Below are 55,040 nucleotides of genomic sequence, written 5' to 3'. Positions count from 1 at the left end.
CGCGCGTCGTTCTGGCGCCGATCTTTGTTCTTTGGCTGGGTCTTGGCCTCTGGTCGAAGGTTGCGCTTGCGGTAACACTCGTCTTCTTTGTCACCTTCTTCAACGCCATGCAGGGTGTGCGCGAAGTGAACCCGGTCGTGCTATCGAATACCCGTATCCTGGGCGCCAGGCGCTCAGATCTGCTGCGTCATGTTTACTTCCCGGCTGCTGCGACCTGGATATTATCGTCGCTGCGCACATCTGTCGGCTTTGCCGTGGTCGGCGCAATCATCGGCGAATATCTCGGAGCCTCCGCAGGTCTCGGCTACCTGATCGCCCGTTCGGAAGGTAACTTCGATGCTGTCGGCGTCTTCGCAGGTATCATCATCCTGGCGGTCTTCGTTCTGATCATCGATCTCATCCTGGATGTAGCGGAGAAAAAACTGATCACCTGGCGGCCGAACGCGGGTGAGGAGCGGCCCGCGTAGGATCCCCAACAGAAAGTAACATCAGATGGATCGGCCGGTTGGCCGATCCTGTTTTGTCGGGTGACTTTCGTCTGGCGTACTAAATGGGAGGATAGCATGGGTATGGATCTTCGACTCTCACGTCGCTCTGTTCTTGCAGCTTCGGCGATATCGGCCCTCGCAGTTGCCGGTCTTGGTGTTGGAAGTGTTGCCGCAAAAGGCACGTCTCCCGAGGGAGGTTCTACAGCCGGCACATCGTGGAGGTCCGCGCAAGACATAAAGTCAACCGGATGGTCACCGGTGAAGCTCGCGGAAATGGAAACGAAGTTGTATCCGATGGCGACCACGTCGATGATGGTCGTGAGGGGCGGCGAAATCGTCTACACATATGGCAACCTGTCAGACGTCAGTTACCTCGCCTCGGCCCGCAAAAGCGTTCTGTCCATGCTCTTCGGAAAATACGTCGCCGAGGGGAAGATCGATCTTGATATGTCAATCGCCGAGATTGGTATCGATGAAGATGACGGCCTTCTACCACTGGAGAAAACTGCAAAGGTCAAAGATCTGCTGACCTCCAGTTCGGGTGTCTATCATGCCGCCGGTAGCCCGGGCGGCAATGACGACACGCCAGCGCGCGGAAAGACCCAACCCGGTTCAACCTTCCTCTACAATAACTGGGACTTCAATGTTCTCGGTGCAATTTTCGAGAAGCGCACCGGCAAGACTGTTTTTCAGGCCTTGCAGGAGGATTTGGCGGAGCCACTGCGATTTGAAGACTTTGAACTCGGCCGTCAGAGGATGATGGGATACGAAAATCAGTCGCGTTATCTCGCCTACCACCTTTTCCTGTCGGCTCGCGATATGGCCCGGCTTGGGCAGCTGATGCTTCAGGGAGGAAAATGGGAAGGCAAAATAATCGTTCCCGAGGCCTGGATTTCCGAAAGCACGAAAATACGGTTCGCGCCTGAGCAGACAAAAAGCAAGGAGGGTCTCGGCTATGGCTATCTGTGGTGGATACCCACGTCCAGCGACCCGGCCTTCAAAGGCTCCTACCTCATGAATGGTAATTTCGGACAGTTCGTTTTATGCCTGCCGGCGATCGATACGGTCATTGTGCATCGGCGAGCTGTTGCCGACGAGTTTGCAATTGCTCGAAATCTCGGGAAAACGACCTATGAGCCGACAAAAGTCACCGCCGCAGAATTTCTGGAAATCGCACACGCTGTCGTAGCGGCGAGGGCCTGAGACCGCAAGCGATGGCCGCCGCCTGTTTTCGGCAGGCGCGGTCCATGCCATTGTGTTCATGCACGTTCTGAAGGCGAAGGCAGGTTCGCATGCAGCGATTTTCATTGGGCTCCATCGATCTCAATCTACTTAAGGTCATCTATGCCCTCGTCGTCAAAGGCAACATGACGGCGGCCGGGGAATATATCGGTCTCTCCCAGCCCGCCATGAGCCATGCGCTAAAGCGCGTTCGGGCCATTACCGGCGATGAATTGTTCAGGAAAACGTCGGGCGGTTTTGTGATGACGCGGTTCTGCACGGAGATTTTCCCGGCAGTACGACGCATTATTGAAGATACCGAATCCGTCATGCTGTCGCACCTCAGATTCGAACCGGAAACGTCTCACCGTGCTTTCCGCATCGGTATGAACGACTATTTCTCTGTCGTCTTGATGCCTCGCCTGATTGAGCGTGTGCGGGCACGTGCCCCGCATTGCGTGCTTGAGGTCATTCACATGCCGCGAACAGGTGTAGCGCACAATCGAAACTTTTTGCCCGTGGTCCAAGAACATCTCGATGAGGGCACAATTGATGTCGCAGTGATGACGGCGGATAATTTTCCGGCCCGTTACCGATGCACCTCACTCTTTACCGAGAGGCGCGTCTGCATCATGTCGGCCACCAATCCGGCCGCGAAGAAGCCGCTGACGCTGGATGCGCTGCTGTCGCTTGGACACGTCAAGGTCACCTCCGCTCCGAGCCGTCGTGGCTGGATCGACGAGCGGCTGGACGCCATGGGTCTTGAGCGCAGAGTGGTTGCCGTCGTGCCACATTTTTCCGCCGCGGTCGCGATCATCGCCCGCAGCGATCTCGTGGCCATCATGCCGGAAAGCGTTGCGAAGCTCTTCGAACGTTCGCACGAGCTCTTGCTGCTGGAATCTCCGTTTGCAGAAGAAAAACAGTCGACCAGCATGATCTGGCTTGCCGAAAAGGAACGCGATTCGGCAAGTCAATGGCTGCGGGAACAGATTTCCGACTGTTTCGCCGGAGATGTGACCTGATCGGTCACCTCCCGCGGCCTCAATTACGCGAGGGTCAGTTTTGCGCGGATGAAATGATCGGCAACGCCAAGGAAATCCTCCATCTTCACGGCTGGCAATTCCTCCTTGAAGCTGCCGTCGTTGCGGGCGATGGCAAGATCGTCCGGGATCGCTCTTCTGTTGACAAAAACCATGTCGAGCGCTGGCAGGCACAGGATGAACTGCCCAAAATGACCGGCCGCAACACAGGCCCCCTGCCATTCCGGCGTCTCATCCGTCACCACTGGAATCCACCAGAGATAGCTGTAACCGGCGATCCGTGACTTCTCGCTCTCGTTCATGCTCTCCGCAGGAACGCGGATTTTCGTGCTTTCTGAGACCCATTCGGCCGGCATCACCTGCTTGTCGCCCCAACGACCATGTCGGACCATCGCAAGGCCCAGCCGTGCCATGTCGCGCCCGGAGAGGAAGAAGTGATAGGCAAGGTAACGAGAGGCTCCCTCGTAGCCCATCATCCGCTGGCGAGAGGGATCGAAATCCTGCATTTCCATCGGCCCTGCGAAATCTTCCTCGAATGCCTTGAAGACACTGCGGCCGGTCAACTGTTCGAAAGCGGCCCCAAGCACGTTGAAATCCCAATTGTTGTAATGGAAGTAGGTGCCGGGTTTCTTAGAGCCGCGCTCGGGAACGTTCTTGGTATTGCTGCCGGGGCTTCCCGGCTGATGGTAAACGCCGGAACTGCTGATCAGAAGGTCACGCAGCGTCGCCGTCTTTTCGATAGGTAGCAGGCCGTGGTCCTCGTCAATACCGAGGTCCGCCATGGTCAGATCGAGATCGATCTTGCCTTGGGCAACGGCTTTGCCCATCAGCATCGACAGGATGCTTTTGCGGGTCGAGGCGAGATAGCTCACCTCCGCAATATCGCCGTAGCTATAGAGTGTCTCGCCTCCGGCAACTGCCATGAAAGACGTGGTCGGCAGCGAAGCTAGAGCCGCATCCACTTTCGAGCGTACGTCGGCCGAAAACCCGTAGTCGCCGGGATTATCAACCTGCTTCCATTCTTGTGCCGGAAATTGCTGGCCTTGTACGGCAGGCATATGTTCCAGAGGTGCTGAAACAGACATAATTCTTCCTTTTGTGGTTTTGGATGTGATTTGCCGACGTCAGTCGTTCAGATGGCACGCGCTCTTGTGGCGTGAACCGACCGAACGGAGCTCCGGCCGCTCGACCTGGCAGCGCGCCATCGCCAGCGGACAGCGGGGGTGGAAGTGACATCCCGAGGGCGGTGAAAGCGGGCTTGGTATTTCGCCTTCGATGGCAGAAAAGCGCCGCTGCACGGGATCGAGGCTTGGTCTCTCCTGAAGAAGTGCGCGGGTATAGGGATGATTGGGATGGGCGAACAACTCCTCGACCGTCGCCTCTTCAACGACACGTCCGAGATACATCACCACGACGCGATCGGAGATATGCTCAACAACGGAAAGATCATGGCTGATGAAGATGTATGTCAGGTCCAACTGCTCTCTGAGGTCGAGAAACAGATTGAGTATCTGCGCCTGGATAGACACATCGAGAGCCGCGACCGACTCGTCGCAGATCAGCATGTCCGGTTGAACGGCAAGCGCGCGTGCGATGCCAATACGCTGGCGCTGCCCACCGCTGAACTGGTGGGGGAAGCGGGACGCCATTGAGGGGTCCAGGCCGGCGCGTGCCATCTGCTGACCGACATAATCATCCAGCTCCCGCGCCGTGGTCAGTCCATGATGCAGGGGAGCTGCACCAATGATCTCGCGCACGCGCTGCCGGGGATTGAGCGAGGAGAACGGGTCCTGAAAGATCATCTGGACCTTTAGCCGCGCCGTCTCCGCCTCGTCCCCGGGCATATCCTGAAGGCGCTTGTCCCGGAAGAGCACCGTTCCGTCCGACGCCTGCAGCAGACCGGCCACCACACGACCGAGCGTCGATTTCCCGCAGCCTGACTCACCGACGATCCCGACGACTTCGCCTTCTGCGACAGCAAGACTAACATCATCCAGAGCGCGGACGACGGGATTGGGGGCCCTCAGGCCAATGAACTCGGCGCCACGTTCGATCAGGCCGGATTTGCGGCTGAAGCGCTTTCTGACGTTGCGGACCTCCAGTCGATTGCTCATGCTGGCGCTCCTTCCATGACGGGGTGAAAACAGCGAAGAAGTCGACCTTCGACAGGCTCAAGCTGCGGTGGACTGAGACAGAGCTCGGTCGCTGACGAACAGCGGGGATGGAAGGCGCAACCTTTCGGCATATTGGCGACGGAGGGTGTCGTGCCGGCAATCTGTTTAAGCCTGAAACCGCGCTGATTGTGCGCGGGAAGGCTTGCCATCAACCCATTCGTATAGGGATGCATGGGGCGTCGAAGCAGATCGGCCGTCTTGCCCTGCTCGGCGATGCGGCCGGCATACATGACCGAAAGGCGGTCCGCGAGGCCAGCGACGACCGAGAGGTCGTGTGTAACCCATATGAGGGCAGTTCCATTTTCGCGGGTGAGCTTTTGCACGATCGAGAGGATTTGCGCCTGAATGGTGACATCAAGGGCCGTGGTCGGTTCATCGGCGATGATGAGATCCGGCGACATCAGCAGCGCGATGGCGATGGCCACTCTCTGCCGCATTCCGCCGGAGAATTGATGCGGATAGGCGCTAAGCCTTTCCTCAGGGCTTGGAATGCCGACCATGCCCAAGGCATCGCGCGCCCTCTCGCGGGCCGCCTGCTTGCTGATCGTTTCATGGGCATGCACCACCTCCATCATCTGCGTGTCGATACGCAGGACGGGGTTAAGCGTGGACATCGGATCCTGGAAAATCATGGCGATCCGGTTGCCACGAATGGAGCGTAACTCCCTTTCAGAGAGCGTTCGCAGATCCCTGCCCTTGAAGAGTATCTGTCCACCCGTGACCTGGGCTGGCTTATCGATCAATCCCATGATCGACAGGCCGGTTACCGATTTCCCCGATCCCGATTCTCCCACGAGGCCCATCACTTCACCGGCCGCGAGGTCGAGATTGATGTCGTCGATGAGGGTAACGCGGCTTTCAGCGGTCACGACTTCGGTCTTCAAACCTTTGATTTCGAGCATGGCGGTCATTTCTGTGCAGCCTTCGGATCGAGCATTTGACGCAGGCGGTCGCCGACGAGATTGATCGCAAAGATGGTCACGAGCAGTGCTATTCCGGGGAACAGCGCGATCCAGTAGGTGCCCGACAACATGAATTCATAGCCGCTCGAAATAAGAAGTCCGAGCGATGGTTCGGTGACCGGTACGCCGAGGCCGAGAAAGCTGAGCGTCGCCTCAAGCGTGATTGCCCGTGCGACCTGCATGGTCAGCAGAACGACCAGGGGTGACAGACAGTTCGGAAGAAGCTGGCGAAACAGAATATTCCGATGAGGAAGGCGCAACGACCTTGCCGCTTCAACATATTCGCGGCGAAGTTCCGTCAGTGCGGCGCCGCGGGCGGTGCGGGCATAGGTGGCCCATTCCACGAGCACGATCGCGAAAACCACGTTGCCAACGCTTTTCCCCAGCAGTGCGAGAATGAGGAGCGCTGAAAGGATGGTGGGAAAGGATAGCTGAAGATCGACAACGCGCATCATCGCCGTCTCCACCTTGCCGCCGACATAGGCGGCTGTCAGGCCGAAAGCTGTGCCGATGATGAAGGCGATGGCCGCCGATCCCAGACCGACGATCAGGCTGATCCGCAGACCGTGGAGTATGGCGGAGAGCATGTCGCGCCCCTGATCGTCCGAGCCGAACAGAAAGGTGAAGCCGGCGGATGCTTCCGATCCCGGCGGCAGGCGGCCATCCATGATGTCGAGTTGCATCAGGTCGTAAGGGTTTTGAGGCGACAGCATCGGTGCAAAGATCGCCAGCAGGACGATAAGTATGATCAGGATGAGACCGACGAGCGCAAGCGGCGAACGTGAATACTGCCGCAGGAATTGCAGGCTGGGTCTGAGTTTGGCGGAGCTGGAAATTGCTTGCACGTCACTCTCCCTGGAGTCGGATACGTGGATCGAGCAGCCTGTAGGTGACATCGACGACGAGATTGATGATGACGAACATGATCACCACAAGCATGAGATAGGCCACGATCACAGGGCGATCGAGCGCGGCGATGCTGTCGATGATGATCTTTCCGACACCGGGCCAGGCAAAGATGGTTTCGGTGACGACGGAAAATGCGATTGTCTGACCGATATCGAGCCCGACGACGGTGACGACCGGAATCATGACATTCTTGAGAACATGGACGCTCAATATGCGACGTGACGACAGGCCCTTGGCTCTGGCAAACCGGACATATTCACTGGACGTGGCCTCGCGGACACCGGCTTCGGTCAGACGCGTCACCATGGAAATGTTAAACAGCGAAAGGCTGACGGCCGGTAGTGCCATGTGCCTGAGCCCGTCCAGAGTGACGAACGACCAGGGGATGCCAAACAGGGTTTCGGTCGAACCGCGACCGGAACTGGGCAGCCAGCCCAGATGCACACTGAATATCATGATAAGCAGAATGGCGATCCAGAAGATCGGCAAGCTGAAGCCGAAGATTGAACCGATCATGATCGTGCGGGAAAAGGCGCTCTCCGGCTTCCATCCGGCAATAAGGCCGAGGGGAACGCCGAAAGCGAGCGACAGCAGAACCGCCGCGAAGGCCAGCTCCAGTGTCGCCGGAAGGCGGGACAGGATCAGCTCGACGGCCGGCTCCTTGTAGACATAGCTGATGCCGAGATTGCCCTGGAGAACACCTTTCAAGAATAGAAAGAACTGCTCGTAAAGTGGACGATCAAGGCCGAGATCGGCGATCAGCCGCAGGCGGTCTTCATGGTTGGCTTCCGCCGGAAGCAGCGTTTCGATCGGGCTGCCTATCAGGTGAAGACCGACAAAGACGATCACGGCCATTGCCAAAGCAACCAGTATCGCTTGCAATAGGCGCTGGATAATCCATAGGGTCATGATGCCCTCTAAACATTGATGATGTAACGACGACCGGCAGACTTCGTCGCGCGGGCGCCTTCAGATATAGCGCATTTCAGGTTTTGTATTCTTGTGCAAAAGCCGCTCATCTCTGCGCAGGGAATGACGGTGGCGGATCGAAAACATTCCGATCCGCCAGGGCGACTTATTCGGATATATCCTTGACGAGCGTACGCTCGTCGATCCGCGGTGCATAAGACAAGCCCTTACGCGTAACCCAGGCATTGCTCTGTTGGTAAAGCGGTATAATGGCGCCGTCTTTCACCGCGACCTTGACCGCCTCGATAAGGGCAGTCTCGCGAGCCTTGTCGTCGTAAATCGTCATTGCTTTCACGACGCGATCATCGAGTGCCGGATTGGAGTATCCGCTGTCATTTGCAGCACCCAACCCACGTTTCGGATCAACGGTTCCGAGGACGTTCACCAACATGGAGCTCGCATCATAGGTGGCATTGCCGAGCCCCAATAGCTTCATGGAGAATTCCGATTTGCGCGAGGAGAAAGTGGTCCATGGAAGGGCTTCCACGTTCGTCTTCACGCCGATGCGCGTCCACATCTGGGCGACAGCCTGGACGACTGCAGGCGCATTGGGATACCTGTCGTTTGGCACGTGAACAGTTAGCTGGAAACCGTTCGGGAAACCAGCATCAGCAAGCATCTTCTTGGCGGTTGCCGCGTCCGGCTTCGGTGGTTGAATGTCGTCGGTGTAGGAGAAAGCCCCTTTAGGCAACCACTGGCCGGATGCCGTGGCTGTGCCTTCCATAATTTTGTCGACGATACCTTCGCGGTTTATCGCCACGGATAGCGCGGTGCGCACGCGCCCATCGGCAAGCGGGTTTGTCTCCAGCGTTTCGCCATTCGGACCCTTCACATTGGCTCTCCAGGTCTCGCCCGATGTCGTCGGCGCCAGATAGATCACACGCAGACCGGGCGTGGAGACGAAGGAAAGATTTGCTGTCGATTTGAAGCGCGCAATATCGGTGGCGGCGGGAGCGTCGATAATGTCGACATCACCCGCCAGAATGGCCGTGGTGCGTGCGCTGGCGCTGGAGATCATGCGGTAGGTTGCATGGTCCCAAGCCACTTTCTTGCCCCACCACTCGGGATTGCGCTCCAGCCCAACTTCGATGCCTTGCTTGAAAGTCGAGAAGCGAAAGGCCCCAGTGCCTATTGCCGCCTTTCCGGAATTGTAGTCGGCGGTGTCTGCACCCTCACCGGCGTGCCGCGATACAATTGCAATATTGGCAAGATCGCCGGGAAGGGTAGGGGCCGGTGTCTTCGTGTTGATGATGACGGCAAGATTTCCATCGGCTTCGACGCTTGCGACATTTCGTGTGAATCCGCCGAACCCGCCTGGGCTGTTGGGAACATTGCCAGCGCGACCAAGCGTGAATACCACGTCATCGGCAGTAAAAGGCTTTCCGTCATGCCATTTCACGCCTTCACGAAGGGTGAACCGCCACTTTGTTTCCGAAACCGCTTCCCATTTCGTCGCCAGACCTTCAACCAGCTGCCCTTCAGCTGTTCGTTCGGTCAACCTATCGAAGATCTGCATCGCGATGCTATTGTTGGGCGATGCGTTGTAAAAATGTGGATCGATTGATGTTGCAGTGCCGCTCAGACCAACAGTAATATCCTTTGCAACTGCAGAACCTACGAAAAAGCTGGCGCAACTCGCCAAGCCCAACAAAAAAGCTCGCGTCTTCATCATGTTCCCTTTTTCTTTTTCAGCCGATCAGAGTGCGTTACTCATAGAGGCTTGAGAACATTTATTTCCGCCTCATTTTGATTAATCAAATGAATGTTTTTCTAACGGTCATTCGCCAGACGAATATCGGGGCGGGTAGCAAGAGCGGTGATAGATACCGCATCACATTTGCCAGAGTTGTCAATGTTAGGGTGGATGTCACGGTCAATGCTCCGTGACTGATGCCCGTGGTGCAGCGGCAGCGCTAATTGAAGCGGCATGCACTGCGGTAGATTCCTGACGCCTGGGCTAAGAGCTGCTGGGCAGCAGTAGGCCCTTCCTCATTCCGAAAATCTGACATTTCGGCCAAACCAAGTAGATAGCTTGCGTATCTCCCACGGAAGGCGCTTTTTCAACACGGGGATAGCCGGCCCGGCTCTTCCCAGAGCAACACAAAAGCAACCGGAAATGTGCTCCGAGTGAGCGACGGACCTGTGGGCCAAAGTGCTAAGTTCGGCTACCAATTCTGCGATCCTCCTACAAAAGACCCCCCTGCCAAGCCTGATACACAGTCCTTATGGTGGGGCGAAACCCCAGGCTGCGGGCGAGAGACGTGTCGACATGCAGGTGCCATGGATCTGCAAGAGGCTCGGAATTTGAGGCCAACCGCTTCCCCACAATGCCCGCCAGTTCGTAGATGGAGGAGGGCGCCTCGTCTGCCAAGTTCACGATGCGCCGATCGAAAGTACCCTCCAGCGCCAGCTTGACCGCCTGTGCGATGTCACGGTGGTGGATCGTGCTCATGCGTTGCGCCGGATGCCAGGCGCTGACGTGTTTGGGAAGAGATTCGAGATGTCCGTCGCCATCGCCATAAACGAAGGGGAAACGAAGGATCGACCAGTTAAGACCGCTTTCGCGCAGTTCCTTCTCCGCGGCCACCTTGCTTGCGGGATAGGCGTGCTGTGGATCGACCGGGTCGTCCTCTCTGCCCGGATGCGGATTGTCCTTACCGTAGACATGACTGGTGCTCGACATGATGAAGCGCACGTTGGGAGCATGGGTCTTCACGGCTGCAATCAGGTTGCGTGTCCCGTCGAGGTTGTTCTTCCAGATGAGATCGGCGTCCTGGGTGCGAAAGACGGCGGCGAGATGCACGATAGCGGCAACTCCTTCGACGGCGTTGGTCAGGGTTGAAGCGTCGAGAATATCGCCCGTCACGGCTTCCATTCCGTCGGGGCTGCCCTTGCCCGCCCGGAGCAGAATGCGGCAGGCGAAGCCGGCCTCCATCAGCCGCGGCAATAGTCGCTCGCCGACGAGCCCGGAGGCTCCGGTGATCAATACGGTCATTTGCTCAATCCTTTCGCAACAGGTTCTGCAGTCGTTCGGTCGCTGATTTGAGGACGCGGATGGTTGTGGCGAGATCGGCCTCGTCGATCCCGCCGAACGCAGCGTCGTGAATGAAAGAAAGATCAGGAAGCCTGCGCCACAGCGCCTCGCCGGCAGTTGTCAACGTGAGCACACGTTGACGCTGATCGTCTCCGTCCGCCGTCTGCGCGATCAGATCCTTTCGGACCAGCGTGGTGATGATTCCGCTCAAGGTCGCGCGTTCGAGTTCGAGTGCGCGGCCCAGGTCGCGCTGGACGGACGGCCCGTGGTTGGCGAGATACCCGAGAACGTACCATTGCGTGGAACCCAGATCGAAAGGCCGCAGACGCTCGTCCATAAGGGCCCGACCCGCGAAGTAACACCGCTTCGTCCATGCACCCACGGAAGGATTTTTGGTGTCCGCCTGATCGCGCATAGAAAAGCCCCGGCAATTCGTTCGCTACCATACGATAATCGCAAGGTAGCGAACGAATGTCAAGGCTCGTGGGTTAGGTTATCTCAGACCGCTAGAAGATAACGGACGTCTTCACCGAAGGTGATGCAATAGCGCGGGCAATCCGGGCGACTGTCCACGATGCGGCAGTGGCCTTAAGGGTAACCGTGGTCCTCAGGGCGTCAGCATCGACCTGGCTGCGCGCGGTAGTTATGCGTCCGAGAGTGATGTCATGGGCTGGCGCTATCGCCAGCGCTTCACGTGATTGACGAGTGCCCGAAGTTTCGGAGCGAGATTGCGCCGGCTGGGGTAATAAAGAAAAAAGCCTGCAAACGGAGGGCAATACTCCTGAAGGAGAGGCACCAATTGACCAGATTCGACATAGGGCTTGAAGGATGTCTTCCATCCCGAAGGTGATGCCGCCGCCGGCACAGGCTGTGCGGACCATAAGCCACATGTCGTTGGTGGTGATCTTGGGGTCGACAGCCACGTCGAACTCGCGTCCATGCTGGCCGAATTCCCAACGATAGGGTGCGCTGTGTGGCGCTGGACGCCAGCCGATACAACGATGGGCAGAGAGTTCTGAAGGGTGCTCGGGCTTGCCGAAACGTTCGACGTAGGACGGCGCAGCGAAGGCGCCCTGGCGCTGGTCGCCCGAGACCGGAACGGCAATCATGTCCTGATTGATGACTTCGCCTAAACGTACCCCCGCATCATAGCCTTCTGCGACAATGTCGAATTCCTCGTCCGTGACGGTCACGTCAATCTGAATGGCGGGAAAGGCATCCGCGAAACGCGCCAAAAGCGGCCCTGAGATGAACTGCTCGGCGATGGATGACACCGCCAGCCTCAACAGTCCGCTCGGTGCGCTGTCGCGGTCCGCCGTCGAGTCGAGCGCCAGTCCGACTTCGGAAATAGCCGGCGCCACTCGCTGATACAGTCGCTCACCGGCCTCTGTGAGACTGACGCTGCGCGTGGTGCGCTGCACGAGCGCCACTCCCAGCCGATCTTCGAGACGCCGGATGGTCTGGCTGACGGCGGGCCTCGTGACGCCCAAATTCTCCGCGGCCACGCGAAAGTTCCGCGCTTCGGCGACTGCCAGGAAGACAGAGATGCCATTCAGATCGATTGCCATTGGTTAGAACTAGTTACCATAGTGGTCATCATTGGGCAAGTTGTTCGCTCTCCTTGGCGCGTCTACTTTGGATCTCACAACCAGGAGACAGCGATATGACGCCTGATGACTACAAGCTTCTCGGACGGTTGGGTTTGCGCGTTTCGCCTTTGAGCCTCGGAACGATGACCTTCGATTCGGGCTGGGGATGGGGCGCAGACGGCGATGAGGTCCGCCGCATTTTTGACCTCTTTGTCGACCGAGGCGGCAACTTCATCGACACGTCGGTAAATTACACAGACGGCGGCGCCGAGCGCCTGCTCGGGACAGTCATCGCCTCGTCCGGGCATCTGAACGAACGGGCGATCGAAATTGCGGAGGAGGCGAAGGCCTTCACTGAAGAGGTCGGTTCCACGCCGTCACGGGTGGCGCTTGCGTGGACGCTGGCCAATCCGACCGTCGTCTCGCCCATTGTCGGCGCCCGCACGCTCGCCCAGGCGGAGGACAATCTCGCAGCTCTGGATCTCGTGCTCACGCCGGAACAGGTGGACCGTCTGAACCGGGTCAGCGCGCCGAACCCCATCTTTCTGGCTCGCTTCACGCACGTCCCTCGTCCAGAAACTGATCTTCGGCGGCGCCGCGGTCGGCACGACCTCTGCTAGGAGAATGCGCGCGCCGCTCCTGTTTGAATTAATCCGCAGTGTGCCGCTCGGGGTGCCGCGTTCCTCTGAGAGCGTATCGAGTGCTTGATCGAGATCCTGAAGAACCGGGTCGAGCCGTGCGAGCAGGCGAGCGCCAGCCTGGGTCAGCGACACGCTGCGTGTCGTTCGGTTGAAGAGCCGCACGCCTACTTTCCCCTCCAGGGCGATGATCGCGTGGCTGAGGGCGGAACGCGAAACACCCATCACGTCGGCCGCTCTGCGGAAGCTCTCGCGGTTGGCCACCGCGGCAAAGGCGGCAAGATCGTTCAGACTGGGACGTATCATTCGTGATTATTCCTCACCAGCTCATCTCAAATTGAAGATCTTATATCACCAATGTGGTTGCTTTACATTGGGAGACCAACAGATCAGGAGTTCACATGCCAAAGACATGGTTCATCACCGGGGCTTCCTCGGGGCTCGGTCTCGAGATGACGCAACAGCTGCTCGACCAGGGAAACAATGTGGTCGCAACGATCCGCCGTGCCGGCGCACTGACGAAACTTGCGCAGGAACACAGCGATCATCTTGATATCGTTCAGCTCGATCTCGTCGAGCCGGACAGCATCGCCTCGGCCGTTAAAGACGCATTCCAACGGCACGGCCGGATAGACGTGATCGTCAGCAACGCGGGCTATGGCCTGTTCGGTGCTGCGGAAGAGCTCACGAATGAAGAGATCGATCGGCAGATCGCCACCAACCTTGCCGGATCCATTCATCTGATCCGTGCCGCACTGCCCCTTCTTCGAATGCAAGGCGGGGGGCGGATCGTCCAGGTCTCGTCCGAAGGTGGACAGATCGCCTATCCGGGCTTCAGCCTCTATCACGCGACCAAGTGGGGCATCGAGGGCTTCCTAGAAGCCGTGGCGCAGGAAGTGGCTCCTTTCGGTATCGACGTCATCATCGCCGAACCGGGCCCAACCGGCACGAATTTCGGAGCCAATCTCGTCCGCGCGACACCGATGGATGTTTACGATGAAAACCCCACCGGCGCCGTTCGACGGGCGATCACTGAGGGCAGCTTCGAGATCAAGGGAGATGCCGCGCGCACCGTAGCCGCAATTCTATCAGCAGCCGAGAGCGAGACGCCGCCATTGCGGCTGGCGCTGGGTAGCACGGCCTATTCCTCTATCTCACAGGCGCTTTCCGCACGCCTGTCTGCCCTTGAGGCGCAACGGGGAGTGGCGCATTCCGCCGACCGGCGGGATCCGTGAACCCTAGCAGCGGCGGAAACAAAAGACCTCATGAACAGGAAGGAAAAAACATGTCCATTCGACCGGTTATATTGGCCCTTGCCCTCGGCATTTCGCCTTCTGCCTTCGCGCAGACAGCGGCGGAAAATCAGGTAGTGGGCACTTGGCGGATGATGTCGGCGACGATTGATCCCGGTGGAAAAAATATCTCCGCCTATGGAGAAAAACCCAACGGTCTTCTCGTCTTCACTCCCGACATGCACTTCGTAGAAGTTCTCACGGACGCCGATATCCCGCGGTTTGCGTCTAACGCTCGCGGTGAGGGAACGGATAATGAAAATCGCATGGCCATGTCACGCAGTATCGGTTTTTTTCGGCACCTATACCGTTGATGAGAAGGGAGAATTCAGCGGAAACCGTGTTGAAGGGGCGACGTTTCCGAACTGGGCTGGCAGCGTGCGAACACGCGATGATCTCACGCTTGTCGTGACCGGTGACCGCATGACTGAACAATTCCGGAGGCCGGAAGGCACTGAAATCAGGATCGAGTGGCAGCGCGTCAAATGAGGCACCGGAGCGGTCCTCTGCATAAGGTTTCGACCTTGCGAGCGTAGCCCTTTAAACCACCCGAGGGTGAAGTCGGTCCAGAGCAAGAATGTCATGCTCTTCAACGTCGTTCCATGTCCAAGGCAGGGGCCGCCGTAACCGCACTGGTTCTTTCGACCTCTCAAATCATGACACGCGCAGCTTTCGCAGCCGGAGGGATCGATCCCTCCGGCTGTTTCATGCGTCATCGCAGTCCGATACTTGACGGTTCCGCGCTGAGTGCATTTTCAAACAACGTTTTTCCTGGACCGGCAAGCCACTGTTCCAATCTCAACATGGGTCCGAACTCGCGTTCGAGGGCAGCGATGTCTGCGATCCCCGCGACCACGCCGTTGTCTACGAGAGCAGTCAGCCGTTTCAGAAAGTCGTTCTCTCTCAACAATTCCTCGGAAAACCGCTGGTAGCGAATAGGACGCCCTGCGGCATGCGAGAAGGCGTCTTGCAGATCCTTTCCTGTGACGTCTTGCCCAGACAGCTCAATGACCTGGTCGGCATGAACTTCAGGTTGGCAAAGTATCTGCGCGTTGATGCGGCCAAGGTCATGGAGCGCTATCATCTGCATCGACTGATCCGGCCGCATGAAGTAGGTAAAAACGCCGGTGTTCAAACCCATTCCCGGGAGCATCATCATCTCCATGAAGCTGGCGGGGCGGGTGATCGTCGTGGCGATTGGCAAGCTGCGAACGTAGTCCTCGATGCGAGACTTGCTGTCGAAATGACCCATACCGGTGTGGCCCTTCCCCGCAGCTCCGGTCGAGGAGTAAACAAGATGAGCAACGCCATTGGACACCGCGCTGTCAGCGACAGACTTGCCCTGCTCAACTTCCTGTTCATCCGTAAGCATTCCCGACGGGGAACTCGTCTGCACGCTGAAAACGCCACGTATTCCGGTCATCGCGAGGTCGATCGATGCGCGATCGAATAAGTCACCCACCACTAGACTGACGCCGTTCGCGGCGAGTGACTTGGCCTTTTCGCTATAAGGGTCACGAACGAAGGCGCGAACCTCCCGGCCAGCTTCGCGCAGTGCCCGTGTCACCGCTCCCCCTTGCTGGCCTGTCGCTCCGAACACGAGAAACTCCGGCGCATTTGACATGTTAGTTCTCCTTGGTAACTTACGCAGTTACCTTGTGGAACAATTGGAAAAAGTGCGCAAGACGGCACAATTTTGGTCCTCTGGAACATCGAGGTAACTAATGGAAAGGTCTGAAGGAGGTATAATGCCACGCGAGATAAACGGCCGGCCTGTGATTGAGACGCCGCGAGGCCCGGTATTGACTCCATGTGCCCCGGGCAGCGTGCTGGCTCGCCTCGGAGACAAATGGACAATCCTTGTCATCTCGATGCTGTCACTTTCTCCCGATGCACCGATGCGGTTCGGAGCCCTTCGGCGTGGTATTCCCGATATCTCGCAGCGTATGCTGACGCTTACTCTTCGCAATCTTGAGAGGGATGGGCTCGTATCACGGCACTACTACACAGAGCTGCCACCACGCGTTGAATATGAGCTGACCGATCGCGGAAAATCGATGCTCAAACCGCTTGCGGGATTCACGGACTGGATCCGCGACACATGGCAAGACATCGAAGCATCGCGTAGCGAGTTCGATGCGGCCGAACAACGCCGGATTTAGAAGAAGCTCCGATCTGCTTCTACGCAAGCTGCTGGTCAAATCGCTATAGGTCGAGGGCACCCTTCGCCTTCCAGTCGTAGCTCCTCATGAAATCAAGAAACGCGCGCATGGCGGCGCTAGGGAGACGGCGGCTGGGGTAGTATAGAAACCAGTGCGGTAAGGTGGGGCTCCAGTCGCAGAGAAGCTCCACGAGCCGGCCGGTTTGGATATGCGGCTTGGCGTAGTCATCGAAGACATGGGCGATTCCTCTGCCCGCCAGTGCAGCTTGCAGTCGTCCGGTTGAGAAGCCGGATACCCAGAGCCTCTTCCAGGCCATTCATCGTCTGGCTCAAGGCCGATGAAGAGACGCCTCGCTCGAGTGCTGCCGCCCGGAAACCGCCACAGCGCACAATGGCAACGAACACGTCGAAGCTGTCCAGACGAATAGGGTCCATTGAGAAGTATTTCTAATCAAGCTGATAAACTTAGTGCAGGTTATCAGATCAATCGACCCATGTCATGGTGAGCTCAAAGCTTAGTGCCGTGCTCGATCCGCCCAAGGAGGGCCGTGCCGACATGAACTGGAAGAACAACGTGACTGACGATCGAGGCGCACAGGATCGCAAGCCCGATCTCCTCGACGCGGGCGACGACCGTGTCGAACGTATTCTCCGGCGCCGTGACCAATGGCAGCCCTGCAAGCAGTACCGTATATCCAGCAAGAAGAGGCACATAGCTGCGAGGCGTGCGATCGAGAAGGCTGATGAACGTGCATCCTGATACCCAGGCGATGATCGCTGCTGAAAGCAGGATCGGCTCGTTCACGAGGTTCGGAACCAGAATAATTGTCGCGGTGCCACCGATCAGCGTCCCCAGCAGTCGGTAGAGCGATTTCGATGAGATGGCACCCGAAAGCGGATGAGCGACGATGTAAACGGTGGCCACCGCCCAGAACGGCCGTGGCAGATCGAACCTGATGGCGATGTAATAGGCGAGCATGGCCGCCAGGAATGTCTTCAACGAAAAGAGTACGTTCCCGATGGTGACAACCGGTCGAACACTCATGAGTCATCTCCCGACGGGTGGTTCCTCCGCGAGACGCCTTGCTCATCCATGGTGTCGGTAAGGCCATAGAGTCCGGGCGAGACGTAGCAGAAGAACGTCGCCGCAATAAAGGCATGCATATACGCTTCGGCGGGGTCGGTGCACGAAACAGACGTATTAGCCGGCGGCTGGTGGGCAAAGAACCCGTGAACCTTTGCAAGAATGACTTTCGTCATCTTTCGCGCAGCAGCTAGGAGACCGAACCGGATGCGCGGATATTGTGGAGGCAAATTGCCATCGCCTCGATCGCGCTTCTGAGGCAGGCGAAATTCAGTCTGGAAGATATCAGACCACCAATGGGAGCCAGGTTCATATATTGCCATCGACATTCTCCGAATTCTTTCGGAGGACTCTATCGACAAAGCGCCCAGAGGAATTTAGATATATCCTCTCATGATGACGAAATTCCACCAACGTCAGTTATCCCTTTCTGACGCTCTTGTTGAGGACGATCCTGAACAATCGAGCCTACCAGCGCATGCGGTGAGGATTGACGTCTCGCAAAATGAACGCGAGGCGCCCGAGCACCGGCATAGAAAAGGGCAGCTCGTCCTGGCGTCGCGGGGCGGAGTGACATGTCGTGTTCCGAGCGGCATGTGGATGGTCCCGCCCCAGTGCGGCGTGTGGGTTCCCGGGAGCATGCTGCACAGCAACATGGCGACCGCTAATGCGCGATTGTTTTTTCTTTTTATCGAGCCGGGTGCTGCCGATCTGCCGGATCGATGCTGCACGCTTTCGCTGTCCCCGCTTGTCAGAGAGCTCATCATCGAGATGGCTGATCAGCCACCGGTCGCGAGTGCTTATTCAGAGACAATGACGACACTGCTTCTGTCGGCTTTGTCACAGATGCCGGTAGAGGATCTGCATTTGCCTCTGACTGCCGAGGCGAGATTGAATCGTATCGCGTCTACGCTAGTGGAGGATCCATCCGACCGCAGCACCATGGCACAATGGGCCAAGCGAGTGGCAATGAGCGAGAACTCCCTCGCGCGTCTCGTTCAGCAGGAAACCGGCTTGACCTTCGGCCGTTGGCGGCAGCAGTTGCAATTGATCATTGCAATCCGAAGCCTCGCGGCCGGGGCGACGGTACAGCAGGTTTCCGGCGACCTCGGATATGAATCCGTTTCTGCGTTCATCACGATGTTCAAGAAAGCGCTCGGCGCCTCGCCGGCGCAATATTTGCGGAAGTTCGAGCGTTAAACGTCAGGGAATTCAGTTGCAGAAGCATCTTAGAGGAGATGAAGCATGTTCACCCACGTCATGATCGGCAGCAACGACTTGGAGCGCGCCAGAAGCTTTTACGACGCTACCTTCGCGGCGTTAGGCGGCAAGCCTGGCGAGATGGATGCGAGAGGCCGACTTATCTACCTCCACGAGGGCGGGCGACTGATGATCACGAAACCGATCGACGGCAAGCCAGCGACCGCGGCCAATGGTGGGACGATCGGTATAGCTGCTGCAAGCCGTGACCATGTTCTAGCGTGGCATGCCGCCGGTACCGCGCACGGTGGCACTGCAATCGAGAGCCCGCCTGCGGAGCGTCCGAACGGGGCATTCGTTGCATATCTTCGCGATCCAGACGGAAATAAATTGACCGCGCGGACTCAGCCGACGAAATGAGGTAAGCGTGCGTAACCTCTCGTGGACAGCGTGATCAATGGCTATGGGCAAGTAGGCGTGGAATGTCGACTCGGCCGGGTTCCGGATTGCCGCATAAGATATGTTTTTGCATCCGATTGAGGAAATAAGCGAAGGTAGGCAGCCGGCCCGGTAGCCTACATGTCTGAGCCACAAAAGAAATATCCTGCGCGGAGAGTGCGCAAGAACAAGGTCGCCGGTTCCTACCTTTTCAAGGCGAGAGGTGCTCACTGGAGCAACGTTGCCTGACGGTAGATGGGATTGGGTCTACATTGTGCCTCGCGCTGAGTGGGAATGGCAAAGGCAGGACGCAGTCCCTAGCCTCGAAAAAGCGGCGCGCAGATATTCATCGCCGCCGCGTTGGCCTGCGATAATATGTTCACGCGAAGCTCACGCTGCCTGGAGAGGCTGGGAATCTACGACCGTCGATTAGAGCACCGAGACGTTCTCAGCTTTCGACTTTCCGGTCTTGCGATCCTGTCCGACCTCGAAGCTGACCTTATCGCCTTCCCGGAGCGAGCCACCGCGCTGCAAGGCAGACACGTGAACAAATACATCTTGGCCGCCATTCTCAGGCGTTATGAAGCCGAACCCCTTGTCGTCGTTGAAGAATTTAACCGTACCCGTTGGCATGAGAGACCTTATCCTTGTGTCGTTCGTCCAAATTGCGAAGTGGAAGCTACAGCGCCATCACTCATCGATCAACGGTGAGCATGCAGGTGGCTTTGATCGAGATATCCCGAAACGTCGCCAACGAGGCCTACGCCGTCCCGATTGTGGACCAAGTCGGATGGCATATGTCGGCAACCTTAGAACAATTCCGGCTGTTCGACTCGCGCGTAGATGCTATTTCACCCGCTGAATTGAGCTGCGCGTAAACCGCCGTTCAAGTCGGCCCTAATCCTCACGCGCATCGTAGCTGCGCTGACAATCCTGGATGACGTCGATATTATCGACAGTCCAGTCGAACAGGGTTGAGAACGGCCCTTGCAGCGACCGGCCGAGGGGTGTCAATGCATATTCAACCCCGAGCACACGCCCATCCAGGATCCTGCGCGTCAGCATACCGTTGCGCTCCAGCTTGCGCAGCGTCTGCGTCAACACGCGTTGGGTGACGCCGTCAAGGCGACGTTTGATCGCATTGAAGCGACGGGGCTCGCGTAACACGGCCAGCACCATCATCGACCACTTGTCGGCGATCTGGTCGAGGATCACGCGGCTCGGGCAGTCGGCACGGTAGATCGGGTCATTTTCATCGGTCGGCTCATCCATCGGTATCCTCCGGCATCCCTGGGATGCTTCAGGTGCGTAATTGACGCTAGGTATTCGATGAATACTTTAGGGTCAATGGCGCATGTGCGGCGCCAGAGGTTCCCGAAGAAACAGAGACTTTACATATGACCGACACAGATTTCAGCCGGCTTCGGATTACTCGGACAGATGGCGTTGCCACAATCACGATCAACAACCCGCCGGTAAACGTTCTCGATGTCCCCCTGATGAGCGAGATCCGCCGCTTTCTCCTTTCTATTCGCAACGATCCGGACACCCGCGTGCTGGTTTTCCAGAGTGCGGACCCCGAGTTCTTCATTGCCCATGTCGACATGACATTGATCGATGAGCCGCACGCCTTCGACGAGATCGCCCGTGAGGCTCCCAAAGGCCTCAACCCGTTCCAGGCATTCGGCGAACTTCTACGAGAGCAGCCTCAAGTGACAATCGTCAAGCTCGCAGGGCTCGCCCGCGGCGGCGGAGCTGAGTTTGTCGCGGCGGCGGACATGGTGTTTGCTGCGGATGGGTTGGCAGGGCTTGCTCAATGCGAGGCGTTGATGGGGATTACGCCGGGCGGCGGCGCCACCCAGTATCTGTCCAGCCGGATGACGCGTGGCCGAACTCTTGAAGTGATCCTTGCCGCAGATCTCGTCGATGCTGTTACGGCGGAGCGATACGGGTGGATCAACCGGGCACTGCCGGCTTCTGAACTCGACAGCTTCGTCGAGCGTTTGGCACGCAACATCGCCGCACTGCCCACTGGCGTCATCGCCGCGGCCAAGAGGGCGTTGCCTCCCGAAGACCTGCGGGAGGGCTTTCAGCGCGAGCATGAGGCCTGGGCAGGATTGTTCGAACGCCCTGCTGCCGAAAAGCTGATCCGGGGCGGACTGAAAGCAGGAGCACAGACCAAGGAGGGCGAGAGAAATCTGGAAGGCTTGCTCCGTGCATTGAAAGTGTGAGTCCTGACTGACGAGAGAACGGCGAACCGCTGCAGCAAAATTGCATAGCGGTTTCGGTCTTTGGAAGGCGCGCATGCGTTATCGGAAGCGCCGACGCTGAATCATGACCTCGTTCGCGCCACTGTTTGCCGTGGGAAGAGAACCTCTCCAGAAGATGTCTCCATTCCGCTAACGGCGAGTGGAACATCGTAACGCGCCGGGCACGATATTCCGAGTTTCGTGTGCAGCCGGGCGGCTGATTCAGGTAAAAACGGGAGCAAACAGCGAGCGACGATGGCGAGGCCGTAGACCTGTTCCGCCAGAGTAGCCCCAAGGCGGTCGGAGATTATTTGTCGTTCCGCTCTGCCGAGTTCGCCGGCCAGGGCCTTGGCATCGGACCAGGGTGCTTTTCGCGTAAACTCCCTGTTCGCGGACCCTAGATAGGAGAAAATTTCTGCCAAACCAAGGTGAAGTTCGTAGCTATCGAAAGAGTTCAGAATCCTCTCAGGAAGGTTGGCTGCTTCGCGGACAAGAGCGCTGTCGGGAACGGTCGGTGTCACGCCGGAAAAGGACGACGCGAGCAAGGTGAGAACCCGGTTGACGAGATTTCCAAGCTGCCCACCGAGTTCTCCCGACCATGCGGCCTTGAGCCGTTCTTCAGAGAAGTCCCCATCATCGGCGGAGCGGATATGGCGAAGCAGGTAATAGCGCAGTGCGTCCGGGGACTGATAGTGCTCCACCAGGCGATCGGCATCGATGCCGTTGCCCGCCGATTTTCCGATTTTTCGCCCGTCTACCGTCAGATAGCCATGAACGAAGATCGATGACGGGAGCGGCACTCCGGCGGACAGGAGTATCGCTGGCCGGCCGCATTGAGGGGTGTTTCTGAAATCATGTTCGTTGCATGGTTCGTTGGCAACAGGCCGCCGCTTTCGATCCGCAAACGTAAGGTTTCGATCGTCAGCGAACGGATGACGGGAGACACTCCGTAACAAAACGGGCTACCTAGGCTTCGCCACCGCCAAATACGAGCGCACCGCCATGTAGGTCGATGAAGACGCAATCTTTGAGCCGCGGGTTTTCTGGTATGGCGACATGGATAGTTGCTATGCCCAGGCGTCGCGTTTCGATCTTGGTGCCTGTCTCGTTCGTGGCTGCACTGAAAGCGTCGGCGTAATGGGCCTCGGCTGCTGCCTCTAACTGACGCCAAGCTGCCCGATCATTTGGGGCTGGTATCGGATAAAGCGCGTTGAGTGGTGTGCCGTCACCTTGTACGGCTGCGCGCAGCATGGCCTGCGCTTCAAGACTGATGGACGCTGGAACAGGAATGATCCGCTCGCCGACACGCACGCCGCCCACGGGGAAGTCGTTCTGTTTGTTCGTCATACGGGCACTCCTGTTAACAAGTGGTCTGGCGTGCAGCTGCCCGACCCAACGCAGATGGTCATGCAGGCAGACGCAACGGTCAGGATCGGTCGGCCACATCATGTTGAGCCCGATGGTCAGGGTTCTGGCTGCTGCCAATGAGGATATGTCACGTAAGCCGTAATGGCACCCGTCTGATGAGAACGGATGGTCACCGTGTCGCCTTTCTGCATTGCAATGATTTCGCCAGGCCCCGCTGTCAGCGATCGATGCGCGTCTGAGACAGTTATGCTTCCTTCCAGGACAATTATCGTGTCGTGTACGGCTATGGTTTCCTCGAGAACCTGGTCTGGACCGTAGCGTCCGAACCCAATGGTGACTGGTCCGCCGTGGCGCTGGTCGAGCAGGTTGCCGGTGAAGATGTCACCTTCCTGTCCCGGCGAGCGTTCAAACACCGCGTCGGCAATAGCGAATTTGTAAACGGTCATTGACTGTCTCCTAAAGGTTGGAACCGAGCGCGAGACGGGTTCTGTTTGCGCCACACGCGTCGCCGCGCACGTTGATGGCAGCTCGAAGATGTCGCGCGATAGGCCACGTTCGTGCAAAGCTGTGTCGCCGAAAGCGGAACGCCAAACGAATCTGGCTCTTTCAATTCAGTGGTACCGACAGCATATGCCGGATCGACCATCGCGTTCACGACTCTCTCCGATATCCGCGGCCGGCAGTTCCGATTTTATGATGTGATCAACTGGCGGCAGAGCGGCAATCTGTGTTGCCAGGCGCGCGAGGAAGCATCGAATTTTCCGTCAGCGGTAACGACTGGGTTCATCACTCCAGATCAGCTACCGGCGCGCTGCCGAACATACTCTTGTACTCGCGGCTGAACTGCGACGGGCTTTTATAACCCACCTCATACGCCACGCGCGAAACATTGGTGCTCCCGCTGGCAAGAAGCTCCCGCGCCTCAAGCAAGCGGATATGGCGTTGAAACGCAAGCGGGCTGAACCCCGTGACTTCCTTGAAATGCCTGTGAAAGCTCGTAACGCTCATGTGAGAAGCCGCCGCGAGCTCAGGAATATTGACGGGCTCGCTATGATTGGAAGCGAGCCAATCGGCCGCTGACTTGAGTTGCTGAAAGCGGCCGTTTCTCTGACTGACCTGTCGGAGCGTGTCACCCATCGAGCTCTGAAGCAGGCGATAATAAAGCTCAAACTCGTAGTGTGGTGCCAGCGCACCGATATCGTCGGGCGCGTTGAGCAGCCCGACGAGGCGCGCGAATGCGTCGCCGACGGGTCCGTCCAGGCCGCCGGCGGCGACCGCGCATGTCCACCGGTCCTCACGCTTGGGGATATCGAGCATGGCGCGCGTCAAAATATCGGCATCAAGATGAAGGCTGACGCCGACATAAGGGAAATTCGGCTTAGCGCCGGTCAATTGGTGGCTGTAGGGCAGGCCAAAGGACGATACCGCACAAGCGCCTGTGACCAGTTCGAACCGATTGGCGCCCATGATCAAGACTTTGGTTCCGCGCAACACCGCATAGAACATGGGTTCGAACACCGCCGGAGTGGGCGACGTGGCCCTTGCGCTTGTCCAAATCGTCAAGCGCGGAACGGGGGTGGGAACGCCCACTGTACCCGCATGCGCCGAAACAAACGGAGCAACGGCCTTTAGCAGGAGTGTAGACGGCTTCACAGGATCGAACATCACGTCAGCATGTAGTGATTTGGTAGGATCAGGCAAGTGTCTGGGAAGATCAGGAATGTTGCCTGCGTCGCAACCGCCTATTTTGAGGCTTAACAGAAAGCTTGCCGGAGCAGCCCGTAGCGAGGAATGAGCCTCCAAATCGGCGTCAAGGCGACCGGAATAGGAAAGGGTTCGACCATGCAGGAACTAGCTGGAAAGAATGCGCTCGTCACCGGTGGGTCGCGTGGCATCGGGGCTGCGATCGCGATTGCTCTGTCGGAGAAAGGTGCGAACGTTGCGATAACGTACGAGCGATCCGCCGACAGCGCGGAGCGACTTTCCCGGATTATTGAAGGGAATGGGGGCAAGGCAATCGCGATACAGGCCGACAGCGCGAATCCTTCGGCCATCCAGCGATCGGTGGACGAAACTGTCCGTGCACTGGGTGGTCTCGACATTCTCGTCAACAATGCGGCGATCGCGCGATACAACAACATTGCAGATTTCACGATCGAGGACATCGACGCGCTGCTTGCCGTTAACGTGCGTGGGCCTGTTCTGACTGCAAAGGCTGCCATCCCTCACCTCAAGGAAGGCGGGCGCATCATTACCATCGGATCGGCGGGCGCGGATCGCATCGCCGGCGTGCCTGGTACGGTCTACTATATGACCAAAGGCGCGCTCCAGGCATTCAACCGTGGCCTCGCGCGCGAATTGGGCGGCCGAGATATAACGGTCAATCTGGTGCAGCCGGGATCGACAAACACGGACTCGAATCCTGAGTCGGGCGAATTTGCCGACTATCAGCGTGGTCTCAGCGCCCTTGGCCGCTTTAACCAGCCGGAGGATGTCGCGGCAGCAGTCGCTTTCCTCGCAACGCCGGCGGCCCGGCAAATCACCGGCACCATCTTGACGGTGGACGGAGGCGCGCTTGCGTAGTGTTTGGTAATGGCTGTTGGTTGCCCGGCGGAAGTCAGGCAACCTTCGCTTTGTGAATAGTGTAGCAGCCGGAGAATTCGCGTTCCCCGTTCCGCGACGGAGTTTTGCCGATGCGACAACTATTCGAGCCCGCTCGGCAACGCTACCAAACAGTCAGAAGTAGATCGGCCGGGCAAGGCCTGTTGCTGGCCGCTTCAAAACGAGAGACCTGGGATGTGAGTGCATGGCTGAAGCGAGCTTGGGCAGGCGACGGCTGCTGCGGCGCTGAAGGATCTGGAACATACGCTCGCGGCACAGATGGGCTGAGAGGCGGCCTGCAACCGTTGTGGCCATTAAAGGCAGAACGTCCCATACGGGAAAAGAACAGCACATGAAGGCTGCAGTCTATGACAACCCCGGCCCGCCGACAGTCTTAAGATATACCGATGTGCCGGATCCCGTCTGTGGACCGGGGGACGTTCTAATCGCGGTCGAGGCGATTTCGATTGAAGGCGGCGACCTGGTCAATCGGCGCTCGACGCCGCAGCGCCCTTCGTGGATCGTCGGTTATGCGGCTGCCGGAACCATCGTCGCGATCGGTGAAAATGTAAGGGATCGGACGGCTGGCCAAAAAGTGACAGCCTTCGACTTGCAGGGATCACATGCCGAACTCTGGGCCGTGCCTGCCTCACGCACGTGGTTGATGCCGAACGACGTCGACATGGCGCAAGCCGCGGCGCTACCAATCTCCTTCGGGACCGCCCGCCACTGCGTCATCACCAAGGGCAGGCTAGTCGAAGGCGAAACAGTTCTGATCCAGGCCGCCGCTGGCGGCGTCGGTCTGGCGGCCATTCAGCTGGCGCGTCAAGCGAGGGCGACGGTTATTGCGGTTGCCGGCGGTCGCGAACGACAACCGCGTCTGACCGAGCTTGGCGCTACCCATGTCATTGATCGATTTGAACAGGATGTTGTTGGTGAAGTCCGTCGGTTGACCGATGGCAAGGGGCTGATCTTGTCATCGATCCCGTGGGATCGACCTTGCAAGGTTCCCTTTCCGCGTTGGCAGCCGAAGGGCGTCTCGTCTTTGTGGAGAATGCCGGCGGTGGCAATCTCGACGTCGATCTCTGGTCCCCGATGCAGAACAATCAGACCCTTCACGGCGTTTTCATGGGATCGCTGTTCGAACGGCCTGCCGTGCACCGGACGGTTGACGAACTTCTCGAGGCCGTGGCGGAAAGACGGCTCGACGTCGTCATCGATAATGTCTTCCCGTTGCGAGAGGCATCAAAAGCACACGAGTATGCAGAAACGGCAAGGCCATTGGGCCGCGTCGTGATGACACCCTGACGCTCAAGTATCGAGAAATGGTTTTGCGGGAGGAGGGCAGTCGATGTGAAACGCATTTCGTTCAGGAACAGAAATATCGACGTTGCCGGGAATGTTCATCTGCGGCCGGGGTTTGATAAGAGCTGGTCATATCCGGCACTTGTTTTGTCGACCCCGGAAGCAACGTGAAGGAGCAGATCTGTGCGATCTATCCGGCGAGATTGGCTGAGCGCGGCTTTCTGGCGCTGACCTGCGATCCTTCCTACCAGGGCAAGAGCGGCGGCGGGCCGCGAGACCTCGAAGATCCGGCCGCCCGGATCGAAGACATTCGTTACGCGGTCGATGTCCTGATGACGCTTCCTTATGTGGACGAAGTGCACATTAAGCCTCTCGGAATTTGCGCCGGCGGTGGCTGTGCGATCAATGCAGCGCTGACGGAATACCGCTTCAAGGCAGTCGCAATTGACCGGCTGACGGCGTTCCACTCAAAGTATCTGCCGACATAGTCAATGGCCTGCGCGTCAGCTCCGGGACCGTCTCGATCTGCCGCTCTATATCCGTTAGATGGGCTGTTGGTTTCCTTGTCCGCTATCATCGAAACACTCGACCAGCATTTCGGTCAGGACGCGGACCTTTCTCGAGGGGTGCTGTCCCGGCGGACGAACGACATAGATGCCGGCCGGGGGTGGCGGATGATTTTTCATGACCGTCACCAAGGTGCCGGAATTGAGATAGTCCCGGGTGAGGCCATCGGGGAGGGCAGCGATACCCAAACCGGCCGCAGCAGCGACGACGAGAGCCGCCCCGTTGTCAGCCTTGAAACGGCCCTGCGGGCGAATGGTCAGGATCTTGTCGCCGTCCATCACCTGCCACGTTTCCATCCCCTGCATAAGCGCATGATGCGTGACGAGTTCCTCCGGTGTTTCCGGGGAGCCGTGGGCCTTTATATAGGCGGGGCTCGCGACGTATTTTCCATAGAGGGGGCCAACGCGTCTTGCCATCAGGTTGGAATCTTGAAGCGTACCGACCCGGATCGCGCAATCGAACCCTTCCCCGATCAAGTCCACGAAACGGTCGCTATAGCTGGTCTGGATCTGCAGTTGCGGATGGCGCAATGCCATGTCCGCAAGGACAGATGCAAAGTGGGTGGGCCCGAACGACAGGGGTGCCGCAATTCTCAGGCGGCCACTCAGTTCGCCGGCGGGCAGGATCGTGTCTCTGGCGACATCGATCTCGGCGCTGATCCTGGCGGCATAATCCCGGAAAGTGGCGCCCGCTTCCGTCAAGGACGCCCCGCGCGTGGATCTTGCGAGCAGCTGGACGCCAAGCTCTGCCTTAAGTCTTACGAGCCGTCGGCTGACCATTGATTTGGAGACGCCCAGCCGGAGCGCAGCAGACGTCACTCCGCCCGCATCCGCAACCTCCACAAACGTCCGCAGATCTTCAATGTCCATGCTGCGTTCCCCGTTTCGCGACACTGTTCGGCACAAACGATGACTACCGCATCGAAAACGGGAATGACAAGGTCCTTTCGCAGCCGACGCTTCGGAGGGTGTTCACCTCTCCTGAGCGTGTCTCAATCAATCGCCAACATAGGATGTAAGTATGACCTTTCGTAACGGCCTTGACTCACTTCTTCGTCCCGAAGACTCCGTCCTCGTCATGATCGACCACCAGCCTTATCAGCTTGCGAACGTGAACAGCCACGATCCGCAGGCGGTGGTGAACAACACCACGGCGCTTGCGAAAGCGGCAAAGGTTTTCAACGTTCCTACGATCCTGACGAGTGTGATCGCGGGCCGGGGTGGTCTGCTCTTCAAACACCTTACCGATGTTTTCCCGGGACAAGAGGTGATCGACCGTACATTCATCAACACCTGGCAGGACCCGAAAGTGGTGGACGTGGTCAAGGCCACCGGCCGCAAGCAGCTCGTCATTGCTGGTCTGTGGACCGAAGTCTGCGTTGCGATGCCGGCTATCCAGGCCGCCGGCGAGGGCTGGGACGTTACGGTGATTACCGACGCGTCGGGTGGCACCTCGGTCGAGGCGCATCAGGTCGCCATCCAGCGGATGATCGGGGCCGGCATCAACATGATGACGTGGCTCGCGATCGCCGCGGAATGGCAGCGCGATTGGGCTCGTGAGAAGACTGCGGCTGCGCTGACGGACGTCATCATCGAGCATGCCGGTGGCAGCGGCATCGCCTATCTGTGGGAGCAGCAGCTCCTCAATACGCCCGTACAGACGGCCAGCCAGGCCGGTCTTTAAAGCTGACTGGGATGGCGGAATCTCGAATTGATGTCACCGTAAAGGCCCCAAAGTCGAGCCTCGCCATCCCGACTCAAGCGAGTTCAAGCTTGGCCCGGCCGTGCACCGACGCGAAAGATGCGCCTGCGACCACCGCGACGGGGACTATTTGAGGGTGGAAATGAAACTCGCCCGGTAGCGCGGCAACAAACCGGGCGAAACTTATAAGGCTCAAGCATGGAAATCGGTATCGACAGTTTTGCAGCCATCCTTCCCGATCCGAAAACGGGTAAGCTCCCGTCACCGTCGGATCGCATGGCTGAGCTTATCGAGGAGGTCGTCGTCGCAGATCGCGTCGGGCTCGATGTCTTCGGTATCGGCGAGCATCACCGCAGTGAGTTTCTCGACTCCGCCCCGGCCGTCATTCTGGCCGCGGCCGCGGCCCGCACGGATCGGATCCGGTTGGCGAGCGCGGTCACGGTTCTAAGCGCCGCCGATCCGGTGCGGGTATTTCAGGAATTCGCCACGCTCGACTTGATTTCCAGGGGGCGTACCGAGCTCGTGGTCGGTCGAGGCTCCTTCATCGAGGCCTATCCGCTATTCGGCCTGGATACGCGTCATTATGACGAACTCTTCGCCGAAAAGCTTGATCTGTTTGTCAAGCTCGGCGAGACACAAGATATCACCTGGGAAGGACGCTTTCGTCCGCCACTCAAAGGGCAAGGCGTCTTTCCGCGTCCACATCAATCGCGGCTTCCAGTCTGGATCGGTGTTGGCGGTTCGCCAGAGTCCTTCGCACGCGCCGGTGCACTTGGCCTTCCTTTGATGGTGGCAATCATCGGCGGCAGCTTCGAACGCTTCCGGCCACTTGTCGATCTTTATCGCGAAACCGGTCTACGCGCCGGGCACGGCCCCGAAAAGCTTAAGGTCGGAATGCATGCAATGGGTTTCGTCGGCGAGACCGACATGGCGGCAAAGGATGCCTTCTTTCCCGGATGGGCGCATCTGACGACGAAGATCGGTCGTGAGCGCGGCTGGTCGCCACCGACGCGACAGCAGTTCGAGATCATGGCGGGTCCTGACGGTGTATTCCTGGTCGGCGATCCGAAAACTGTTGCGGCCAAGATGCTGCAGGCCAACGAAACGCTTGGTGGCCTTTCGCGCATCACCTTCCAGATGAGTACCGCTTCGCTTGAAACGGCCGCGATGAAGCAGTCGATCGAGTTTCTGGGCGCGGAGGTCGCTCCGATCATCAGGGTGGCGGGATAGGACGGGTATGGTGCTGACCATCTGACAGCGTTACGCCGACATCGATGACCTCGAAGCCTAGCGGCCCTTTCTCCATCGCTTCGCGCGCGCCCGCTTCGACGGCGGGGATGTAATTGCGCGGAACGGCGCCGCCCTTGACGGTTTCGCCAAAGGTGAAGCCCTGGCCGCGCTCGTTGGGGTGAATGCTCAGCTTCACATCCGCGAATTGCCCGGCACCACCGGTCTGTTTGCGATGGCGGTAATGCACCTCCGATGGTTTCGTGATCGTCTCGCGGTAGATTGGGCTGGGCGTTCGGTCTGTCACGGAGATGTGAAAGACTTCGGACAGCGTTCGGCAGAGGTCACGCAGATGCACCGGCCCTTGGGCGCGGACGAGTTGAGCGCCCGTGCCTTCCTCCTGCAAGATTTTCAGACCGCGATCCGTCTCGGAAAGTTTCGCCAGCGTTTCGGAAAGCTTGTTTTCATCGCGCTCGCTGCCCGGAATTAGGATCCTTTCGAGCATCGGCGTGGGTGGTTCCGTTCGGGGAACGCCTGTCCGCCGTACCAATTTCGGCGTTGTGGCGTTAGCGCGTGGGAATTTCTCTTCAGTCTCCAGGCTCGAGCAGCCATGAAACTTCGACCACTTCGATAAAAAATGGGTCTCCGGTTCATATCCTGTTGAGTTTCAGCTAGATTTGCGCCACTTTTTCATTTCACCTTGTACCAACTGATTGCATTTATGATGTTGATCGAAAACATTTTCTTGCAGTGTGGGCGGATCCGTCCGAAATGAAAAAGCGGGTCAAATTCGTGCGATAATCAACAGCCTGGAGCCAGGCGCCTGCTCCTGACGCAGTGACAACGGTCTACGTTAATTAAGCGTGCTTACCTAAGCTTGATGCTTATTTAAACAAAGGGGCGATTGCTTAAATAGAGGACGGAATTCATATTAGGCTATGTCTGATTCAGAACCTAATTTGCGCCTCGGCCGTTTTGTCGAAACAACAGCAGCAAGCGAAACAGTGCGGGCGTTCGTGCCTCCGCCATTGCCGCCCGAGCCATCCATCGATGTCCTTTCTCTATTGGAGCGCCTCAGTCTGGCAGAGCGTGCGCTAGGTCGCGTGGAGAGTTACCTGAGCCATAAGTTTGTAGCGGCGATGGCGATCATCGCCCGATAGTTTCGGGCGGTTTTCTCATATCTGGTGGCGATACGACGAAATTGTTTGAGCTTGGAGAAGCAGCACTCGATCAGATGGCGTTGGGCATAGAGGTGCTTGTCGAGAGGATACTTCTTTGCACGCGAAGGATTGTTCGGGATGACCGCTTGCGCGCCCTTGTCGGCAATGAGTTTGCGTAGCCGATCGCTGTCGTAAGCAGTATCGCCCATGACGACGTCGGCCGGCAGCTCTTCGATCAAGGCATCGGCTTGCGGTGCATCGCCTTTCTGGCCGGCGGTCAGCACAAAACCAACAGGACATCCAAGGCCACGCACGGCCATATGGATTTTGGTGCTCAGGCCGCCGCGAGAACGGCCAAGGGCCTAATCTTCAGCCCCTTTTTTGCGCCGGAGGCGTGCTGGTGGGCGCGAATGATGGTGCTGTCAACGATCAGGTATTCGAAGTCGGTATCATCCGACATGGCTTCGAAGACGCGCCACCAGACGCCTTTCCGGCTCCAGCGACTGAAGCGACGAAACACGCTGTTCCAATCACCGAACACATCCGGCAGATCGCGCCAGGGCGAACCTGTCCGCACAATCCATAGGACGGCTTCCACAAACATTCGATTATCACGTCCAGACGAACCGCGTGTGCGATCATCGCCAATGATGTGACGAGACATCCGTTCCCACTGGTCATCCCGGAGAATGAGACGATCCAAAACACCCATGACTGCCTCCAAAAGACAGTCTTGAATCTGATTTGCTCGGCTTTGGGAAGCCCAAGAGTCCACACCACCTAGCGCTCGCATGGTCGATGAGCGCGCGTAACGCGATGTCGATTGCTAGCTTTCTTGCCCCCTTCTGCCGTGCCAAACCTGTCGTCGTTTTGTTTCACCATAAAGCACACCTTCTTTCGAGTGCAGAGACAGAAAGTGGGTGTTGGTATGAAAGGGTCAAAAGGATTGGGTCAATCACGACGGCCGGAGATATGCGAGCCATCCATACGGGGAGAAGCCGATCATTTGTTAGCTTCAGATCCCGAGTGGCCAATCGCGGTTCTTTCACCGGTAAGAACTTGACCCCGCGGCCCAGATTGCGGCTTCATCTACTGAGTGACGTTGATGACGATCTTGCCAAAGGCTCCTCGATCCAGGTGGTTGAAGGCTGCAGGAAGATCGGAAAGGGGGTAGCGGGTATCAACGACGGGGACGATGCGGGTCTGATCGACAGCTCTGACGAACCGTTCCAGTGCCTTTCTGCTGCCGGTCCCGATACCGTGGATCGTGATGTCTTTGAGCATCAGCGGCATGACGGGCGCTGTGATGTCCCACCTATCAAGTGCACCAATCTGGCAGACACTGCCACCAACGGCCGTGACCTCGACAGATTGGCCGAGATGCTTGCCGCCAATGACTTCCAGCACGATGTCTGCACCGCGTTCAGCGGTAAGCGCATAAACGGCTTCCGTCCAGTCGCTGTTGGCGTCGATAAAGTGGTCCGCACCGAGCGCTCTTGCGCGTTCCTCATATGCCGGCTGGCTGGTGACGATGACTTCAGCACCATTGGCTTTGGCAATCTGCATCCCAAACAGGGCGACCCCACCCGTGCTGGGAATAAGAACTGTGTTGCCAGCATGCACGCACGCCCTTTCGACCAGAGCAAACCAAGCCGTTAGCCCTGCGACAGGAAGCGTGCAGGCCTGCCATGCCTCCAGCGACGTCGGTGCAAGGACAAACCAGTCTTCCGGCATCGCGACATATTCTGAGAGCACACCCGGATAGAAGCCTCCCAACGTGCGGTAAGCCGGCGTGCGTGCGGTACCTGCGCGCAGACCATCGATCCAGTCTGGTGTCGCGGTCGAGATGACCTTCATGCCCAATCCGAAGCGAGTCGCGCCTTCGCCGAGAGCGACCACCTCGCCGGCAAGGTCCGAGCCCGGTGTGAACGGATATTTAAGAGGAAGTCCGCGGCCGGTCTCGACGACCATCTTGTCACGATAGTTCAGCGCGACCGCATGCACCTTTACCAAAATCTCACCGCGACCAGGTCGCGGAACCTCGACATTGTTCAGCCTCAGGTGCTGCCTGCCGATTGCATCAATTTCCCAGCGTTGCATCGTCGCCATTCTCCGCTTCCTTTCGAATGACGAGTGCACTGCCGACACTGCGCCGGATGCTCCAGCCCGTCTCTCTCGGCAAACTATGCAGCATGGCGATTGTGTTTGGATATGGTATAAATTCGGGACGAACTATTGCGTTTTGGGCTCATAATGGACGGAAATGAATTTAGCCAGCTGAAGGCTTTCGTCGTAGTTTGCGACGAGCGGGCCTTCGGGCGCGCCGCAACACGGCTGGCAATATCGGCGTCGGCGCTGAGCCGCAACGTCCGCTCGCTGGAGAGCCGCCTCGGCATACGTCTCTTAAATCGAACGACGCGAAGTGTCGGAATGACCGAAGCCGGACGTGTGCTTTATGATCGCGTCAAGCCGATGATGATGGGTATGGATGAAGCCGTGATGGCGGTCGGCGCCTATCAGGACAAGCCGAAAGGCCTGGTTCGCATCAATCTGCCAAGCATCGCCGCGCAGATCGCGATCCTGCCGAGATTGCAACAGTTCCGTCTTGCCTATCCGGAGGTTTACCTCGATCTCGTCATCGACAACGACATCACGGATGTTGTTGCTCAGGGCTTCGATGCAGGCGTTCGGATTGGCGGGCAGATCAGTCGCGATATGATCGCGGTGCGCATTACCCCCGACCTTCGGATGGCGGTCGTGGGAGCCCCCTCCTATTTTGCCGGCCGGCTTCTGCCCCATTCTCCGGCCGATCTGAAGGACCACAACTGCCTCACTTACAAATGGAAAAGCACAGGAGCTTTGTACCCTTGGCGTTTCGAAGGGGCCGATGGGCGGATCGATGTGGATGTCGAGAACGTTCTCACCGCAAACGATACTGACCTGCTGCTTTCAGCGGCACGCCGAGGGCTTGGACTGACTTACCTCATTGAAGACGTGGTGGAACCTTTCGTGGAAAACAAGGAACTCATCCGCGTCCTCGAACCCTGGTGCAAGGCTTTTCCGGGGTTCTACCTCTATTATTCCGAGCGCACGCATATGGCGGCATCGGTGCGGGCCTTCATCGACTTCATGAAGGTGGCAACCGGCTGAGAAATCGGGAGCAAATACAGGAATGATACCTTGTTTCAAAGTTGATTTTTCAGATTGTAAGCTTCAGGTGACGGTCCGATTGGTGCCCTTGGTGGCCGAGGCTTCAGAGTCTATTTTGCGGTAACCCAATATACAATCGCGACGGGCCACCGTCATCGAGTTTCCGATTGGTAGATGCTATCTGGAGCGGAACTTCCGGCGCTCGGAGGCGGCATAGGCTAAGGCAAAGATAGCCAGAGCCGCGCCTATGGTGATCGGACCGCTCATAACTGCACCGACAACCGTCAAGCCCGATCCACTACCCGCCGCGTAGGCGAGTGAGAATGCAGCACTCCCGGTCATCAGCCTATCGCCGGCGTATCGTTCGCCAAGAAGAGTGAGAGCGGTGGTGTAGAGCGCGAAGCTCGCCGCGCCCAAGATCGCAAAAGCGACGAGGAAAGCCGCCCCACTTTCAATGAAGGGGATCGGCCGGTTTCCAACCCCCGCCGAGGCAATCGGAGCGATGACGCAATTCGCGGGCGTCTGCTCTGCTATCGCAGTATTCAGCAAGCCTCGGCTTTCAGGAGGATCCGTGCAGACGACGTGAGTACGATCAAAGCCCGAGCAGGATAGCGCCCGCCGCAACAATGATGATGCAGGCGAGAATGCGCAGGACGGTGAGGGTTTCGCCAAGAAACAGCCAGCCAATCAGAACGGCGAAGACGACGCTCGTTTCCCGGAGCGTCGTGATCGGGCCGGCTGGCCCGAGGGAGAACGCCGCGACCACGACGCCATAAGCGACCATCGCGACCAGGCCACCGCCGAAAGCCTTCCAAGTGTCGGGTGCGCGAAAATCGACCACGAGCCGCCGACGAAGAACAAGGAACGTTGCTGGAACGAATGCTCCATAAAGGACAAGCACCCAGGCCGTGTACGCCCCGCTTTGTCCGGTTTGCCGAACCCCATGGAATCCGCGGTTGCATAGGCGGCGATGAACTATTTGTCGAAGATCCGGCGGCGAATGCCTTGGAAATAGCTACTCCACCGCCCCGATCGTCGCGGGGTCCTGCTTCGCTTCTAGAACTCGCCTGGCGGTCCGCTACCGCAGGCCCCCAACGCACCGGTGGCTGAGGTTTCTGATCGCCGAAGTGGCGAAGAAAATGGCCTTCCCCACTGGAAAAGGCCGTGTCAGACAGGCTGAAGCGTTCAGAGCTGAGGATGCAGGCCGCGGGTCGGGCTGACAGCTTCCAGAAGCGAGGCCACGTGCAGGATCGTCGATTCCGCCTGCCACTTGCCGACGATCTGGACGTTGATTGGCAGCCCTTCTGAGCTTGTGCCGAACCGCATCGACATGCCGGGCAGACCAGTGACATTCAGAGGCACAGTCGCGCCCTGGAGGAAGGTCGCATCCACCGTCTGGCCGTCGATCACGAACTTTTCCACGCCATGCTTGTGGGCAGGGATGGGCAGGACATGGGTGATGAGAACGTCATAACGGGAGAAGTAGTCGGCATAGCCCTCGCGCAGCCGCTCGGCCGCCTGCTCGGCGTCGATGTAATCCGCCATTGATGTATCGGGCAGCGACAGCATCGCCTTCGCCATCTTGTAGAGTTCCTCGTCGCGACGACCAGCAGTCGCCTCGCGGAAGACCGGCTTCATCTCCATGACGTGCAGACGGTTGAAGACGTCGAGGGCGAAGTCCTTTTCGAGGGCAGGGATGCCCACATGCTCCACCGAAAGACCTATATTCTTCAGCGCTTCGGCGGCAGCCTTTACGGTGGCGACAACTTCTGGATCGACGGGACCCAAGCCGGGGCCGACCATCCAGCCCACACGAAGCTGTCGAAACGGCTGGCGGCCGATGCCCGCGTCGAACGGAACGGTGCTGGAAGAGAAAGCATCCTCCCCGTCCGGCCCTGCAAGCTGCGAGAAGGCCAGCGCGATATCACGCACCGAACGAGCCATCGGCCCGACATGCCAGAAACGGCGTGGCGCGAGAGGCCAGATCCCGGTCATAGGGACGCCACCATGGGTCGCCTTCATCGAAGTGATGCCGGTCTGTGCTGCGGGCCCACGCACGGAAATCGCGAGATCCGTTCCAAGACCAAGCGGCGACATGCCGGCGGCGATGGCTGCGGATTCGCCGCCACTCGATCCGCCCGGAGTTCGCCCCAGATCCCACGGGTTGTTCGAGCGCCCGGTCAGAAGATTGTCGCTTTCGATCCAGTAGGAGAACTCCGGCAGATTGGTCTTGGCGAGCAGGATGCCGCCAGCCTTCTTCAAGCGGGCGACGCTGGTGGCGTCGCGGTCGGGTGTGCGTCCCTTGAAAATGGGCGAACCGCGTTGCGTCAGGACGCCTTCAGTATCGATCGAGTCCTTGACGGTAAACGGCACGCCGTGGAGAGGACCCAGCTCCTCACCTGCAAGCACAGCAGCTTCGGCTTTACGCGCGGCGTCCAGAGCGCCTTCGGCGACGGTCACGATCGCATTGACCTGTGGATCGACCGCTCCAATGCGGTCGAGATGCGTCTGGACGACTTCGACAGGCGAGACCTGCCGTGTGCGGATGAGTTCGGCAAGTCTGGTGGCATCGGAATAAATCAGCTCATTGCTCATGGAATTCTCTCTAACTAACAGTTGGTAGGCTAGGAAGAGTTAGTGCTTTACAAACCAGTCGTCAACCACTATCTAACATTTGTTAGGCTTTGGTGGAGTTTGGTATATTGTCGGGAAATGCAAAAGAAGCGATCATGGCGGCCGGTCGGCTGAGCGCGCAGGCACATGGCTACGGCGGCCTTAACATGCGCGAGCTTGCCGCTGAGGTCGGCATCAAGGCCGCGAGCATTTATCATCACTTTCCGAGCAAGGCCGATCTCGCCGCAGCGATCGCCGAGCGCTACTGGCAGGACACGAAGGCGTGGCTGGAAGAGGTCGCCGACACCGAGAGCGATCCGAAGGCAAGTCTCCGCAAGTATCCGGAGACGTTCCGGATGTCTCTGGAGAACGGCAACCGCCTTTGCCTCGGAAGCTTCCTTGGCGCGGAGTACGATGACCTTCCCATGCCGGTGCGCAAGCAGGTTCAAACCTTCGCGGATGTTAATATCGCCTGGCTTAAAGAGCGTTTGGTAGAGGCGGGCTTGGTCGGAGAGATTGAAAGCGAGGCTCGCGCCCGTGCTATTTTCGCGGCCGTCGCAGGGGCGCAGCTTCTCGCCCGCAGCCGCTCCGACATTTCGCTCTTCGACGCAATGGTCGAAAGCTACCGCGCCGCAGGGTTGATACCCTCTTGAAGGTTGCCCCTTTCCTCCTCCCAAGGGGCGCCTGACGAAACAGCGGCACTCCTCCTCCCAGCCTGTGATTAGGCATGGAAGCCGATATGGGGTCCCGTTACAACGCCGATTGACACCCAGCCGCTGTTCAATATTTCGAAAAGTCTGCCGCACCTCCTCACGCGGCAGGCTTTTTCGTTTTCCGATACAATCAAGCTAAAGCTCAGGCGTTACAGCAGACTGCCCTGTTCCACCGGCTCTCCGGATGTTGAGACGATCGTTGACCCGTAGGGTTCGCGCGACGAAATGATCAACGCATCGTTCGGAAGCGGGCCGGCAAGCTCCTTTGCCTCCTCCCACGGCGCGCGCATCAAGGTGTCGGTCTCTTCCTTCGACAGCAACAGCACCGGCATAGCCTTTTCATGGCTGGGCTTCACGAGATCGTTCGGGTCCGTGGTCAGGAAACCACAGAGGTCGTCGGTCGTGAGGGCATCGTAAACCTAACGGACGCGAGGCAGTCGTAGGCCACACAAATGGAGGGTCTTCCGTCGGCGCAACCGGCGCAGCGGCATAATAACCGGGCCGGAGGTGGCTCTTAGGAGGAGAAGACCAGGATCATGAAATCCTTGTTGCTCGGATCGACGGCGCGCCGATGTGCGTGCCGGGGGACGAGATCGAGGGCGGCATTAACCAAGATGAGGCGGGCTTTGCTCGCGCGCCATTTGACGGGCCAGGGAGACGAAACGGAACACATGCTGCGAGCGGTTGTCGCGGCGGTAATTCAGTGACAATTCCGTGCCGGGATTGCTACCCCGATAGGCACGATAGACGACTCCAGGGCGCTGGTTCTGAGACACCGAGAGGGGAACGAGCGAGATTCCGACCCCGACGGAAACCAAGCTGATCGCCGTGAGATAGTCCTGCGCCATGACCTGCGAGGCGGGAATGAAGCCGTCCCTCTTACAGACATCAATGATGAAATCGGCGAAGCTCGGCCGGGGCCGGCGAGGGTAGAGAATGAACGTCTCCCCCTTCAGATCGGCAAGGGCGTGCTCGCCTTCCGCAAACGTATCGGGGAGCGCGAGGATCAGCGGTTCCCTTCCAAGCGATTCCGATTTCACTTCCGGATCCTCGATAGAGGGCCGGGCGACCGCAATGTCGATCTCGCGCTGGATGAGCGCTCGTTTGAGTTCAGCGTTATTCATGGCCGAAAGTGCCAAATCGATCGCGGGATTGGCTGTGCGGAAGGCCCGGAGAATGTTGGGCAGCAATCCATAGGTCGCCGTGCCGACAAAAGCGATACGCAATCGACCCGCAACGCCCTGGCCGATCCTCATGACCTCGCGCTCGGTCTGGTCGATGCGTTCGAGGATTTCCTTCGCCCGCTCCAGCAGAAGCTCTCCTGCCTGGGTGAGACGAATCTGGCTGCGACTGCGATCGAACAAGACCGCGCCGATCTCCTTCTCAAGCTGTGCTATCTGCCGGCTTAGAGGCGGCTGCGCGATCCCCAACCGCGTCGAAGCGCGGCCGAAGTGCAATTCCTCCGCCACGGCAAGAAAATAACTCAGTCGCTTGAAGTCCATCGCTTCTTTAGGCTTCCGTCAATTCTGCAGTCGAAGCTGCCATGTGCTTCATGGCCTTCATGAAATAGGGCTTGAAAGCTTTCGGGTTCTCGCTCATGGGAAAATGACCGAGATCCTTCATGATCGCAAGGGTCGCACCCTGAATTGCTTCCGCCGTGCGCCGTGCGTCCTCCGGCGTGCAGGTCATATCATATTCGCCGCACATGATATGAACGGGGGTTTTCGTCGTGTCGATTGCGCCAAGCCGTGCAATTAGACTGTCGTCCTGGGTGTAAAAGCTCAGGTCACCGCGGAACACCCCGGGACCGGATTGCATGAACATCCACTGCGTGTTCCACCGCTCTGGTTTCGGTGCCTGCGGGGCTATGTTGGCAGACACCAGTGCGGCCCCCATTTCGCCGCCATGCGCGTCCGGCCGGTGGAACCAATCGATGTCGTACCAAGCGGGTTGGAAATCGGACGCCTCAATGGCTATGAACCCGGAAAAGCGGTCGGGATAAAGCGCCGCCAGTTGCAAAGCGATCCGCCCACCCATCGAGCAGCCGGCGAGCAACGGCCTGTCGAGCTTCAGCGCGACGCAGAGGGAGAGAATGGCGTCGATATAGGCTTCTGTGGTCAGGAGATATTCTTCAGTTTCAAACCCCTCGGGCGGCAATGACTTGCCATGCCAGGGCATGTCAAAGCTGATGTAGCGGTGTTCATTCGTGAAGTCGGGATCATTGAGCACGAAACGCCATTGGCGCGTATCGGCACCCGCTGTATGCAGACAGAGTACCGGCCTGCCCCGGCCCGCTTCTTCGAAATAGATGCGGTGGGCAACGCCGTTGATAGCGAGATTGACGTAGCGGCCGAGGATTGCCTCAATATGTGCTGTCATGGGTTCGCCTCCTGACGTCCGAGCGCCATGAACTCTTTGAAATAGCGCAGGTTCTTGACCAGGATCAGAATATCGCCATCGATGCGGCCGTACCCGTATTTCACAAGACCGAAAATATCGTGATAGCCGGGACGCGGCAGGGGTTGCCAGAACTCCCAGAGCGCCTGCCCCTGAGCGCGCAAGGCAAACCGCCATGGCAGCTTCTTGCTCGGCCCCTCCTTGATCTCGGCCACCTTGCCCTTGTCGAAGGCGAGATAGAATTCATTTCCGTCGATCTCGATCAGGACGGTTTCGTTGAAGAGCCGTCCCATGCGCACGATATAGGGCATGCGGTCGAGAGCGACCGCCATGTCTTCCAGCCTCTGGCGCGCCTGCTGCCGGTTGATACTCATGACACCTCTCACTTCCTGCGCGACATAGCACGCACCCTGTCTTCATCCAGCGCAATTCCCAAACCCGGGCCTTGCGGCAGCCGGATCTCGAATTCCTCGAAGATCAGCGGTTCTTCAACCAGATCATCAACCAGAATGCGGGGGCCGAAATGCTCGCTGCCCCATTCCAGTTTTGGCAGGGTGGAAAACACCGCCATATGCGCCGCCGCGCCGATACTGCTCTCGAGCAGGCAGCCACCATAAAGTTCTATACCGAATGACTGAGCCACGCCGGCGGCGCGCTTGAGCTCCAGAAGCCCTCCGCTCTTCACCAGCTTGAGCGAATAGACGCTGCCGCAGCCAATGGCCGCAACGCTTGCCAGTTCTTCCTTGGTAAAGGCGGCTTCATCAATCAGAAGAGGGATGCGGGTGCGAGCAGCGATACGGGCCATGGCCTCCCGCTGACTGGCCGGGACAGGCTGTTCGATCAGCGCGACATCCAGCTCGTCGAGAGCCGGAAACAGACGGATACATTGCGCTTCACTCCATGCCTGGTTGACGTCGACGATGAGCTTTACGTCATCGCCCAGGCCGCTGCGCAGCTGCTCTAAACGCTTGATATCGGTTTCCGGCGTGTTGAAGCCTAGTTTGATTTTGAATTCCTTGTGCTGACGCAGGCGAAGCTTTTCGCGCGCCTCCTCAAGTTCCTGAACCGGATCTCCTGAGGCCAGCGCCCAGATCACGCCGATACGGTCGCGCACCGCGCCGCCGAGAAGGGCACTCGCAGGCAAGCCCAGGGAGTGTCCGACGCCATCGAAAAGCGCGGATTCGACTGCAGCCTTTGCGGAAAAGTTGCGCGTTGCGGCCTTTCCCATCCGCACCGCGTTGGCCTCGAAATGCATGGCCGGCTGGCCGATCAGGGCCGGAGCCAGGTAATGGGTGATGGCCGCCCATATCGATTCCACGCTTTCCTCGGCCCAGCGCGGGCCGCCAAGCGTCGAGGCCTCGCCCACGCCCACCACGCCGTTCTCAAGCTGCACACGCACCAGAACGAACCCCTGATAGGCGATCTCGGTATTCGAGAGCTTGTGCTGACGCACGGTCGGTGCTTCGATAATCGTCGCCGTCACAGAGCGGATCAGCGTGTCGCGCAGGAGATCCGGTGCGCGGTCATGGGGGACAACGGTCTCTGTGAAAGCGAGCGTCATGTCTACATTACCTGTCAAAAACGAGCCCCCGCCCGACCGGGGAAGGATCGAACGGGGTTTTCTATCATTCCGCAGCGATTGCCGTCTGGCCTGCGAGAGGCTTGAGCTTGAAATCGAACTGCATGACAAGGTCGGTGTCTGAGCCCGCCGGAGCCTGGTCCATCCTGCCGATCAGGCTTTCCTTGACGGCAAAGACCGAGTCGTTGTCGAGATATTGGGTATCGGCATCGTAGATCTGCGATACGAGCCCCTGATAGCCATCCTTCTGGATCATGAAGTGGATATGGCCGGGCCGCCACGGATGATGACCCATGTAATTGAGCAACTCGCCGGCAGCGCCATCATATGGGATTGGATAAGGTGCCGGCCGAATGCCGACAAAACTGTATTCGCCGTTCGCGTCGGTCATGAAGCGGCCGCGCAGGTTGTAATCCGGCTGGTCGGGATCCTGCTGTTCGTAAAGACCGTTTGGCGCATCTTCCCAGACATCGATGATCGCGTCGAAAATTGGCTGGCCTGTCGTATCGCGGATCGTGCCATTGACCCGCACTGTCTGGCTGCCCTCAAAATGCTTCTGGATGATGGAAGCGCCCTTGGGCAGAACGGGCGGATTTTCGCGATAGAACGGGCCGAGGACGGTGGATTCGCTCTCGCCATCGCTCACCTTGTGGTCGAGCATGTCAACGAGAACTTCCACGCCAAGAATATCGGACAGCAGGATGAACTCGTTGCGGGCGTCATCAGAAATGTGCCCGGCGCGAACCAGGAACTGACAAGCAGCGATGAGTTCCGCATGTGTGATCTTCGCTTCGATGCAGAATGAATGGACATGGCGGATTAGGCTCGTCAGGATCTCCCGGTTACGAGCGGGAATATCCGCCGACAATGCCGCGATCACGACATCGGATATGTTCTGCTGGGTGACGTTTCGCATTTTCTCCTCCTTGGATGCGTCTCGTTGTATTTGCGGACCGATGAGGAAATCTCACCACATCAGCTCTGTTTCGATTTGCAGCATACTGGCCGGCGCGCGCCGGGTGTCCTCGATCTCCCCGAACTTACCCTTGAAAAACAGCAACGGTTGCGGCTCCGCAGCCTGGACGAGCGTAGTCACGCGACCCAGAAATATCGTATGATCGCCGGCCAGAATCTCGTCGTGAACCTCGGCGACAAAGGTCGCCAGGGCGCCTCGGACAACCGGCAGACCGCCAATGGTCTCGAAGAGATTCTGCAGGTTGTCGTTCGGTTTTCCCGCAAAATGCCAGGCGATCGGATCCATGCCGGAGGCAAGCACGCTGACCGCAAACCTTCCGGCACGCTGTATCTTGCCCAGCATCTTCGCCTTCTCGGCAATGGAAATGGCTACAAGCGGCGGATCGAGCGAAACGGACATAAAGGCGTTGGCCGTCATGCCGTGTTCATGTCCGTCGCAATGTGTGGTGATGACATTGACACCCGTGGCGAAAGCGCCGCAGGCGTCGCGGAAGGCCCGAGGCTCGACATCAGACATGATAGCCCCCATTGGTTGCGGGAAAATTCACCGACGAACGTCTATCGAACCTAATGCCAGGCCACCCCTCAAGGCGGGCGGCCTCGTTCGACCGGCCGGCCGCCTTGAGCGCGCGGATCCGGCTGCTGGAGACGATTTCGCCTGCCTCGCAACGTACGGCCGGCAAAATGTGCGTGTCGAAGTAACGCGCCAGCATCTCGTTATTTCCGCGCTTGCAGGAACCGAAGCGGAAATCCTCGCCAACCCAGATCATGTGCGGGTTGAACGCGCCGATCTCTCTGATGAAATCCTCCGCCGTGCGTGCCCGATAGGCGGTGTCGAACGATGCGACGACGATATGATCGGGCGCGAGCGCCGACATCCGTGCAAGCTTGTCGCCAATTTCGGTCAGCGGCTGGGCGCCGGCCAGCAGGGCCTTTGGCGGCGGATCGAACGTATAAACGACGGAGGGGAGACCAAGCCTGCGGGCGTGGCGAACTGCAGTGCGGATCAGCTCTTGATGACCGCGATGGACACCATCAAACGCACCAATCGTCTGCACGCAGCCCGACAGTTTCAGAGTGTCCTGCCGATGGATCGAGGCGGGGAATTCAAGATGCTGGTCCATGGTCTCCTCCGATGCGATCGCTACCGAGCGGAGCCCTAAGAAACGGGCACTCAAGCATCGATCTTGCTGGATGCTACCGCTGGATTTGCGCCGCGGCGATACCCGATGCGGTATCGCATGATACCTATCGTTCGGGCCTATTCCAGCGCATGCTTCTGACGAACGGGGAGCGTTAGGAGTGCGCTCCCTGACGTCGAATACCGGCTTGCAGATACCTTGGCCGGCCAAACGGAGGAGTGAAACGACATGCACAACATGGCTGCCAAGCGGAGTCCTGAACATCAGGCAACGACCGACGCCTATACAGGCGCGGAATTCCTGGAAAGCATCCAGGACGGCCGCGAGATCTATATCTACGGCGAACGCGTGAAAAACGTCACCGAGCATCCGGCCTTCCGGAATTCGGCCCGCATGGTCTCCCGCTGGTACGACCGTTTCCATGAGAAGAAGAACGAAATCGGCGTGTTGACCGATACGGGTTCGGGCAAGCTCACCCACCCCTTCTTCCTCGGCTCCAAGACGACGGAAGATCTTGTGAAATCGCGCGATGCCATCGCCGAACTGCAAAAGGTTTCTTACGGGTGGATGGGTCGTTCGCCGGACTACAAGGCATCCTTCCTCGGCACCCTGGGCGCCAACTCCGCTTTCTACGGCGAATATGCCGAAAATGCCCGCAGATGGTATGGCCGGACGCAGGAACGTCTCGACTACTGGAACCACGCCATCGTCAATCCGCCCATCGACCGTGACCGCTCCATTGAGGAAGTGCGCGACGTCTTCATGCATGTCGAAAAGGAAACGGATGCGGGTCTGATCGTCTCGGGTGCCAAAGTGGTGGCCACGGGGTCGGCGCTCACCCATTACAACTTCATCGCCCATTACGGCATCCCGATCAAGGACAAATCCTTCGCGCTGATCTTCACGGCGGCGATGGACTCGCCCGGTATCAAGCTGATTGCGCGCTCGTCCTATGAGTTCAATGCCGCCGCGACCGGTTCCCCGTTCGACTATCCGCTTTCCAGCCGCCTCGACGAGAACGATTCCATTCTGGTCTTCGACAAGGTGCTCGTGCCTTGGGAAAACATCTTCATCTATGGCGATGTCGACAAGATCAACCAGTTCTTCCCGGCATCCGGCTTTATTCCGCGCTTCACCCTGCATGGTCTGACGCGTCTCTCCGTCAAACTGGACTTCATCGCCGGCCTGTTCTCGATGGCAGTGGAGGCGACCGGTTCAAAGGATTTTCGCGGCGTGCAGGCCGGTGTCGGTGAAGTGATTGCCTGGCGCAACACGTTCCACGCGCTGAGCGATGCCATGGTCAAATCGCCTGTTGCCTGGCAGGGCACCGACGGCTACAACCTGCCCAACTTGAATGCCGGCCTTGCCTATCGCGTGCTCGCGCCCCAGGCCTATCCGCGGATCAAGGAACTGATAGAGCGCCATGTTGCCAGCGGTCTGATCTATCTGCCGTCCAGCGCCGCAGACTTCGAAAGCGAGGCCGTTCGCCCCTATCTCGACCGCTTCGTCCGTGGATCAAACGGCTATGCAGCACTCGACCGCGTCAAGCTCCTCAAGCTTCTTTGGGACGCAATCGGTACGGAATTCGGCGGTCGCCATGAACTCTACGAGCGCAATTACGCCGGCAACTACGAAAATCTCCGTATCGAGACCCTGGGAGCTGCCACCGCCACCGGCGATCTCGCGGCCATGCAGGCGATGGTCAAGGATTGCATGAGCGAATACGACTTGTCCGGCTGGACAAGCGGTGACCTCATCAATCCCGACGATATCAGCCTTGTCGGCCGCCGCATGACACAAAGCTGAGCCACGGCCGGGCGGTCACCCGCTCGCAGACTCGACGCGATTACGCGGTGCCATAAAGCCGGTCGGCGGACAATGATGTTCGCCGCCGGAACAGGCCTCTCTTTGACGTAGAACGCCGGGCGGAGCTGTTGCAACTTCGACCAGGCCAAGCGCCGATCTACATCACCAGGGGACAAAATCCCACAAAGCTAGTTCTTATGGATGCTCGCAGTCCTCGAAAATTCGATAACAGACTTTTCGGCGTTCGAAAGCGTAGGACCGTCCAAACGGGACATCGCGAAGCAGACGAAGGCAAAAGCAACTTGATCGTGATCCCATCCGGCCTCGATCGCCAAGTCCATCAACTTAACCAGAGAAGGCTCCATGGCAAACATGCATTCCTTATGGTAGGCATCTGTTGTGGCCACTAACTTACTTGGGCCATTGATCCGGACGGGCTTGGTCATTCGCTGCAGCTTTCCAAGGCGAAATCAGCTCTTTCTATGAGAAGACCCATACTTGCCTCTGTTTGAAGGTCGGTCGATCGAGTTTGCGGCGGGCCATAATATCTTCTTTTGTAAACAGCTTTCCCATCAGAGAGGAAACGGACGGCTCGAACTATGCTAGTTCGCATGGTCAACCGGCAAGGGCTCAGGTTCGTCGGTGGGGCTCCCTTTGAATGCGATTTTACCTTCATGAACAAAATAGGTAAGTAGACGCGAATCGGAGCTAATCGCTTTGTTTGTTGCGATTGCAGCGGCCTCGATGGTAGCCCCGGTGGCGCATTCAGCGATTTGAATTGTCTCATATCTGTAAGCGATCGCTATCTTTTCGAAAGCCGCCACAACCAATCCAAGACCGTGGCTGGCAGAGGGGAACGATGCGTCATCGGAGAAAAATCGGGGCCAATGGCACCTCATGTTGAATGAACGAGTTGCGAGCTCTAGCGGCGGGCAGAACCTTTTGTGTCCCCATATCGAGCGCGATAATTCTCGACCGTATCCATGGCGCCGCAGAATTCCACATTATGCCAATCGGGGTCATACATATAGCAGGCAACGTTCCCGCCGGTCTCTCCGTCACCGAGCGGAGGCTCGCTATTGTGGCGGACAGGACCGTAGTTGAGACGATTACGATTTGCTCGCTGGCTTTCCGCGAATGCCAAAACATCCTCCAATCGGTTGCCTTCGAGCTCGAGCGCGAAATGAAAGAAGCTCATCCCTGAAGATCCGACGCGATTTCCCTCGGGATCAAGCTGCTCGACTAAAACCAGGCATTCGTCATGGCCGGAGGCACTCATGTAGCAACACCGGATTTCCCATTGTTCCTTGTAGGGATGCGGCTCCCAGTCGCAAGTGCGGCTGTGGATCATGCCTGCGACCTGCTCATACCAATCGCGGCTGCGCGCAATGTCACGAACATAAATTGAGAGTTGACCGATGTGCGACACGAGGGAAGGTTGAAAAACGCCATAATCCTCGGTTTTGTTTGAAAACCGCTGTCGCGTGAGAGTAGGCCACAATAGCACCATTTCGCGGAACCACTTCCGCCGGAGCAAGCCTCCGAAACGCTGCTTAAAGGGTGGCAAAACATTGGGCGGAATGGGGGCCACGGTCACGGCTGCTTCTCCTCAATGATTTCTATCCAATGTCGATCGGGATCTTGGAGGCAAAAAGCACGAGTTTCTTGTTTCGCCGAGGCAAGCATCCTTCCTTCACGTAAATGGCAGCCGATATCCTGCGCTCGGGATCGAATGGCATCGAAAGTTTCGGATCCGCGAATTACCAGGGAGAAATGAAGCATCGAACCATTGTCCATGGTTAGTTTGTGATGCTTTACCAAGCAGAGGTCGTGATGGTGAAAGCCAAATGAGAAAAAATGCATCTCCTGCTGTGACAACCTCATAGCAGCGCTGCTATCCGGATGGTTCAAGGCGGAAAACTGCAAGCCGAAGAGCCGCGTGTAAAATTCCTTTGAACGCTCCAAGTCGGTCACATAGAATACGTGGTGCTGGAGCTTCGCGGCGTGCACAGGCCTTGGTAGGGTCATTGTGCGATTCCCTTTTGTTTCTGATTACCTGCCCATACGATGTACTGCTTCGTTCGGCGTGCGGTTCGTCGCTGGGCTTGCAAAAGAGCAAGTGCCGGGAGGGCACATCTGGTCGGCTTTTTTCCGCGGCTGAGCCGTTGTATCTGCGCGTCCACGAGCGAACGGGTCGCCAGCGACGCCAGAGGCTTGCTCCTCCAGTTTACACGTGGTGCGACAACGTCGATCGCATTGCCTTCGCGCCAGAGATTGGGAAGATCTGGCCGCATCGCAAGGGCGGTTGCCATGCCAACGACGGAAATACCCTCGCCAATCACTTGTTCGGCGATGATCTTTCGCTTGATCCCGCCTGTCAGCATAACGGGCATCGCAGCGATCGACCGAATCTCCTTCGCAAATCTTAAAAAGTAGGCCTCGCGCTCCAGCTTCCCCTCTGCCGTGTCGCCGCCCTGCATGGCGGGAGCCTCATAGCTCCCCCCGGATATTTCAACGAGATCGACGTTCACTTCATTCAACCAACGCACGACCTGGACAGCGTCGGTCATCTCGAAGCCGCCGCGCTGAAAGTCAGCGGAGTTGATCTTTACGGCGAGACAAAAGTTTTGAGAGACCCTGGAACGAATTTCCCGAAGAATATCGAGAAGAAGTCGCGCACGATTATGGAGCGTTCCGCCCCAGCGATCAGTTCGTTGATTGGTTAGCGGCGAGAGGAACTGGCTTAGAAGATAACCATGGGCGGCATGGATCTGGACCCCCGTGAACCCTGCTTCTTCCGCAATCATTGCCGTTTCAACGTATCGCGCAAAGACATCTTCGATGTCGTGCTCGGTCATTTCCTGGGGAATATCGAACATTTTAGAGAACTTGCCGAGCCGCATCGGGATCGGTGAGGGAGCAATCGTCCGCTGGCGAAGACTAGCCCGCATCTGGCGACCCGGATGATTGATTTGCATCCAGAAGTGCGTCCCGTGTGACCTTCCCGCTTCGGCCCATCGGCGTAATGCCGTAAAATGCTTGAGGCTCTCCACGACAACGCCGCCGGGGCCAGTCATTGCACGACCATCCACCATCACATTTCCGGTCAAGAGCAGACCGGCGCCACCCTCGCTCCATCGGCCATAAAGCCTGCATAGCCTTTCGTCCGGGGCATGATCCGTGTTCGCCAGGTTTTCCTCCATCGCAGCCTTGGCGATACGGTTGCGCAAGACGGCTCCGTTTGGAAGCGTCAATGGCTGAAAGAGCGCACTCGTCGACATTGACATTTCTCCTATGTGACGATCTGTATCTGCTGTTCGCCGAGATTGATGATGCCATCTGCACTTCGAATGCGTGCGGTGACGATGTCGTAGTGCTTGAGGTATTGTCCGCGCTTGGCTTGGCTCTTCCGAAACATTGCCCACAGCTTCTTTTCCGGCAGTACCAATTGCATGAACTTTCTCATCAGAGGGGGTGGAATACGCAGTGCGCAGCCCGCAGGTGTTCCTGTGAGTAAGACATCACCCGGCGCTACATCTGAAAATGTGGATAGTTCGCTAATGGTCTCGGCGGGTTTAAAGACCAAATTGGACGTATTGTCCTGCTGGCGCGTTACACCATTGACTGACAATGTTAAGTCAAGCTGATCGAGATAGCGGAATTCTGCAGCATCCAATATGGTCAAGTAAGGACCAACCGGGCAAAATCCCCGGTAGCTCTTTCCTTTGAAGAACTGGCTCTCCGGGATCTGAATGTCACGGGCCGAGATATCATTGGCGATCGTAATCCCAAAGACATACTCACGAAGCGTTTCATGGGAAACTGTAATCGACTCCGTGATTGGCTTCTTGAATACTAAGGCCAGTTCGATCTCATAGTCGAGCAACCGGACATGTTCAGGACGTCGCACGTTACCGAACGGTGCATTCAGGGAGCAGTCCGATTTCTCGAAAAACATGTTGAAAGTCTTAGCATCGGGGTTCAACCCGGATTCAAGCATATGTTGCCGATAATTTGCTCCCTGACATATCAAGCGCGCGGGAGCGGTGACGGGTGGAAGGATTTCTACATCCAGAAAGGAAACGTTGGCCGCGCGATTACAAGCAGCTCGCCAATCTTTCTCACCGTGTTCGATCAATGCAGCGGTTGTGGGATAGACGTCATCAAGCGGTGCAATGGCATCATCGTGCACCACACCCCAATGTTGATGCTTGCCGATCTTATATCGCACAAGGTTGGTTGCCATTGTTGCTCTCCTTACTTTGTGTGCGCGATGAATTCCCAATGGAATGTGTAATTGCCGAGCTTTTTCCGAAGCGAGATAGTGCCGTCTCCTTCGACCTCGATGCGGACGACCATCCCTCGTTTCGGCTCTTGCGCAACTGAGAGAGAATGGATTGTGGCGCCTACTTCTGTTGCCTCTTGCCGAACCACGTCCTCTATTTCCAGGCTTACCAAGCCCGGCTTGAAAATCTTGCCAACCGCTGTCGTTGGAAGCCTCTCCAATATCTTGATAGATTTGGGATAGGCGGCTCTTTCGGGAATTCGGGCTATCGCGTGAGAGAGAAGCTCGACTTCCGAGGCACGCGCATCCGGAGCGAGCTGAACATAAAGCACAGGAATTTCCCCGGCATGTCGATCTGGTCTACCGACGGCGGCGGCGAGTTGCACCGCTGGGTGATCCTCTATGGCGGACTCGATCGTTTTCGGATCGATATTGTGTCCGCCACGAATAATCAGCTCTTTTTTGCGCCCGACTAGCCAGAAATAGCCGTCCTTGTCTTGGCGAGCGAGGTCGCCTGTGTTGAGCCAGCGCTTTCCTTGCAGATCCAGCCAAAGTCCCTCTGACTGCCAGGCATGCACATATCCATCAAACACGTTAGGACCATGGATTGCCAGAACGCCGACCTCATCCGCCTGCGCAAATCCAGCCACGTCGCCATTTTCATCAACGCGGACCACCGCCATTTCTTGGTATGGGATGCGCAATCCTATTGAGCCAATTCGGCGCTCGCCTGCCGGCGGATTGACACTCGAAACACATGCGCCTTCGGTAAGACCATAGGCTTCGAGAATCTTGATGCCAGTTGTGGTCTCAAAGTTGCGAAATAGCTCGACTGGCATCGGTGCCGCGCCGCAAAAACCATAACTGATACACGAAATATCATGATCATCGACCGCTACCTGAAGCAGCGCGGAATAGACCGTCGGCACACCCGAGAAAGCTGAGATTCGATAGTGTTCCGCAATCTTCCAAAAGTTTTGAATGACGCCTTCACCGCGGTAACCTTGTGGCGTGCCCAAGACGACATGTGCTCCACCACTCCAGGGCGCGAGACCCGTTACCAATTGCCCGTTGACATGAAACAAAGGTAAACCACAAAAAATCGCCTTACCCACATCGAATGCATCGACCAGAAAGTTTTGCGTCGACCAGGTATCGAAAACTTCCGATCGGTGGGTGCGCTTGGCAATTTTCAGCGCTCCGGTCGTACCGCCGGTGCAAAAGTAGGATGACACATCTTCCGCACAGGGCGGGCTGAACTCAAGACGATCAGCTCGCGCTTTTGCAATTTCGTTGCGAAAGCTCAAAATGCGCAATCCGCGATGGGCTTTTCGGCGCAACCTCCTTGCATGGGATAGGATGCGAAAGGCTCCGCCAGAAAGCCCTCCGATATAACGCCCAACACTGACAGTTAGAACTCCTTCAAGCTGCTTGCATTCGGCGGCAGCCTTGCTGACCTTCTCCCAAATATCGGTGCCGGGCGTGGATTCAAGCGTTATCAGCCATTTCGCGTTTCCTTCGTTCAGGAGGTCGCGGATTTGCTCGGCGCTCAACAACGGATTGATTGCAAAGGCGATGCCTGCCGCCTCGCCGCCCCAAATCGCAAGATGCGTTTCAGGAAGATTTGGCAAGACGAACGCAACGACGTCGTCCCGGCCGACACCGAGTCGACGTAGCGCATTTGCTGTGCGCGTGATCTCCTCGAAAAGTTCAATATAGGTCCAAGTCGTCGGTCGGCGGAAATCGCCGGCGCGCAAGAAGAACGACAACGCGGGTGCGTCCGACGCAACCGCAACGGTACGTTTGAGCATTTCGTAAGTGTTCTCCGGCAGCCGCCGTCGTGTCAAAGGGACGCGCTCAAATCCCTCAAGATCTTCTTGGCTCGATATTTGAGGACGAATGGTGCTATCTCTTAATAATCTCAACATAATCCATTTCCATTCAAATGATGGTTGCGAGCCGTCATTTTGCAGCCAACCCAGAGCGGGCTAATGCTTGCGCTTCACTTTCGCTCACGCCGAGGGCGCGAAGGACGAATTCGGCCGCGCTGGTAGCCGCTTCTCGCCAGCTTTTGTGACCTTCGAGAACAAGCAGCATCCCGGTAAGTCCAGTGCCCGCTATCATGGCGAGAATCGAAGGCGCTTGATGGGGCTGAAAGCTAAATCGGCCCTCATTCAAGCCTCGCATGAGATCGATTGCAGGCTGCCCCGCCCAAACACCCTTGAGGGAATCGTTCGAAAGAGCGAAACGCAGGATGAAGCGTCCCCAATCAGGCTCGTCGTGGGCTCTTCTCACAAACTGACGTAATCCATTTGCAACGGCCAGAGCAGGATCCAGGAACTCATTGGACTGAGCCGCTATTCGCTCATGCATTTCGTTGGCCAAACGCGTTGCGATTTCTTCGAACAAGCGCTCAGGCATTGGGAAGTTGTTGTAAATCGTTCCCCTTGCCACCCCGGCAGCTTGCGCGAGTTCGCTAACGCTCACCTCCGAGGTTCCCTTCTGCGCGAAGAGCCGCATGGCTGCCTCGCAGATCTTAGTTTGTGCAATCGATATTTCGTTCACCGACGTCTCCTGAACAGCGATTGACAATATTGAACAGCAATGTTCAAATAATGTCAACATTGCTCATTTCTAGATTGTTGCTCGCTAAGAGGAAGAAAATGGCTTGCAATATCCCATTGCGCACTGAGGTGTTGATCATCGGTTGTGGCCCGGTGGGGGCGACGCTTGCGCTCATGCTTGGAAAACGCGAGATATCAACGCTTATTATCGATAAGGCCACGGACATTTGTCAGATGCCGCGGGCTATCGCCTTCGACTTTGACGCATTGAGAATTCTGCAGTCGGCCGGCATTGATGATGCTGCTTTCGACAAGGTCAAAATACCATATGTGAGGTTTGTCTCGCCGCTATTCGGCGAGTTTGCGCGCATCAACACCGGGATTGAAATTGATACTCATCCCGCGCAGATCACCTTTTATCAGCCAGACTTGGAACGGGCGCTTAGAGATCGGCTGGCCGAAAGCGGTTCGATCACCACCTGTTTTGGGGTTAGTTTCGTCGATCTGGTGCAAGACGAAGGTGGTGTAACCGCGAAAATTGAAGGGCCGGATGGACTGGATGTCGAGGTGCGAGCGCGTTACCTGGTGGCCGCCGATGGAGCGAGTTCCACCATTCGGACAAAAGTTGGATTGGATTTCAAAGGACAGAGTTTTGCAGAAGACTGGCTTATAATTGATGCTGGCAATGTCCGCACGCCAATAGATCATGTGGAGTTCATTTGCGATCATCGGCGGCCAACCCCCCACATGACTGCACCAGGTGGGCGCCAAAGGTGGGAATTCATGCTCCGTAGAGGCGAGAGCAGACAGCAGATGGAGGCTGACGCTAAAGTTGAGGAGCTGCTCGCTCCTTGGGGTGGCCTTGGCGCAATGGAGATTGAACGTCGAGCAGTCTATCGCTTTCACGCGCGAAGTGCAGCTTCCTATCGCAAGGGCCGCGTCTTTCTGGTCGGCGATGCTGCGCACATAACTCCACCCTTCGTCGGACAGGGCCTGGTGTCGGGGTTGCGAGATGTCGCGAACCTGTCCTGGAAGTTGGCCTATGTGTTGAAAGGGGACGCAGCCGAACATACCCTCGATAGCTATGATTGCGAACGCAGGCCGCACGCGAAGAAGATGATCAATCTTGCACGGTTTATGGGCAAGCTAATCATGCCGCGAAACCGCGTCGCTGCTTTTACCACTCACGGAATGATGAAAATCGTACGGACGGTACCTGGACTTCGGCGTTTCCTGGAGGAGCAGGGCATTCGACCTGCCAACAGATATCGTCGCGGGCTCTTTTTAAAGCCTTCTTGGGGAGCTCGTCGAAAATCTGGTTCGATGTTACCCCAGGAATGGCTGGTCGATGTGGAGGGAAATGAATGCCGCAGCGACGAGGTCCTCGGGAACAACTTCGCACTGGTTGGTCTAGGCGTTGATATGGAGCGTTATCTCGACGCTTATGCCATTGAAGTTCTCCGGAAATTGCGGGCAACGAAAATCTGGATCGCTGCGCCAAATCAAACAGTTACAAATTCTGCCGGCTATACTCGAAGGATGAACGCGCCGGTTTCGCCAAAGGGGGAGGAGACGGTAATCCTCGTCCGGCCCGATCGAATCATTATGGGGGCCTGCAAAGCGCGCGATTTGAACAACATGCTGAAGACGGTGGAGCGTCAGGTTTTCCACTCGCCTCCGCAAGGTTTCTGAAGACCGCCCGTGGATAGATCTTCATGACCGGCATCGGAACGGATCGGTATTTCCTCGCGCAGGGAGATCGCCAAGCAAGTGAGGCCTCAGGAGGTGTATGACAGTGGTGCCTGACGAAACGGCCGACTTGCTGAGAGCCTTACTCTTTTCCGTCAGAAAAATTGTCGAGAGCGGCGTGCAAGGTAAGCGGCGCACGGCACGGGCCTATCAGGAGGCGCGATCTCTCATAGCGACAATAGAACGTGACGGCGGCTCTGCTCGCGCCTGCATTGAGGCGTGTCTGAAGCGCTTCAACGTCCACAAGAGCGCTGATGACGCCGTTGCGGCCGGCTGGATGCTGGCTGTGATCCAAGAACGAGTGAGCGAGCGTGATCTCTACGGTTGGCGTAGGCTCAAGGAGATCGTCGATGCGGCGGTGCATGAGCTGTTATTGTCTGAACAGGCGTCCTTGCATTGAGCGGCTGTCGGGACGCGACGACCAGCCCCTTGTCGGTTGTTGGCCCATCCTTGACGTTGCGCACGGAGGTCCATTGAGGAACATGGATGCCGGCAAAGAACATCAGCGGCTTACTGTGATTGCGTGCGAACCAGACGTTCGGTCCATTGCCGCCCGCCTCCTGGCAACACGCGCCTTGGTCGGTTGAGTTAGGCCAAGTTCTTGGGTCGTGTAGTAAGCGCGCATTTCCCTGCGCGTTGACGCGGGCGCCATGAGGGTGATCGTCTTTTGCCGATGGGCCTTGATCAGGC

General features: G+C 57.8%; 55 protein-coding genes and 11 pseudogenes (1 of these 66 running past the window's edge). 22 read left to right on the top strand and 44 right to left on the bottom strand.

Translation table 11 applies throughout. The features are described from left to right. The 3 genes from ACPYOP_RS20725 to ACPYOP_RS20715 all read left to right on the top strand — a co-directional run. Window positions 1-467, top strand: the 3' portion of a protein-coding gene (locus ACPYOP_RS20725; protein ID WP_481412208.1) for an ABC transporter permease. It extends 310 nt beyond the left edge of the window; 467 of the gene's 777 nt are visible here — the last part of the coding sequence; its start codon lies off the left edge, out of view; its stop codon occupies window positions 465-467. A 96-nt stretch (window positions 468-563) separates the two neighbouring features. Continuing rightward, the gene (locus ACPYOP_RS20720; protein ID WP_481412207.1) at window positions 564-1,691 is read left to right on the top strand and encodes a serine hydrolase domain-containing protein; all 1,128 of its coding nucleotides are present in this window, start codon (window positions 564-566) and stop codon (window positions 1,689-1,691) included. A gap of 89 nt (window positions 1,692-1,780) precedes the next feature. Continuing rightward, a complete protein-coding gene (locus tag ACPYOP_RS20715; protein ID WP_481412206.1) occupies window positions 1,781-2,731 on the top strand; it encodes a LysR family transcriptional regulator in 951 nt (316 codons plus the stop codon). Window positions 2,732-2,754: 23 nt separating this feature from the next. Here ACPYOP_RS20715 and ACPYOP_RS20710 read toward each other — a convergent pair whose 3' ends face one another. From ACPYOP_RS20710 to ACPYOP_RS20670, 9 genes and pseudogenes are all read right to left on the bottom strand, one after another. Next, complete coding sequence (locus ACPYOP_RS20710) at window positions 2,755-3,834, bottom strand: serine hydrolase domain-containing protein (protein WP_481412205.1); 1,080 nt, start codon at window positions 3,832-3,834, stop codon at window positions 2,755-2,757. A 39-nt stretch (window positions 3,835-3,873) separates the two neighbouring features. Continuing rightward, the gene (locus tag ACPYOP_RS20705) at window positions 3,874-4,863 is read right to left on the bottom strand and encodes an ABC transporter ATP-binding protein (protein ID WP_481412204.1); all 990 of its coding nucleotides are present in this window, start codon (window positions 4,861-4,863) and stop codon (window positions 3,874-3,876) included. Then, a complete protein-coding gene (locus ACPYOP_RS20700; RefSeq protein ID WP_481412203.1) occupies window positions 4,860-5,834 on the bottom strand; it encodes an ABC transporter ATP-binding protein in 975 nt (324 codons plus the stop codon). Before ACPYOP_RS20700 ends, ACPYOP_RS20705 begins: the two co-directional genes overlap by 4 nt. Then, window positions 5,831-6,730, bottom strand: a complete 900-nt coding sequence (locus ACPYOP_RS20695; RefSeq protein WP_481412202.1) for an ABC transporter permease — start codon at window positions 6,728-6,730, stop codon at window positions 5,831-5,833. Before ACPYOP_RS20695 ends, ACPYOP_RS20700 begins: the two co-directional genes overlap by 4 nt. Before the next feature lies 1 nt (window position 6,731). Further along, complete coding sequence (locus ACPYOP_RS20690; RefSeq protein WP_481412201.1) at window positions 6,732-7,703, bottom strand: ABC transporter permease; 972 nt, start codon at window positions 7,701-7,703, stop codon at window positions 6,732-6,734. Window positions 7,704-7,869: 166 nt separating this feature from the next. Next, window positions 7,870-9,435 (bottom strand): ABC transporter substrate-binding protein, encoded by a 1,566-nt coding sequence (locus tag ACPYOP_RS20685; RefSeq protein ID WP_481412200.1) that lies wholly within the window; start codon window positions 9,433-9,435, stop codon window positions 7,870-7,872. Between the two features lie 513 nt (window positions 9,436-9,948). Continuing rightward, entirely contained in the window at window positions 9,949-10,758 is an 810-nt protein-coding gene (locus tag ACPYOP_RS20680; RefSeq protein WP_481412199.1) for an NAD-dependent epimerase/dehydratase family protein, read from the bottom strand. A gap of 4 nt (window positions 10,759-10,762) precedes the next feature. Next, window positions 10,763-11,134, bottom strand: coding sequence for a MarR family winged helix-turn-helix transcriptional regulator (locus ACPYOP_RS20675; RefSeq protein WP_481412198.1), 372 nt, complete (start codon window positions 11,132-11,134; stop codon window positions 10,763-10,765). A 339-nt stretch (window positions 11,135-11,473) separates the two neighbouring features. Then, window positions 11,474-12,365: pseudogene (locus tag ACPYOP_RS20670) on the bottom strand (LysR family transcriptional regulator). Window positions 12,366-12,460: 95 nt separating this feature from the next. Here ACPYOP_RS20670 and ACPYOP_RS20665 point away from each other — a divergent pair. Then, window positions 12,461-13,006, top strand: a complete 546-nt coding sequence (locus tag ACPYOP_RS20665; RefSeq protein WP_481412197.1) for an aldo/keto reductase — start codon at window positions 12,461-12,463, stop codon at window positions 13,004-13,006. Between the two features lie 144 nt (window positions 13,007-13,150). Here the strand turns inward: ACPYOP_RS20665 and ACPYOP_RS20660 are convergent. Beyond that, window positions 13,151-13,330: pseudogene (locus ACPYOP_RS20660) on the bottom strand (helix-turn-helix domain-containing protein); the annotation flags it as partial. A 95-nt stretch (window positions 13,331-13,425) separates the two neighbouring features. On the opposite strand from ACPYOP_RS20660, the gene ACPYOP_RS20655 reads away from it, so the two are divergent. Further along, window positions 13,426-14,259 (top strand): SDR family oxidoreductase, encoded by an 834-nt coding sequence (locus ACPYOP_RS20655; protein WP_481412196.1) that lies wholly within the window; start codon window positions 13,426-13,428, stop codon window positions 14,257-14,259. Window positions 14,260-14,309: 50 nt separating this feature from the next. Continuing rightward, on the top strand, window positions 14,310-14,630 hold the full coding sequence (locus ACPYOP_RS20650) for a lipocalin-like domain-containing protein (RefSeq protein ID WP_481412195.1): 321 nt from the start codon (window positions 14,310-14,312) through the stop codon (window positions 14,628-14,630). A gap of 398 nt (window positions 14,631-15,028) precedes the next feature. On the opposite strand, the gene ACPYOP_RS20645 is transcribed toward ACPYOP_RS20650, so the two are convergent. Next, window positions 15,029-15,940 carry an NmrA/HSCARG family protein gene (locus ACPYOP_RS20645; protein ID WP_481412194.1) on the bottom strand — a complete coding sequence of 304 codons (912 nt, stop codon included), beginning with the start codon at window positions 15,938-15,940 and terminating at the stop codon, window positions 15,029-15,031. A 124-nt stretch (window positions 15,941-16,064) separates the two neighbouring features. On the opposite strand from ACPYOP_RS20645, the gene ACPYOP_RS20640 reads away from it, so the two are divergent. After that, a complete protein-coding gene (locus ACPYOP_RS20640) occupies window positions 16,065-16,478 on the top strand; it encodes a winged helix-turn-helix transcriptional regulator (RefSeq protein WP_481412193.1) in 414 nt (137 codons plus the stop codon). Window positions 16,479-16,521: 43 nt separating this feature from the next. On the opposite strand, the pseudogene ACPYOP_RS20635 reads toward ACPYOP_RS20640, so the two are convergent. From ACPYOP_RS20635 to ACPYOP_RS20625, 3 genes and pseudogenes are all read right to left on the bottom strand, one after another. Continuing rightward, a pseudogene (locus tag ACPYOP_RS20635) lies at window positions 16,522-16,912 on the bottom strand (helix-turn-helix domain-containing protein). Window positions 16,913-17,003: 91 nt separating this feature from the next. After that, window positions 17,004-17,522 (bottom strand): annotated as a pseudogene (locus ACPYOP_RS20630) (FUSC family protein); the annotation flags it as partial. Then, window positions 17,519-17,884, bottom strand: coding sequence for a hypothetical protein (locus ACPYOP_RS20625; protein ID WP_481412192.1), 366 nt, complete (start codon window positions 17,882-17,884; stop codon window positions 17,519-17,521). The pseudogene ACPYOP_RS20630 and the gene ACPYOP_RS20625, both read right to left, overlap by 4 nt. 70 nt (window positions 17,885-17,954) lie before the next feature. On the opposite strand from ACPYOP_RS20625, the gene ACPYOP_RS20620 reads away from it, so the two are divergent. Next, window positions 17,955-18,761, top strand: a complete 807-nt coding sequence (locus ACPYOP_RS20620; RefSeq protein WP_481412191.1) for an AraC family transcriptional regulator — start codon at window positions 17,955-17,957, stop codon at window positions 18,759-18,761. Window positions 18,762-18,806: 45 nt separating this feature from the next. Then, on the top strand, window positions 18,807-19,181 hold the full coding sequence (locus ACPYOP_RS20615) for a VOC family protein (protein ID WP_481412190.1): 375 nt from the start codon (window positions 18,807-18,809) through the stop codon (window positions 19,179-19,181). A 447-nt stretch (window positions 19,182-19,628) separates the two neighbouring features. Here ACPYOP_RS20615 and ACPYOP_RS20610 read toward each other — a convergent pair whose 3' ends face one another. Both ACPYOP_RS20610 and ACPYOP_RS20605 read right to left on the bottom strand, forming a co-directional pair. Continuing rightward, window positions 19,629-19,832 carry a cold-shock protein gene (locus ACPYOP_RS20610; RefSeq protein WP_007826019.1) on the bottom strand — a complete coding sequence of 68 codons (204 nt, stop codon included), beginning with the start codon at window positions 19,830-19,832 and terminating at the stop codon, window positions 19,629-19,631. A 264-nt stretch (window positions 19,833-20,096) separates the two neighbouring features. Next, entirely contained in the window at window positions 20,097-20,471 is a 375-nt protein-coding gene (locus ACPYOP_RS20605; protein WP_481412189.1) for a winged helix-turn-helix transcriptional regulator, read from the bottom strand. A gap of 125 nt (window positions 20,472-20,596) precedes the next feature. Between ACPYOP_RS20605 and ACPYOP_RS20600 the strand changes: the two genes are divergently transcribed. Next, window positions 20,597-21,430, top strand: a complete 834-nt coding sequence (locus ACPYOP_RS20600) for an enoyl-CoA hydratase/isomerase family protein (protein ID WP_481412188.1) — start codon at window positions 20,597-20,599, stop codon at window positions 21,428-21,430. A 101-nt stretch (window positions 21,431-21,531) separates the two neighbouring features. Here the strand turns inward: ACPYOP_RS20600 and ACPYOP_RS20595 are convergent. The 4 genes and pseudogenes from ACPYOP_RS20595 to ACPYOP_RS20580 all read right to left on the bottom strand — a co-directional run. Then, window positions 21,532-22,272, bottom strand: a pseudogene (locus ACPYOP_RS20595) (class I tRNA ligase family protein); the annotation flags it as partial. Window positions 22,273-22,414: 142 nt separating this feature from the next. Continuing rightward, window positions 22,415-22,795 carry a hypothetical protein gene (locus tag ACPYOP_RS20590; protein ID WP_481412187.1) on the bottom strand — a complete coding sequence of 127 codons (381 nt, stop codon included), beginning with the start codon at window positions 22,793-22,795 and terminating at the stop codon, window positions 22,415-22,417. A 116-nt stretch (window positions 22,796-22,911) separates the two neighbouring features. Further along, a complete protein-coding gene (locus ACPYOP_RS20585) occupies window positions 22,912-23,262 on the bottom strand; it encodes an ethanolamine utilization protein (protein ID WP_481412186.1) in 351 nt (116 codons plus the stop codon). A 340-nt stretch (window positions 23,263-23,602) separates the two neighbouring features. Further along, window positions 23,603-24,481 carry an AraC family transcriptional regulator gene (locus ACPYOP_RS20580; protein ID WP_481412185.1) on the bottom strand — a complete coding sequence of 293 codons (879 nt, stop codon included), beginning with the start codon at window positions 24,479-24,481 and terminating at the stop codon, window positions 23,603-23,605. 177 nt (window positions 24,482-24,658) lie between these two features. Here ACPYOP_RS20580 and ACPYOP_RS20575 point away from each other — a divergent pair, with 177 nt between their 5' ends. The 4 genes and pseudogenes from ACPYOP_RS20575 to ACPYOP_RS20560 all read left to right on the top strand — a co-directional run bounded on the left by ACPYOP_RS20575 (window position 24,659) and on the right by ACPYOP_RS20560 (window position 27,210). Then, a complete protein-coding gene (locus ACPYOP_RS20575; protein WP_481412233.1) occupies window positions 24,659-25,399 on the top strand; it encodes an SDR family NAD(P)-dependent oxidoreductase in 741 nt (246 codons plus the stop codon). Between the two features lie 370 nt (window positions 25,400-25,769). After that, window positions 25,770-26,327, top strand: a pseudogene (locus ACPYOP_RS20570) (quinone oxidoreductase family protein); the annotation flags it as partial. 77 nt (window positions 26,328-26,404) lie between these two features. Next, window positions 26,405-26,725: a zinc-binding dehydrogenase gene (locus ACPYOP_RS20565; protein ID WP_481412232.1), complete on the top strand. Its 321-nt coding sequence runs from the start codon at window positions 26,405-26,407 to the stop codon at window positions 26,723-26,725. Between the two features lie 164 nt (window positions 26,726-26,889). Beyond that, window positions 26,890-27,210, top strand: a complete 321-nt coding sequence (locus ACPYOP_RS20560; protein WP_481412184.1) for an alpha/beta hydrolase — start codon at window positions 26,890-26,892, stop codon at window positions 27,208-27,210. 54 nt (window positions 27,211-27,264) lie between these two features. Here ACPYOP_RS20560 and ACPYOP_RS20555 read toward each other — a convergent pair whose 3' ends face one another. Then, a complete protein-coding gene (locus ACPYOP_RS20555; RefSeq protein WP_481412183.1) occupies window positions 27,265-28,158 on the bottom strand; it encodes a LysR family transcriptional regulator in 894 nt (297 codons plus the stop codon). A 151-nt stretch (window positions 28,159-28,309) separates the two neighbouring features. Between ACPYOP_RS20555 and ACPYOP_RS20550 the strand changes: the two genes are divergently transcribed. Further along, window positions 28,310-28,972, top strand: a complete 663-nt coding sequence (locus ACPYOP_RS20550) for a hydrolase (RefSeq protein WP_481412182.1) — start codon at window positions 28,310-28,312, stop codon at window positions 28,970-28,972. A gap of 216 nt (window positions 28,973-29,188) precedes the next feature. After that, a complete protein-coding gene (locus ACPYOP_RS20545; protein ID WP_481412181.1) occupies window positions 29,189-30,220 on the top strand; it encodes an Atu2307/SP_0267 family LLM class monooxygenase in 1,032 nt (343 codons plus the stop codon). Window positions 30,221-30,224: 4 nt separating this feature from the next. Here ACPYOP_RS20545 and ACPYOP_RS20540 read toward each other — a convergent pair. After that, window positions 30,225-30,740, bottom strand: a pseudogene (locus ACPYOP_RS20540) (elongation factor G); the annotation flags it as partial. Window positions 30,741-31,155: 415 nt separating this feature from the next. Between ACPYOP_RS20540 and ACPYOP_RS20535 the strand changes: the two are divergent. Continuing rightward, window positions 31,156-31,326: pseudogene (locus ACPYOP_RS20535) on the top strand (Fic family protein); the annotation flags it as partial. A 2-nt stretch (window positions 31,327-31,328) separates the two neighbouring features. Here the strand turns inward: ACPYOP_RS20535 and ACPYOP_RS20530 are convergent. Both ACPYOP_RS20530 and ACPYOP_RS20525 read right to left on the bottom strand, forming a co-directional pair. Then, window positions 31,329-32,089 (bottom strand): IS5 family transposase gene (locus ACPYOP_RS20530; protein WP_481412180.1). Its coding sequence is split into 2 segments (ribosomal slippage): window positions 31,329-31,741 and window positions 31,741-32,089, totalling 762 coding nucleotides; the frame shifts between segments, so codons are not numbered across the junction. Window positions 32,090-32,466: 377 nt separating this feature from the next. Next, window positions 32,467-33,486 carry a zinc-dependent alcohol dehydrogenase family protein gene (locus tag ACPYOP_RS20525; RefSeq protein ID WP_481412179.1) on the bottom strand — a complete coding sequence of 340 codons (1,020 nt, stop codon included), beginning with the start codon at window positions 33,484-33,486 and terminating at the stop codon, window positions 32,467-32,469. Window positions 33,487-33,630: 144 nt separating this feature from the next. On the opposite strand from ACPYOP_RS20525, the gene ACPYOP_RS20520 reads away from it, so the two are divergent. Continuing rightward, a complete protein-coding gene (locus ACPYOP_RS20520) occupies window positions 33,631-34,527 on the top strand; it encodes a LysR family transcriptional regulator (protein ID WP_481412178.1) in 897 nt (298 codons plus the stop codon). Between the two features lie 177 nt (window positions 34,528-34,704). On the opposite strand, the gene ACPYOP_RS20515 is transcribed toward ACPYOP_RS20520, so the two are convergent. The 3 genes and pseudogenes from ACPYOP_RS20515 to ACPYOP_RS20505 all read right to left on the bottom strand — a co-directional run bounded on the left by ACPYOP_RS20515 (window position 34,705) and on the right by ACPYOP_RS20505 (window position 37,122). After that, window positions 34,705-35,076 (bottom strand): hypothetical protein, encoded by a 372-nt coding sequence (locus ACPYOP_RS20515; RefSeq protein ID WP_481412177.1) that lies wholly within the window; start codon window positions 35,074-35,076, stop codon window positions 34,705-34,707. 43 nt (window positions 35,077-35,119) lie between these two features. Then, a pseudogene (locus ACPYOP_RS20510) lies at window positions 35,120-35,499 on the bottom strand (EamA family transporter); the annotation flags it as partial. Between the two features lie 213 nt (window positions 35,500-35,712). Continuing rightward, a complete protein-coding gene (locus tag ACPYOP_RS20505) occupies window positions 35,713-37,122 on the bottom strand; it encodes an amidase (protein WP_481412176.1) in 1,410 nt (469 codons plus the stop codon). Between the two features lie 107 nt (window positions 37,123-37,229). On the opposite strand from ACPYOP_RS20505, the gene ACPYOP_RS20500 reads away from it, so the two are divergent. Further along, complete coding sequence (locus ACPYOP_RS20500; protein WP_481412175.1) at window positions 37,230-37,793, top strand: TetR/AcrR family transcriptional regulator; 564 nt, start codon at window positions 37,230-37,232, stop codon at window positions 37,791-37,793. Window positions 37,794-38,002: 209 nt separating this feature from the next. Here the strand turns inward: ACPYOP_RS20500 and ACPYOP_RS20495 are convergent. The 8 genes and pseudogenes from ACPYOP_RS20495 to ACPYOP_RS20460 all read right to left on the bottom strand — a co-directional run. Next, a pseudogene (locus tag ACPYOP_RS20495) lies at window positions 38,003-38,272 on the bottom strand (SOS response-associated peptidase); the annotation flags it as partial. 186 nt (window positions 38,273-38,458) lie between these two features. Further along, window positions 38,459-39,355 (bottom strand): LysR family transcriptional regulator, encoded by an 897-nt coding sequence (locus ACPYOP_RS20490; protein ID WP_481412174.1) that lies wholly within the window; start codon window positions 39,353-39,355, stop codon window positions 38,459-38,461. Window positions 39,356-39,362: 7 nt separating this feature from the next. Then, complete coding sequence (locus ACPYOP_RS20485) at window positions 39,363-40,232, bottom strand: alpha/beta fold hydrolase (protein ID WP_481412173.1); 870 nt, start codon at window positions 40,230-40,232, stop codon at window positions 39,363-39,365. Further along, window positions 40,229-40,624, bottom strand: a complete 396-nt coding sequence (locus ACPYOP_RS20480) for a hypothetical protein (RefSeq protein WP_182566142.1) — start codon at window positions 40,622-40,624, stop codon at window positions 40,229-40,231. The genes ACPYOP_RS20485 and ACPYOP_RS20480 overlap by 4 nt, the downstream gene beginning before the upstream one ends. An 8-nt stretch (window positions 40,625-40,632) precedes the next feature. Further along, window positions 40,633-41,811, bottom strand: coding sequence for a muconate/chloromuconate family cycloisomerase (locus ACPYOP_RS20475; protein WP_481412172.1), 1,179 nt, complete (start codon window positions 41,809-41,811; stop codon window positions 40,633-40,635). A gap of 64 nt (window positions 41,812-41,875) precedes the next feature. Next, complete coding sequence (locus tag ACPYOP_RS20470) at window positions 41,876-42,745, bottom strand: dioxygenase family protein (protein ID WP_481412171.1); 870 nt, start codon at window positions 42,743-42,745, stop codon at window positions 41,876-41,878. 51 nt (window positions 42,746-42,796) lie between these two features. After that, window positions 42,797-43,321, bottom strand: coding sequence for a flavin reductase family protein (locus tag ACPYOP_RS20465; protein WP_310235163.1), 525 nt, complete (start codon window positions 43,319-43,321; stop codon window positions 42,797-42,799). After that, the gene (locus ACPYOP_RS20460; RefSeq protein WP_481412170.1) at window positions 43,314-43,928 is read right to left on the bottom strand and encodes an FAD synthetase; all 615 of its coding nucleotides are present in this window, start codon (window positions 43,926-43,928) and stop codon (window positions 43,314-43,316) included. Before ACPYOP_RS20460 ends, ACPYOP_RS20465 begins: the two co-directional genes overlap by 8 nt. 246 nt (window positions 43,929-44,174) lie before the next feature. On the opposite strand from ACPYOP_RS20460, the gene ACPYOP_RS20455 reads away from it, so the two are divergent. Next, window positions 44,175-45,752, top strand: coding sequence for a 4-hydroxyphenylacetate 3-hydroxylase N-terminal domain-containing protein (locus tag ACPYOP_RS20455; protein ID WP_481412169.1), 1,578 nt, complete (start codon window positions 44,175-44,177; stop codon window positions 45,750-45,752). A 188-nt stretch (window positions 45,753-45,940) separates the two neighbouring features. Here the strand turns inward: ACPYOP_RS20455 and ACPYOP_RS20450 are convergent, their stop codons facing one another. The 7 genes from ACPYOP_RS20450 to ACPYOP_RS20420 form a co-directional block, all read right to left on the bottom strand. Beyond that, a complete protein-coding gene (locus ACPYOP_RS20450; RefSeq protein WP_481412168.1) occupies window positions 45,941-46,198 on the bottom strand; it encodes a hypothetical protein in 258 nt (85 codons plus the stop codon). Window positions 46,199-46,674: 476 nt separating this feature from the next. Continuing rightward, window positions 46,675-47,349: a VOC family protein gene (locus tag ACPYOP_RS20445; RefSeq protein WP_481412167.1), complete on the bottom strand. Its 675-nt coding sequence runs from the start codon at window positions 47,347-47,349 to the stop codon at window positions 46,675-46,677. Next, a complete protein-coding gene (locus ACPYOP_RS20440) occupies window positions 47,346-47,780 on the bottom strand; it encodes a VOC family protein (protein WP_481412166.1) in 435 nt (144 codons plus the stop codon). The genes ACPYOP_RS20445 and ACPYOP_RS20440 overlap by 4 nt, the downstream gene beginning before the upstream one ends. Beyond that, window positions 47,777-49,033 carry an NADH:flavin oxidoreductase/NADH oxidase family protein gene (locus ACPYOP_RS20435; protein WP_481412165.1) on the bottom strand — a complete coding sequence of 419 codons (1,257 nt, stop codon included), beginning with the start codon at window positions 49,031-49,033 and terminating at the stop codon, window positions 47,777-47,779. The genes ACPYOP_RS20440 and ACPYOP_RS20435 overlap by 4 nt, the downstream gene beginning before the upstream one ends. Before the next feature lie 11 nt (window positions 49,034-49,044). Next, the gene (locus ACPYOP_RS20430) at window positions 49,045-49,998 is read right to left on the bottom strand and encodes a fumarylacetoacetate hydrolase family protein (protein ID WP_481412164.1); all 954 of its coding nucleotides are present in this window, start codon (window positions 49,996-49,998) and stop codon (window positions 49,045-49,047) included. Window positions 49,999-50,009: 11 nt separating this feature from the next. Next, window positions 50,010-51,965 (bottom strand): acyl-CoA synthetase, encoded by a 1,956-nt coding sequence (locus ACPYOP_RS20425; protein ID WP_481412163.1) that lies wholly within the window; start codon window positions 51,963-51,965, stop codon window positions 50,010-50,012. Between the two features lie 34 nt (window positions 51,966-51,999). Further along, the gene (locus tag ACPYOP_RS20420; RefSeq protein ID WP_481412162.1) at window positions 52,000-52,602 is read right to left on the bottom strand and encodes a TetR/AcrR family transcriptional regulator; all 603 of its coding nucleotides are present in this window, start codon (window positions 52,600-52,602) and stop codon (window positions 52,000-52,002) included. A 98-nt stretch (window positions 52,603-52,700) separates the two neighbouring features. On the opposite strand from ACPYOP_RS20420, the gene ACPYOP_RS20415 reads away from it, so the two are divergent. Together ACPYOP_RS20415 and ACPYOP_RS20410 are read left to right on the top strand one after the other, a co-directional pair. Further along, window positions 52,701-54,293: a bifunctional 3-(3-hydroxy-phenyl)propionate/3-hydroxycinnamic acid hydroxylase gene (locus ACPYOP_RS20415; RefSeq protein ID WP_481412161.1), complete on the top strand. Its 1,593-nt coding sequence runs from the start codon at window positions 52,701-52,703 to the stop codon at window positions 54,291-54,293. A 97-nt stretch (window positions 54,294-54,390) separates the two neighbouring features. After that, window positions 54,391-54,750, top strand: a complete 360-nt coding sequence (locus tag ACPYOP_RS20410; RefSeq protein WP_481412160.1) for a hypothetical protein — start codon at window positions 54,391-54,393, stop codon at window positions 54,748-54,750. A gap of 31 nt (window positions 54,751-54,781) precedes the next feature. Here the strand turns inward: ACPYOP_RS20410 and ACPYOP_RS20405 are convergent. Both ACPYOP_RS20405 and ACPYOP_RS20400 read right to left on the bottom strand, forming a co-directional pair. Beyond that, window positions 54,782-54,913 (bottom strand): annotated as a pseudogene (locus ACPYOP_RS20405) (SOS response-associated peptidase); the annotation flags it as partial. Next, window positions 54,853-55,040 (bottom strand): hypothetical protein (locus ACPYOP_RS20400; protein WP_481412237.1); only part of this gene is annotated, 188 nt, incomplete at its 5' end. The gene ACPYOP_RS20400 and the pseudogene ACPYOP_RS20405, both read right to left, overlap by 61 nt.

It is taken from the genome of Rhizobium sp. KNZ2-6A (assembly GCF_056755475.1).
This window is presented reverse-complemented; position numbering and strand designations above follow the sequence as displayed.

Bases quoted from the DNA above. Each gene is read 5' to 3' on its own strand.
- ACPYOP_RS20720 (WP_481412207.1), top strand. From the start codon at position 564: ATGGGTATGGATCTTCGACTCTCACGTCGCTCTGTTCTTGCAGCTTCG.
- ACPYOP_RS20715 (WP_481412206.1), top strand. From the start codon at position 1,781: ATGCAGCGATTTTCATTGGGCTCCATCGATCTCAATCTACTTAAGGTC.
- ACPYOP_RS20710 (WP_481412205.1), bottom strand. From the start codon at position 3,834: ATGTCTGTTTCAGCACCTCTGGAACATATGCCTGCCGTACAAGGCCAG.
- ACPYOP_RS20705 (WP_481412204.1), bottom strand. From the start codon at position 4,863: ATGAGCAATCGACTGGAGGTCCGCAACGTCAGAAAGCGCTTCAGCCGC.
- ACPYOP_RS20700 (WP_481412203.1), bottom strand. From the start codon at position 5,834: ATGACCGCCATGCTCGAAATCAAAGGTTTGAAGACCGAAGTCGTGACC.
- ACPYOP_RS20690 (WP_481412201.1), bottom strand. From the start codon at position 7,703: ATGACCCTATGGATTATCCAGCGCCTATTGCAAGCGATACTGGTTGCT.
- ACPYOP_RS20685 (WP_481412200.1), bottom strand. From the start codon at position 9,435: ATGATGAAGACGCGAGCTTTTTTGTTGGGCTTGGCGAGTTGCGCCAGC.
- ACPYOP_RS20680 (WP_481412199.1), bottom strand. From the start codon at position 10,758: ATGACCGTATTGATCACCGGAGCCTCCGGGCTCGTCGGCGAGCGACTA.
- ACPYOP_RS20675 (WP_481412198.1), bottom strand. From the start codon at position 11,134: ATGGACGAGCGTCTGCGGCCTTTCGATCTGGGTTCCACGCAATGGTAC.
- ACPYOP_RS20665 (WP_481412197.1), top strand. From the start codon at position 12,461: ATGACGCCTGATGACTACAAGCTTCTCGGACGGTTGGGTTTGCGCGTT.
- ACPYOP_RS20655 (WP_481412196.1), top strand. From the start codon at position 13,426: ATGCCAAAGACATGGTTCATCACCGGGGCTTCCTCGGGGCTCGGTCTC.
- ACPYOP_RS20650 (WP_481412195.1), top strand. From the start codon at position 14,310: ATGTCCATTCGACCGGTTATATTGGCCCTTGCCCTCGGCATTTCGCCT.
- ACPYOP_RS20645 (WP_481412194.1), bottom strand. From the start codon at position 15,940: ATGTCAAATGCGCCGGAGTTTCTCGTGTTCGGAGCGACAGGCCAGCAA.
- ACPYOP_RS20640 (WP_481412193.1), top strand. From the start codon at position 16,065: ATGCCACGCGAGATAAACGGCCGGCCTGTGATTGAGACGCCGCGAGGC.
- ACPYOP_RS20625 (WP_481412192.1), bottom strand. From the start codon at position 17,884: ATGGCAATATATGAACCTGGCTCCCATTGGTGGTCTGATATCTTCCAG.
- ACPYOP_RS20620 (WP_481412191.1), top strand. From the start codon at position 17,955: ATGATGACGAAATTCCACCAACGTCAGTTATCCCTTTCTGACGCTCTT.
- ACPYOP_RS20615 (WP_481412190.1), top strand. From the start codon at position 18,807: ATGTTCACCCACGTCATGATCGGCAGCAACGACTTGGAGCGCGCCAGA.
- ACPYOP_RS20610 (WP_007826019.1), bottom strand. From the start codon at position 19,832: ATGCCAACGGGTACGGTTAAATTCTTCAACGACGACAAGGGGTTCGGC.
- ACPYOP_RS20605 (WP_481412189.1), bottom strand. From the start codon at position 20,471: ATGGATGAGCCGACCGATGAAAATGACCCGATCTACCGTGCCGACTGC.
- ACPYOP_RS20600 (WP_481412188.1), top strand. From the start codon at position 20,597: ATGACCGACACAGATTTCAGCCGGCTTCGGATTACTCGGACAGATGGC.
- ACPYOP_RS20590 (WP_481412187.1), bottom strand. From the start codon at position 22,795: ATGACGAACAAACAGAACGACTTCCCCGTGGGCGGCGTGCGTGTCGGC.
- ACPYOP_RS20585 (WP_481412186.1), bottom strand. From the start codon at position 23,262: ATGACCGTTTACAAATTCGCTATTGCCGACGCGGTGTTTGAACGCTCG.
- ACPYOP_RS20580 (WP_481412185.1), bottom strand. From the start codon at position 24,481: ATGTTCGATCCTGTGAAGCCGTCTACACTCCTGCTAAAGGCCGTTGCT.
- ACPYOP_RS20575 (WP_481412233.1), top strand. From the start codon at position 24,659: ATGCAGGAACTAGCTGGAAAGAATGCGCTCGTCACCGGTGGGTCGCGT.
- ACPYOP_RS20555 (WP_481412183.1), bottom strand. From the start codon at position 28,158: ATGGACATTGAAGATCTGCGGACGTTTGTGGAGGTTGCGGATGCGGGC.
- ACPYOP_RS20550 (WP_481412182.1), top strand. From the start codon at position 28,310: ATGACCTTTCGTAACGGCCTTGACTCACTTCTTCGTCCCGAAGACTCC.
- ACPYOP_RS20545 (WP_481412181.1), top strand. From the start codon at position 29,189: ATGGAAATCGGTATCGACAGTTTTGCAGCCATCCTTCCCGATCCGAAA.
- ACPYOP_RS20525 (WP_481412179.1), bottom strand. From the start codon at position 33,486: ATGGCGACGATGCAACGCTGGGAAATTGATGCAATCGGCAGGCAGCAC.
- ACPYOP_RS20520 (WP_481412178.1), top strand. From the start codon at position 33,631: ATGGACGGAAATGAATTTAGCCAGCTGAAGGCTTTCGTCGTAGTTTGC.
- ACPYOP_RS20505 (WP_481412176.1), bottom strand. From the start codon at position 37,122: ATGAGCAATGAGCTGATTTATTCCGATGCCACCAGACTTGCCGAACTC.
- ACPYOP_RS20490 (WP_481412174.1), bottom strand. From the start codon at position 39,355: ATGGACTTCAAGCGACTGAGTTATTTTCTTGCCGTGGCGGAGGAATTG.
- ACPYOP_RS20485 (WP_481412173.1), bottom strand. From the start codon at position 40,232: ATGACAGCACATATTGAGGCAATCCTCGGCCGCTACGTCAATCTCGCT.
- ACPYOP_RS20480 (WP_182566142.1), bottom strand. From the start codon at position 40,624: ATGAGTATCAACCGGCAGCAGGCGCGCCAGAGGCTGGAAGACATGGCG.
- ACPYOP_RS20475 (WP_481412172.1), bottom strand. From the start codon at position 41,811: ATGACGCTCGCTTTCACAGAGACCGTTGTCCCCCATGACCGCGCACCG.
- ACPYOP_RS20470 (WP_481412171.1), bottom strand. From the start codon at position 42,745: ATGCGAAACGTCACCCAGCAGAACATATCCGATGTCGTGATCGCGGCA.
- ACPYOP_RS20465 (WP_310235163.1), bottom strand. From the start codon at position 43,321: ATGTCTGATGTCGAGCCTCGGGCCTTCCGCGACGCCTGCGGCGCTTTC.
- ACPYOP_RS20460 (WP_481412170.1), bottom strand. From the start codon at position 43,928: ATGGACCAGCATCTTGAATTCCCCGCCTCGATCCATCGGCAGGACACT.
- ACPYOP_RS20455 (WP_481412169.1), top strand. From the start codon at position 44,175: ATGCACAACATGGCTGCCAAGCGGAGTCCTGAACATCAGGCAACGACC.
- ACPYOP_RS20450 (WP_481412168.1), bottom strand. From the start codon at position 46,198: ATGACCAAGCCCGTCCGGATCAATGGCCCAAGTAAGTTAGTGGCCACA.
- ACPYOP_RS20440 (WP_481412166.1), bottom strand. From the start codon at position 47,780: ATGACCCTACCAAGGCCTGTGCACGCCGCGAAGCTCCAGCACCACGTA.
- ACPYOP_RS20435 (WP_481412165.1), bottom strand. From the start codon at position 49,033: ATGTCGACGAGTGCGCTCTTTCAGCCATTGACGCTTCCAAACGGAGCC.
- ACPYOP_RS20430 (WP_481412164.1), bottom strand. From the start codon at position 49,998: ATGGCAACCAACCTTGTGCGATATAAGATCGGCAAGCATCAACATTGG.
- ACPYOP_RS20425 (WP_481412163.1), bottom strand. From the start codon at position 51,965: ATGTTGAGATTATTAAGAGATAGCACCATTCGTCCTCAAATATCGAGC.
- ACPYOP_RS20415 (WP_481412161.1), top strand. From the start codon at position 52,701: ATGGCTTGCAATATCCCATTGCGCACTGAGGTGTTGATCATCGGTTGT.
- ACPYOP_RS20410 (WP_481412160.1), top strand. From the start codon at position 54,391: ATGACAGTGGTGCCTGACGAAACGGCCGACTTGCTGAGAGCCTTACTC.